This is a genomic window from Streptomyces sp. NPDC052236, assembly GCF_044548015.1.
In the GTDB taxonomy this organism is placed as follows: domain Bacteria; phylum Actinomycetota; class Actinomycetes; order Streptomycetales; family Streptomycetaceae; genus Streptomyces.
Genome location: NZ_JBIUBL010000007.1, coordinates 203,987 through 261,657, shown reverse-complemented (window position 1 = coordinate 261,657; position 57,671 = coordinate 203,987). Strand labels below are relative to the sequence as shown.

General features: G+C 70.4%; 48 protein-coding genes, 1 tRNA gene and 1 pseudogene (1 of these 50 cut by a window edge). 29 read left to right on the top strand and 21 right to left on the bottom strand.

Features of this window, described 5'->3' with window-relative positions; genetic code table 11:
* Positions 1–114 precede the first annotated feature (114 nt).
* Complete coding sequence (locus tag ACIHCQ_RS14980) at positions 115–318, top strand: cold-shock protein (RefSeq protein WP_015607926.1); 204 nt, start codon at positions 115–117, stop codon at positions 316–318.
* Positions 319–421: 103 nt separating this feature from the next.
* A complete protein-coding gene (locus ACIHCQ_RS14975; protein WP_399661900.1) occupies positions 422–1,990 on the top strand; it encodes a DEAD/DEAH box helicase in 1,569 nt (522 codons plus the stop codon).
* 112 nt (positions 1,991–2,102) lie between these two features.
* On the opposite strand, the gene ACIHCQ_RS14970 is transcribed toward ACIHCQ_RS14975, so the two are convergent.
* From ACIHCQ_RS14970 to ACIHCQ_RS14955, 4 genes are read right to left on the bottom strand one after another with little or no spacing between them, the layout of a single operon-like run.
* On the bottom strand, positions 2,103–3,203 hold the full coding sequence (locus ACIHCQ_RS14970; protein WP_399662046.1) for an NAD(P)H-dependent flavin oxidoreductase: 1,101 nt from the start codon (positions 3,201–3,203) through the stop codon (positions 2,103–2,105).
* Positions 3,203–3,922: a CoA-transferase subunit beta gene (locus ACIHCQ_RS14965; protein WP_399661899.1), complete on the bottom strand. Its 720-nt coding sequence runs from the start codon at positions 3,920–3,922 to the stop codon at positions 3,203–3,205. The genes ACIHCQ_RS14970 and ACIHCQ_RS14965 overlap by 1 nt, the downstream gene beginning before the upstream one ends.
* Positions 3,919–4,767, bottom strand: coding sequence for a CoA transferase subunit A (locus tag ACIHCQ_RS14960; RefSeq protein ID WP_399662044.1), 849 nt, complete (start codon positions 4,765–4,767; stop codon positions 3,919–3,921). Before ACIHCQ_RS14960 ends, ACIHCQ_RS14965 begins: the two co-directional genes overlap by 4 nt.
* 14 nt (positions 4,768–4,781) lie before the next feature.
* Positions 4,782–5,543 carry an enoyl-CoA hydratase family protein gene (locus tag ACIHCQ_RS14955; protein ID WP_399661897.1) on the bottom strand — a complete coding sequence of 254 codons (762 nt, stop codon included), beginning with the start codon at positions 5,541–5,543 and terminating at the stop codon, positions 4,782–4,784.
* Positions 5,544–5,595: 52 nt separating this feature from the next.
* On the opposite strand from ACIHCQ_RS14955, the gene ACIHCQ_RS14950 reads away from it, so the two are divergent.
* Together ACIHCQ_RS14950 and ACIHCQ_RS14945 are read left to right on the top strand one after the other, a co-directional pair.
* The gene (locus ACIHCQ_RS14950) at positions 5,596–6,375 is read left to right on the top strand and encodes an SDR family oxidoreductase (RefSeq protein WP_399661895.1); all 780 of its coding nucleotides are present in this window, start codon (positions 5,596–5,598) and stop codon (positions 6,373–6,375) included.
* A 1-nt stretch (position 6,376) separates the two neighbouring features.
* Positions 6,377–7,279 carry an SDR family oxidoreductase gene (locus ACIHCQ_RS14945; RefSeq protein ID WP_399661894.1) on the top strand — a complete coding sequence of 301 codons (903 nt, stop codon included), beginning with the start codon at positions 6,377–6,379 and terminating at the stop codon, positions 7,277–7,279.
* Between the two features lie 14 nt (positions 7,280–7,293).
* Here the strand turns inward: ACIHCQ_RS14945 and ACIHCQ_RS14940 are convergent, their stop codons facing one another.
* Both ACIHCQ_RS14940 and ACIHCQ_RS14935 read right to left on the bottom strand, forming a co-directional pair.
* Complete coding sequence (locus ACIHCQ_RS14940; protein WP_399661892.1) at positions 7,294–9,324, bottom strand: ankyrin repeat domain-containing protein; 2,031 nt, start codon at positions 9,322–9,324, stop codon at positions 7,294–7,296.
* Positions 9,325–9,347: 23 nt separating this feature from the next.
* Entirely contained in the window at positions 9,348–10,292 is a 945-nt protein-coding gene (locus tag ACIHCQ_RS14935) for a hypothetical protein (RefSeq protein WP_399661890.1), read from the bottom strand.
* 245 nt (positions 10,293–10,537) lie between these two features.
* On the opposite strand from ACIHCQ_RS14935, the gene ACIHCQ_RS14930 reads away from it, so the two are divergent.
* From ACIHCQ_RS14930 to ACIHCQ_RS14895, 8 genes and pseudogenes are all read left to right on the top strand, one after another.
* A complete protein-coding gene (locus ACIHCQ_RS14930; protein WP_399661888.1) occupies positions 10,538–11,326 on the top strand; it encodes a S1 family peptidase in 789 nt (262 codons plus the stop codon).
* Between the two features lie 100 nt (positions 11,327–11,426).
* On the top strand, positions 11,427–11,741 hold the full coding sequence (locus tag ACIHCQ_RS14925; protein WP_399661886.1) for a chorismate mutase: 315 nt from the start codon (positions 11,427–11,429) through the stop codon (positions 11,739–11,741).
* Positions 11,742–11,815: 74 nt separating this feature from the next.
* Positions 11,816–11,953, top strand: a pseudogene (locus ACIHCQ_RS14920) (type II toxin-antitoxin system Phd/YefM family antitoxin); the annotation flags it as partial.
* 6 nt (positions 11,954–11,959) lie between these two features.
* The gene (locus ACIHCQ_RS14915) at positions 11,960–12,106 is read left to right on the top strand and encodes a hypothetical protein (RefSeq protein WP_399662064.1); all 147 of its coding nucleotides are present in this window, start codon (positions 11,960–11,962) and stop codon (positions 12,104–12,106) included.
* Positions 12,107–12,203: 97 nt separating this feature from the next.
* A complete protein-coding gene (locus tag ACIHCQ_RS14910; protein WP_399661884.1) occupies positions 12,204–12,362 on the top strand; it encodes a hypothetical protein in 159 nt (52 codons plus the stop codon).
* A 114-nt stretch (positions 12,363–12,476) separates the two neighbouring features.
* Positions 12,477–14,975 (top strand): aminopeptidase N, encoded by a 2,499-nt coding sequence (pepN, locus tag ACIHCQ_RS14905; protein ID WP_399661882.1) that lies wholly within the window; start codon positions 12,477–12,479, stop codon positions 14,973–14,975.
* Between the two features lie 827 nt (positions 14,976–15,802).
* The gene (locus tag ACIHCQ_RS14900) at positions 15,803–17,206 is read left to right on the top strand and encodes a pyridoxal phosphate-dependent decarboxylase family protein (RefSeq protein ID WP_399661880.1); all 1,404 of its coding nucleotides are present in this window, start codon (positions 15,803–15,805) and stop codon (positions 17,204–17,206) included.
* Positions 17,203–18,612: a lysine N(6)-hydroxylase/L-ornithine N(5)-oxygenase family protein gene (locus ACIHCQ_RS14895; RefSeq protein WP_399661878.1), complete on the top strand. Its 1,410-nt coding sequence runs from the start codon at positions 17,203–17,205 to the stop codon at positions 18,610–18,612. The genes ACIHCQ_RS14900 and ACIHCQ_RS14895 overlap by 4 nt, the downstream gene beginning before the upstream one ends.
* A 59-nt stretch (positions 18,613–18,671) precedes the next feature.
* Here ACIHCQ_RS14895 and ACIHCQ_RS14890 read toward each other — a convergent pair whose 3' ends face one another.
* Positions 18,672–20,486 carry a bifunctional metallophosphatase/5'-nucleotidase gene (locus ACIHCQ_RS14890; RefSeq protein ID WP_399661876.1) on the bottom strand — a complete coding sequence of 605 codons (1,815 nt, stop codon included), beginning with the start codon at positions 20,484–20,486 and terminating at the stop codon, positions 18,672–18,674.
* Between the two features lie 171 nt (positions 20,487–20,657).
* On the opposite strand from ACIHCQ_RS14890, the gene ACIHCQ_RS14885 reads away from it, so the two are divergent.
* Positions 20,658–21,377 (top strand): SIMPL domain-containing protein, encoded by a 720-nt coding sequence (locus ACIHCQ_RS14885; protein ID WP_399661874.1) that lies wholly within the window; start codon positions 20,658–20,660, stop codon positions 21,375–21,377.
* Between the two features lie 134 nt (positions 21,378–21,511).
* Positions 21,512–22,939 carry a pyruvate kinase gene (pyk, locus tag ACIHCQ_RS14880; protein WP_399661872.1) on the top strand — a complete coding sequence of 476 codons (1,428 nt, stop codon included), beginning with the start codon at positions 21,512–21,514 and terminating at the stop codon, positions 22,937–22,939.
* A gap of 8 nt (positions 22,940–22,947) precedes the next feature.
* On the opposite strand, the gene ACIHCQ_RS14875 is transcribed toward pyk, so the two are convergent.
* Entirely contained in the window at positions 22,948–23,709 is a 762-nt protein-coding gene (locus tag ACIHCQ_RS14875) for a transcriptional regulator (protein WP_399661869.1), read from the bottom strand.
* 110 nt (positions 23,710–23,819) lie between these two features.
* A tRNA-Leu gene (locus ACIHCQ_RS14870) sits at positions 23,820–23,892 on the bottom strand.
* A gap of 99 nt (positions 23,893–23,991) precedes the next feature.
* On the opposite strand from ACIHCQ_RS14870, the gene ACIHCQ_RS14865 reads away from it, so the two are divergent.
* The gene (locus ACIHCQ_RS14865; protein WP_399661867.1) at positions 23,992–24,642 is read left to right on the top strand and encodes an ANTAR domain-containing response regulator; all 651 of its coding nucleotides are present in this window, start codon (positions 23,992–23,994) and stop codon (positions 24,640–24,642) included.
* Positions 24,643–24,738: 96 nt separating this feature from the next.
* Here ACIHCQ_RS14865 and ACIHCQ_RS14860 read toward each other — a convergent pair whose 3' ends face one another.
* The 7 genes from ACIHCQ_RS14860 to ACIHCQ_RS14830 all read right to left on the bottom strand — a co-directional run bounded on the left by ACIHCQ_RS14860 (position 24,739) and on the right by ACIHCQ_RS14830 (position 33,953).
* Entirely contained in the window at positions 24,739–25,455 is a 717-nt protein-coding gene (locus ACIHCQ_RS14860; protein WP_399661865.1) for an ABC transporter ATP-binding protein, read from the bottom strand.
* A complete protein-coding gene (locus tag ACIHCQ_RS14855) occupies positions 25,452–26,336 on the bottom strand; it encodes an ABC transporter ATP-binding protein (protein ID WP_399661863.1) in 885 nt (294 codons plus the stop codon). The genes ACIHCQ_RS14860 and ACIHCQ_RS14855 overlap by 4 nt, the downstream gene beginning before the upstream one ends.
* Before the next feature lie 5 nt (positions 26,337–26,341).
* Positions 26,342–28,144: a branched-chain amino acid ABC transporter permease gene (locus ACIHCQ_RS14850; protein ID WP_399661862.1), complete on the bottom strand. Its 1,803-nt coding sequence runs from the start codon at positions 28,142–28,144 to the stop codon at positions 26,342–26,344.
* 5 nt (positions 28,145–28,149) lie between these two features.
* Entirely contained in the window at positions 28,150–29,079 is a 930-nt protein-coding gene (locus tag ACIHCQ_RS14845; RefSeq protein WP_399661860.1) for a branched-chain amino acid ABC transporter permease, read from the bottom strand.
* Positions 29,080–29,180: 101 nt separating this feature from the next.
* Positions 29,181–30,398: a branched-chain amino acid ABC transporter substrate-binding protein gene (locus ACIHCQ_RS14840; RefSeq protein WP_399662042.1), complete on the bottom strand. Its 1,218-nt coding sequence runs from the start codon at positions 30,396–30,398 to the stop codon at positions 29,181–29,183.
* Positions 30,399–31,044: 646 nt separating this feature from the next.
* The gene (locus tag ACIHCQ_RS14835) at positions 31,045–31,524 is read right to left on the bottom strand and encodes a PaaI family thioesterase (RefSeq protein WP_399661858.1); all 480 of its coding nucleotides are present in this window, start codon (positions 31,522–31,524) and stop codon (positions 31,045–31,047) included.
* A 98-nt stretch (positions 31,525–31,622) separates the two neighbouring features.
* A complete protein-coding gene (locus ACIHCQ_RS14830; protein ID WP_399661856.1) occupies positions 31,623–33,953 on the bottom strand; it encodes an FdhF/YdeP family oxidoreductase in 2,331 nt (776 codons plus the stop codon).
* Between the two features lie 158 nt (positions 33,954–34,111).
* Between ACIHCQ_RS14830 and polA the strand changes: the two genes are divergently transcribed.
* Positions 34,112–36,823, top strand: a complete 2,712-nt coding sequence (polA, locus tag ACIHCQ_RS14825; protein ID WP_399661854.1) for a DNA polymerase I — start codon at positions 34,112–34,114, stop codon at positions 36,821–36,823.
* Positions 36,824–36,889: 66 nt separating this feature from the next.
* On the opposite strand, the gene ACIHCQ_RS14820 is transcribed toward polA, so the two are convergent.
* Positions 36,890–37,798: a DUF4184 family protein gene (locus ACIHCQ_RS14820; RefSeq protein ID WP_399661852.1), complete on the bottom strand. Its 909-nt coding sequence runs from the start codon at positions 37,796–37,798 to the stop codon at positions 36,890–36,892.
* A 263-nt stretch (positions 37,799–38,061) separates the two neighbouring features.
* Between ACIHCQ_RS14820 and ACIHCQ_RS14815 the strand changes: the two genes are divergently transcribed.
* The 3 genes from ACIHCQ_RS14815 (at position 38,062) to ACIHCQ_RS14805 (ending at position 41,098) form a co-directional block, all read left to right on the top strand.
* Positions 38,062–39,780 carry a lytic transglycosylase domain-containing protein gene (locus ACIHCQ_RS14815; RefSeq protein WP_399661850.1) on the top strand — a complete coding sequence of 573 codons (1,719 nt, stop codon included), beginning with the start codon at positions 38,062–38,064 and terminating at the stop codon, positions 39,778–39,780.
* Between the two features lie 169 nt (positions 39,781–39,949).
* Entirely contained in the window at positions 39,950–40,093 is a 144-nt protein-coding gene (locus ACIHCQ_RS14810; protein ID WP_399661848.1) for an SPW_0924 family protein, read from the top strand.
* Between the two features lie 12 nt (positions 40,094–40,105).
* Positions 40,106–41,098, top strand: a complete 993-nt coding sequence (locus tag ACIHCQ_RS14805) for a DUF3068 domain-containing protein (protein WP_399661846.1) — start codon at positions 40,106–40,108, stop codon at positions 41,096–41,098.
* A gap of 5 nt (positions 41,099–41,103) precedes the next feature.
* Here the strand turns inward: ACIHCQ_RS14805 and ACIHCQ_RS14800 are convergent, their stop codons facing one another.
* Positions 41,104–44,112: an ATP-dependent helicase C-terminal domain-containing protein gene (locus ACIHCQ_RS14800; RefSeq protein WP_399661844.1), complete on the bottom strand. Its 3,009-nt coding sequence runs from the start codon at positions 44,110–44,112 to the stop codon at positions 41,104–41,106.
* An 84-nt stretch (positions 44,113–44,196) separates the two neighbouring features.
* A complete protein-coding gene (locus ACIHCQ_RS14795; protein WP_399661842.1) occupies positions 44,197–45,021 on the bottom strand; it encodes a class I SAM-dependent methyltransferase in 825 nt (274 codons plus the stop codon).
* Between the two features lie 357 nt (positions 45,022–45,378).
* On the opposite strand from ACIHCQ_RS14795, the gene rpsA reads away from it, so the two are divergent.
* The 4 genes from rpsA (at position 45,379) to ACIHCQ_RS14775 (ending at position 49,233) form a co-directional block, all read left to right on the top strand.
* A complete protein-coding gene (rpsA, locus tag ACIHCQ_RS14790; protein ID WP_399661840.1) occupies positions 45,379–46,893 on the top strand; it encodes a 30S ribosomal protein S1 in 1,515 nt (504 codons plus the stop codon).
* A 221-nt stretch (positions 46,894–47,114) separates the two neighbouring features.
* The gene (locus ACIHCQ_RS14785) at positions 47,115–48,056 is read left to right on the top strand and encodes a PAC2 family protein (protein ID WP_399661838.1); all 942 of its coding nucleotides are present in this window, start codon (positions 47,115–47,117) and stop codon (positions 48,054–48,056) included.
* A gap of 121 nt (positions 48,057–48,177) precedes the next feature.
* Entirely contained in the window at positions 48,178–48,804 is a 627-nt protein-coding gene (gene coaE / locus ACIHCQ_RS14780) for a dephospho-CoA kinase (protein WP_399661836.1), read from the top strand.
* A gap of 60 nt (positions 48,805–48,864) precedes the next feature.
* Positions 48,865–49,233, top strand: coding sequence for a tetratricopeptide repeat protein (locus ACIHCQ_RS14775; RefSeq protein WP_399661834.1), 369 nt, complete (start codon positions 48,865–48,867; stop codon positions 49,231–49,233).
* A 37-nt stretch (positions 49,234–49,270) separates the two neighbouring features.
* On the opposite strand, the gene ACIHCQ_RS14770 is transcribed toward ACIHCQ_RS14775, so the two are convergent.
* The gene (locus ACIHCQ_RS14770) at positions 49,271–49,567 is read right to left on the bottom strand and encodes a DUF6343 family protein (RefSeq protein WP_399661832.1); all 297 of its coding nucleotides are present in this window, start codon (positions 49,565–49,567) and stop codon (positions 49,271–49,273) included.
* A gap of 33 nt (positions 49,568–49,600) precedes the next feature.
* Between ACIHCQ_RS14770 and ACIHCQ_RS14765 the strand changes: the two genes are divergently transcribed.
* The 6 genes from ACIHCQ_RS14765 to ACIHCQ_RS14740 all read left to right on the top strand — a co-directional run bounded on the left by ACIHCQ_RS14765 (position 49,601) and on the right by ACIHCQ_RS14740 (position 57,383).
* Positions 49,601–50,731 carry an ADP-ribosylglycohydrolase family protein gene (locus tag ACIHCQ_RS14765; protein ID WP_399661830.1) on the top strand — a complete coding sequence of 377 codons (1,131 nt, stop codon included), beginning with the start codon at positions 49,601–49,603 and terminating at the stop codon, positions 50,729–50,731.
* Between the two features lie 336 nt (positions 50,732–51,067).
* Positions 51,068–51,532, top strand: coding sequence for a DoxX family protein (locus tag ACIHCQ_RS14760; protein WP_399661828.1), 465 nt, complete (start codon positions 51,068–51,070; stop codon positions 51,530–51,532).
* Between the two features lie 155 nt (positions 51,533–51,687).
* A complete protein-coding gene (locus ACIHCQ_RS14755; RefSeq protein WP_399662040.1) occupies positions 51,688–52,605 on the top strand; it encodes a slipin family protein in 918 nt (305 codons plus the stop codon).
* 163 nt (positions 52,606–52,768) lie between these two features.
* Positions 52,769–55,648 (top strand): DEAD/DEAH box helicase, encoded by a 2,880-nt coding sequence (locus ACIHCQ_RS14750; RefSeq protein WP_399661827.1) that lies wholly within the window; start codon positions 52,769–52,771, stop codon positions 55,646–55,648.
* On the top strand, positions 55,645–56,907 hold the full coding sequence (locus ACIHCQ_RS14745) for an SWIM zinc finger family protein (RefSeq protein WP_399661825.1): 1,263 nt from the start codon (positions 55,645–55,647) through the stop codon (positions 56,905–56,907). The genes ACIHCQ_RS14750 and ACIHCQ_RS14745 overlap by 4 nt, the downstream gene beginning before the upstream one ends.
* A gap of 47 nt (positions 56,908–56,954) precedes the next feature.
* A complete protein-coding gene (locus ACIHCQ_RS14740; protein ID WP_399661823.1) occupies positions 56,955–57,383 on the top strand; it encodes a hypothetical protein in 429 nt (142 codons plus the stop codon).
* Between the two features lie 101 nt (positions 57,384–57,484).
* On the opposite strand, the gene ACIHCQ_RS14735 is transcribed toward ACIHCQ_RS14740, so the two are convergent.
* Positions 57,485–57,671, bottom strand: the final stretch of a protein-coding gene (locus tag ACIHCQ_RS14735; RefSeq protein WP_399661822.1) for an SRPBCC domain-containing protein. It continues 311 nt past the right edge of the window; only the last 187 of its 498 coding nucleotides appear in the window; the start codon falls outside the window, past its right edge; the stop codon is at positions 57,485–57,487.

Here is a 57,671-nt window from a genome sequence, read left to right as displayed (position 1 = left end):
AATGCTTCCTCAGGCGCACATTTTGTTTCCGGCTTCTCCGGATGGGGCTCAATAACAACAACGGGAAATTCGCGAAGTGCGAGTTTTCGCTTGCCCCTGTTTTAGGAGAATGACATGGCTACTGGAACCGTGAAGTGGTTCAACTCGGAAAAGGGCTTCGGCTTCATTGAGCAGGACGGCGGCGGCGCCGACGTCTTCGCTCACTACTCGAACATCGCCACCCAGGGCTTCCGCGAGCTCCAGGAGGGCCAGAAGGTTTCCTTCGACGTCACGCAGGGCCAGAAGGGCCCGCAGGCGGAGAACATCGTCCCCGCCTAATTAGGCTGGCACGCGAACCTCGCAGCCGGGGCCCGCACCGTCAAGGTGCGGGTCCCGGCTTGTGCTGTCTCATGTCTCACATGCCCAGGAGGGCAATACCCGCATGACTCGCTCCGAACGCCCGGCTCGCCAGGACCGCCCGACGACCCGAAAGCGCCCGGTCACCTCCCGCGCCCAGGGCCCCGCCAGGGGATCAGGATCCGGATCCGGCAAGGCACCCGCCCGCAAGGCGGCGCCCCCGCAGGAATTCACCCTGCCGGAATCCATCGTTCCCGCGCTGCCTGCCGTCGAGGCGTTCGACGAGCTGGACATGCCCGCCGCGCTGCTGAAGACCCTCGTGGCCCAGGGCGTGACCGAGCCCTTCCCGATCCAGGCCGCCACCCTGCCGAACTGTCTCGCGGGCCGCGACATCCTCGGCCGCGGGCGCACCGGCTCGGGCAAGACCCTCGCCTTCGGGCTGGCGCTGCTCGCCCGTACGGCGGGCCGGCGGGCCGAGTCGCGCGCGCCGCTCGCGCTCGTACTCGTACCGACGCGTGAGCTGGCGCAGCAGGTCACGGACGCGCTCTCGCCGTACGCGACGTCTGTCCAGCTGCGGATGACCACGGTCGTCGGCGGAATGTCGATCTCCAAGCAGGCGGGCGCGCTGCGGCGCGGCGCCGAGGTGGTCGTCGCGACGCCCGGGCGGCTGAAGGACCTGATCGAGCGCGGCGACTGCTCGCTCGACCGGGTGGCGATCACCGTGCTGGACGAGGCCGACCAGATGGCCGACATGGGCTTTATGCCGCAGGTGACCGCCTTGCTGAAGCAGGTCGAGGCGGACGGTCAGCGGATGCTGTTCTCGGCGACGCTGGACAAGAACATCGACCGGCTCGTGAAGATGTTCCTGAACGACCCGGTCGTGCACTCCGTCGACCCGTCGGCGGGTGCCGTCACGACGATGGAGCACCACGTGCTCCACGTCATGGACGAGACCGACAAGAAGGCCGTGGCGACGCGTATCGCGGCCCGCGAGGGCCGGGTGATCATGTTCGTGGACACCAAGCGTGGCGCGGACCGCTTTGCCAAGCGGCTGCTGGCGAGCGGAGTACGGGCGTCCGCGCTGCACGGCGGCCGTTCGCAGCCGCAGCGCAACCGGACGCTCGACCAGTTCAAGACGGGCGAGGTCACCGTCCTCGTCGCGACGAATGTGGCGGCGCGCGGCATCCATGTCGATGACCTCGACCTGGTGGTGAACGTCGACCCGCCCGTCGACCACAAGGACTACCTGCACAGGGGTGGCCGCACCGCGCGTGCGGGCGAGTCCGGCAGTGTCGTGACGCTGGTGCTGCCGGAACAGCGGCGCGAGATGACGCGGCTGATGGCGGACGCGGGGATCAACCCGCACACGGCGCGGGTGAAGTCCAGCGACGAGGAACTGAGCCGGATCACGGGGGCGCGGGAGCCGTCGGGTATCCCGATCGTGATCGAGGTGCCGGTGGTGGTTGCGCAGCAGCCGCAGAGGCGTCGGGCGCAGGTGCCCGCGCAGCGGAGCGGGTCCCGCGGGGCGGGGCGTGGGGGCGGTCAGGGTGTCCAGGGTGGACGTTCTGCCGCGGGCGGCGGCGCGGGTGCCGGCGCCGGCGGGACCAGCCGTGGTCGCCGGGGCGGCGGAGGCGGTCGCCGAGCGGCGGCGTAGGCCCGGGCCCTTGTCGGGGCGCTGCCCCGAACCCCGCGCCTCAATCGCCGGCGGGGCTCTTTAGAGCCCGTCCGGCGATTGAGGACCGGGGGTTTGGGGGCGGAGCCCCCAGTTACGGGATGGGGCGGGGTGGGGAAAGGCCCGCCGCAGGCGAACCCACACCGGGCAAGCCGCCCAGTACCACCCCCGCCTCCCTCATCACCCTCCCCACCAGCTCCTCGCAGCTCGGCAGGTCATCGATCACCCCCGCCACCTGCCCCGCCGCCATCACCCCCACATCCGTACGCCCCTCCACCATCGCCGCCCGCAACAACATCGGCGTATTCGCGGCCAGCAGCACCTGGCTCCAGCTCAGCTCCCGACTCACCCCCCGGCTGCGCCGCATCGCCAGACCATCACGGATCATCCGCGACCACGACAACCCGGACACCTTCCGGAAGCCCGCCGCCCGGCGCACCGCCTGCCCCAGTGCCCGCGCCCGGCCCGCCCGCTCCAGCGCGGCGACCAGGTCCGTACGGAGCATCCGGTGCGGCAGCCCGTCGACCGCCGTGGTCACCGTGACATCCTTCACGGAAGCCGCCAGATACGCCGCCTTGACCGCGTCCGGCACCGTCGAGTCCGACGTCAGCAGGAACCGCGTCCCCATCGCGATGCCCGCCGCCCCGTACGCCAGCGCCGCCACCAGACCGCGCCCGTCGTGGAAGCCGCCCGCCGCGATCACCGGGATGTCCACCGCGTCCACCACCTGCGGGAGCAGCACCGTCGTGGCCACCTCGCCGGTGTGGCCGCCGCCCTCGCCGCCCTGGACGAGGACCGCGTCCGCGCCCCACGCGGCGACCTTCTCCGCATGCCGCCGCGCCCCCACGGAGGGGATCACGACCACGCCGGCGTCCTTGAGCTCGGCGATCAGTTCACGCGAGGGCGCGAGCGCGAAGGACGCGACCTTCACGCCCTCCTCCACGATGATGCGGACCCGCTCCCGCGCATCCCCGGCGTCGGCGCGGAGGTTGACCCCGAACGGCGCGTCCGTACGCGAACGGACCTCGCGGACGGCGTCGCGCAACTGCTCGGTGGTCATGGTCGCCGAGGCGAGGATGCCCAGGGCTCCGGCGTTGGCGGAGGCGGAGACCAGCCGGGGCCCGGCGACCCACCCCATGCCGGTCTGGACGATCGGATGCCGTACGCCGACGAGCGCGGTGAGCGCGGTCTCGATCACGACCTGACCTCGCGCTCACGCCGACTGTCCGGGTCGATCACTTCGCGGATGAGGCGCAGCTCGGCAGTGGTCGGCTCTCGCGTGTACGGAACATCCGCCGGGATCGTCAGCGCGAAACCGGTCGCGTCCCTGACCTGGTCGAGAGTCACCCCGGGATGCAGGGAAGCAAGCCGCATCGACCGGTCATCGGTCTCGAAATCGAAGACGCCCAGATCCGATACGACCCGGGGGATCCGGTGGTAACGCGCCCCGGCCGCACGGTCGTACCCCACGCCGCACACCATGTCGACGCGCGCCACGAAGACCCGGGTGGAGTGCCTGGGCACCCAGTAACTGACCGGATTGTTCAGCGTATTGACGGGCGCGCCGCGTACGCCGAGGAGCTGGCGGGCGGGCCGCTCCCAGTCTCCGACACAGGAGATGTTCTGGTTGCCGTAGCGGTCGAGCTGGCTCGCGCCCATCATCACGTGGCGGCGTCCGCCCGTGACCATCGTCAGATGACGGCGGTACGGCAGCCAGCCCTCCACCGTGCCGTCGAGGCCGACCAGCATCGCCTCGCCGTCCGTCAGCAGCAGCTCGGGCGAGAAGGTGCGCTTGGCGAGCCGCGCCCCGAAGGCAGGGATCAGGCCGCCCATCGGGCTGGCCAGCACCTCACCGTTGCCGCGCCACGCCTCGGCGCACGCGACGACGCAGTACTCGGAACGGCTGACCGTCATCCCTGCTCCTTGTCCTTGTCCCTGTGCCATGCCGCGACGGCGGACTGGTAGTCGTGCTCGGAGCCACCGGCCAGGAAACGCCCCGCGAACTCGGGCCAGGGAGTGGTCGCGTACAGCCGCTGGAACGCCTCGTCGCGGCCGTAGTCGGGGGCGCAGGACGTGAAGTGCGCGCCGTTCGGCGTCTCGGTCACGCCGGTCACGGAGTGGCGGCTGACGAGGAGGGTCTGCGGTGCCGCGTCCTTCGTCAGCTCGGCCGTCTCGACAAGCTGCTCGCAGGAGACGTACGCGGCACCCGCCGCCTCGCAGAAGAGGTCGTCGAAGTACGGGTCCGGGCCCAGGTACTGGCCGTTGCCGAGGCGGTCCGCGCGGTTGAGGTGGACCAGCGCGGCGTCCAGCCGCAGGGCCGGTGCGGCGACGAACTCCTCCTCATCTCCGTAGGGCGAAGTCACCGTACGCAGCCACGGGTTGACCCGCATCACATCGGACCCGATGCCCGCGCGGACGGGCAGGAACGGCAGCCGGTTGGCGGCGGCGTGCAGGCCCCACATGAACATCGCCTCGTCCAGCTCGGTCAGCGCGAAGCCGCCGCGCTCGCGGGCGGCGCGGAAGTGCGGTTCGAGGGGGATCGAGTCCAGGGTGACGAAGGCGGTGACAAGGCGGCGGATCCGGCCGGCGGCGGCGAGGAGGCCGACGTCGGGGCCGCCGTACGAGACGACGGTGAGATCGGTGATCTCGCTACGGAGCAGTGCCCGCACGAGCGCCATCGGCTTGCGGCGCGAGCCCCAGCCGCCGATGCCGATCGTCATCCCGCTGCGGAGCCGGGAGACGACGTCCTCGGGCGTCATGGTCTTGTCGGTCGTCACGGCTGTGGGCTCTCCTTACCAAAGGTGTCGCGGACGCGGTCGGCGACCCCGCTGAGGTTGGCCTCGAAGGTGAAGCCCTGCTCGAAGCGGTAGCTGCGGCGTACGTCGACGGGGTCGATGCCGTTGATGGCCGCCTTGGCCAGCCGGATGAGACCGCCGTCCTTACGGGCGATCTCCCGCGCCAACTCCACCGACGCGGCAGCCAGTTCGGCGCGCGGGACGACCTTCCAGACCGAGCCGTGGGCATGCAGCTCCCGCGCGGTCGCGGTGCGTGAGGTGTAGTAGAGAGCGCGCATCAGATGCTGGGGGACCAGGCGGGCGAGATGTGTGGCCGCGCCGAGCGCGCCCCGGTCGAGCTCGGGCAGCCCGAAGGTGGCGTCGTCGGAGGCGACGATGACGTCCGCGTTGCCGACGAGGCCGATGCCGCCGCCCAGGCAGTAGCCGTGCACCGCGGCGACGACGGGCACCTCGCACTCGTATACGGCGGCGAAGGCCTCGTAGCAGCCACGGTTCGCCCCGATGAGCCTGCTGTGCCCAGTGTCGCGCTGGAGCTCCTTGATGTCCACGCCCGCGTTGAAACCACGGCCCGCGGCGGCCAGGACGACACACCGGATCTCCGGATCCCGGCCCGCCGCGCGCACGGCGTCGGCGAGGTCGTACCAGCCCTGCACCGGGAGGGCGTTGACGGGCGGGAAGTCGACCGTGACGGCGCGGACGCCGTTCTCCGGGCTTGATGTGAAGACACCCGAGACACCCATGAGCGGATCAGCTACCTTTCCACCAAACGTTTGTTAGGGAAGGTAGCAGCCGATGGAGCTGGACGGGAGGGTCGTCGTCGTCACCGGCGGCACGCGGGGCGTGGGCGCGGGCATCGCGTGGGCGTTTCTGCGAGCGGGCGCGAAAGTGGTGATCTGCGCGCGACGGCCGCCCGACGTCCGGATCCCCGGAGCCGAGTTCGTACCACTTGACCTGCGCGAACCGGACGCCGTGGGGGAGTTCTTCGACGGGGTCGCGGCGCGGTACGGCCAGCTGGACACCCTGGTCAACAACGCGGGCGGCACGCCGTACCGACTGCTGGGGGAGGGGGCACCGGCCCGGCACGCCCGCGTGATCGAGCTCAATCTCACCGCGCCGCTGACCGCCTCGCTCGCGGCGTACGAACACCTCAGGGCGGCCGGTGGCGGCTCGATCGTGATGATCGGCAGCGTCAGCGGCGGCCGTCCTTCGCCGGGGACGGCGGCGTACGGAGCGGCCAAGGCGGGCCTGGAGAACCTGGCCCGCTCCATGGCTGTGGAGTGGGCTCCTCACGTACGGGTGAACACGCTCGTTCTCGGCATGGTCCGCACCGAGCTGTCCCACGTCCACTACGGCGACGAGGAGGGCATCGCGGCGGTCGGCCGCACGGTGCCGCTGGGGCGGCTCGCCGAACCCTCGGAGGTCGGGGACGCGGCGGTGTTCCTGGCGTCGGAGCGGGCGGCGTATGTGAGCGGGGCGTCGCTGCTGGTGCACGGGGGCGGGGAGCGCCCCGCGTTCCTGGACGCCGCCAACGTCAACGCCAACGTCAACGCCAACGTCAATAGGGAGGCATGAGATGACCGCGATGTGTCACGGGCGTGTGGTGATCGTGACCGGCGCCGGGCGCGGCCTGGGGCGCGCCCACGCCCTCGCCTTCGCCGCAGAAGGGGCGCGGGTCGTCGTCAACGACCTGGGTGTCGGGCTGGACGGCGCGGGCGGATCGGGCGACCCCGCGCAACGGGTCGTCGAGGAGATCCGGGCGGCGGGCGGTGAGGCGGTGGCGCACGGCGGCGACATCGCGTCCACGGAGGGCGCCGCGTCCCTGGTCACCACCGCACTGGAGACGTACGGCCGCCTCGACACCCTCGTCAACAACGCGGGCTTCCTGCGCGACCGGATGCTCGTCAACCTCGCCGAGGACGACTGGGACGCGGTGCTGCGGGTGCATGTGAAGGGGCACTTCCTGCCGCTGAAGCATGCGGCGGCGCACTGGCGGGCGGAGTCGAGGGAAGGGCGGCCGGTGGTGGCCCGGGTCGTCAACACCACGTCCGGGGCGGGGCTGCTGGGCAGCGTCGGGCAGGGCAACTACGCGGCCGCGAAGGCGGGGATCGTCGGCCTGACGCTGGTCGCGGCGGCGGAGCTGGGCCGGTACGGCGTTCAGGTCAACGCGATCGCGCCGGCAGCTCGTACGCGTATGACCGAGGATGCCTTCTCCGGTCTGTCCGCGCTGCCGGAGGATGTGTCGCCGCTGGTCGTCTGGCTCGGTTCGGCGGCGAGTACGGGGGTGACCGGCCGGGTCTTCGAGGCGGAGGCGGGCCGTATCACGGTCATGGAGGGCTGGCGGCCGGGGCCGACGGCGGACAAGGGGGCGCGCTGGACGCCGTCGGAGGCGGGGGCGGCGGCGCGGGGGCTGCTGGCGGAGGCGGAGCCGCCGGGGCGTGTGTACGGCGCGGTGAGGAGCGGCGTGGTCAGGGACTGACCGAGGGGTGGGCGTCAGGGACGGTGCGGGGAGACCGACTCCAGTCGGCGCCTGAGGCGTTCGTCCTGGACGTGGCGGACGGCGTCCGTGGCGATGTCGCGGGCGTATCCCTCCGTGGCCTCCCTCGCGAGTATCCGCGCCAGAGCCGGGCCCGCGCGCGGGTCCTGGCGTACAGCCAGGCCTCTGGCCGCCTCCGCGGCGGTGTCCGCGTCCAGATCACAGATCCGCGCGGCGAGCGCCTCCCGAATCCGGTCGGTATCGGCGTCCACTTCCGCCAGGGCTGTGGTCGCCCAGTCCCTGACGTGCGGGTTCGAGTCCCGGGTCAGCGCGATGAGGGTATCGATGCCCTCCGCGTGGTCCCCCGGCACGAGCCCGAAGAGGGACAAGGCGACTTGACTGCGGACCTCGGCGACGGGATGCCGGGCGTGCCGCAGTATCTCGGGGAGCGCGGCGGGATCCCCGTACTGGCCGAGCGCGAGTACGACGGCCTGGATGAGCGCGGGCTCGCGGGCCCCTCGGGACAGCTCCCGCAACAGGGGCACCGCCCGCGCGGCAAAGGGCCGCCGCAGACCGATTCCGGTTTCCGGGCGGGCCCGGGTCTCTTCGGTTACGGGGCCGGTGGGCCCGGCTTCGGGGGCGGTTTCCGCTTCCCGGGCGGCGGGTCCGGGTTCGGGTTCGGGGGTGGCTGGGGCCTTTCCGGGTTTCGGGCCGACTCGGGTCCCCTGGGCCCTGTCGGTTTCTGTTGCTGCCCGAGTCTTCTCGGCTTCCCGGACCTCCCGGGGCGCGGCGGTTTCCGCGGTCTCTGCGATCCTCCTGGCTTCCCGGGCGGCGGGTTCGGGTCCGGGTTCGGGGGTGGTTGGGGCCTCTCCGGTCTTCGGGCCGACTCGGGTCCCCTGGGCCCTGTCGGTTTCTGCTGCTGCCCGAGCCTTCTCGGTGTCCTCGGGTCCGGCTTCCGGGGCGGCCGGGGCCTCCCGGGTCCCCCCGGCTTCCTGGGCCTCCGGGATATTCCGGGCCTCCTCCGCTCCCCGTTCCTCCCCCTCCCGCTCTCCCTCTCCCCGCGGGCTCTCGAAACCCAGCTGCGCCAGCACCTCCGCCGCGAACGCCTGCCGTAGCGGGTCTCCGCTCGCGCAACACTCCGCCGCCGCCTCGAACGTCTCCTCGTCGCCCCGGCCCCACAGCGCCAGCACCGACTCGATCCAGTCGTCCTTCTCCGGGTCCCCGCACCGCAGCGCCCGCTCAGCCAGCTCCTCGTACGGCGTCCGGATGCCCAGCTCCCCCTCCAGCAGTGTCGCGATCGCCGCGTGGCCCGTCTGCTGCTCGTTGCCCGCCAGGGGCCTGCCGTCCCGCAGCAGGTCGACGGTTACCGTCACGCCGCCGTCCTCCTCGACCCGCCGGGTCACCACCTCGTACGGACCATGGCTCTCGTCCCCCTCGGCCTCCTCCCCGAACGCCCGCAGCAGCCCCTCACGCAGTTCCCGCTCCACATCCCGTACGAGCCACTGCCGCGCCTCCTCCAGCGCCGCCTCCTTCGCGCGGGCGCCGTGCCGCAGCAGCGCCCGTACGGTCGACGGGGAGCCGCGGCGGGCGGCCAGCACCAACGGCTGTTCGCCGCCGGAGCCCGGCAGATTGGGGTCCGCCCCGTACTCCAGCAGCGCTTCCGCCGTCCCCGCGTGCCCCAGCGTCACCGCCCACCGCAGCGCCGTGAAGCCGTACGCCTCCGGCTGGTCCGGCTGCGCGCCCGCGGCCAGCAGCGCACGTACCACCTCCGTATGGCCGCCGACCGCGGCCCCGCACAGCGGCAGATCCCCGGCCTCGGGGCCGCTCGCGCGCTCGGGCGCCGCCCCTGCGGCCAGCAGCAGCCGGACGATGCCCACCTCGTCCCCGAGCGACGCCAGATAGAGCGGAGTCTGCCCCTCCTCGTCGGTCGTATCGGCCGGGACTCCCGCCCTCAGCAGCCCTACGACAGCGTCGTCCTCGCCGTCGTACACCGCTTCGAACAACTCGCGGGTGCCCGGCGCTGCAGGCTCCGTCGGCTCCTTCGTCATTCTTCGAGCCTACGGAAGATCGGTCAGGTGTCGCATTCGAGAATCGTGCGGCACAGACCGCAGCGGGCACGTACCCGTCCGCGTACGGGAACGCGGATGCGCTGGTGGCAGGTAGGGCAGTCGAAGGAGACGCGCATACCGTCCGGGCCGGGTTCGAAGCCGTAAACAGCCGAGCCGACCGAACCGGCCGAGCCCGCCCAGCCCGCGCCCTCCGCCCGGCCCGTGTTCTCCACCGCCGTGGCCTGCGCATGGCGCCGGTCCTTGGCGTAACGGTGCCGCCCCGCCCACCCCGCGGCGGTGAGCGGCGGCCGCTGCGCGTCGCGCAGCGCCTGGACACGGCCCCGGGTGTAGGCGGTGTACGCCTGCGGGCTGGTGAACCAGGGCGAGGGGTCCTCGTCGAAGGCCATCGCCCGTTTGGCGAGGACGTAACCGAACTCCTCCGGCGTCAGATAGCCGAGCTTCTGGCTGGAGACGCTGTCCTCCCGGAACGCGTCGAGCAGCAGCCACCCCGCCCCCAGATACGTCGTCGCGGTGTCCGTGAGGATCTCGTTGTCGCGGGTGTCGGGGAACGAGAGGTCGAGCCGGTGCAGCACCACATGCATGATCTCGTGGGCGAGAGCCGCGCCGATGTCCCTGCGGTGGGTGCGGAAACGGTCGTTGAGCTCGATGAAGTACTCGGGTCCCGCGGCGAGTTCCACGCTCGCGGCATGGTGCATCTCGCGGAAGCTGATGATCATCCGGGCGTCCGGCAGCCGCAGCTGGTGCACCAGGGCGCGGGCGACGCGCTGCGCCCCGAGATGCAGGTCGTCCTGGTCGGCGAAGGCCACATCCGCGGGCACGACGCTGGGGGCGTAGGAGAGCACGGTCTCGCGCGAGAGGCGCCGGTAGAGCGCGGTGATCGCCGTCCGCACGGTGTCGAGGTGCGGAAAGCCGTGTACGACCTCACTGCCGTTCGTCTTCGCCACCACGTCTCGTACCCCCCATGCACGACGGTCGGCCGAACCCAACTCTACGGCGATCCGATCTATCGGGCTGGTGGCTAATCCCAGCCATGATCCACGCCATGGCGATGGCCGAAAAGTGCTCCTTGTGACACGGGTGATCCACTCTCCATAATCCGGATCACGCTTTGTCGGGCTCATGTCAGTGCCAATGCCGGGCTGCTTGGACCAGGCATGCGCGTACGCCTCAACCCCCCACGAAAGGCAGTCCGTTGAAGCAACTTCTGCGTGCGCTCAAGAGATGTGCCGCGGCCGGTGCCGTCATCCTCGCGGCCGTCAGCCTCCAGCCCTCCTCGGCCTTCGCCGGAGAGTCCGCCGCTCCCCCCGTCGTCGGCGGAACCCGCGCCGCCCAGGGTGAATTCCCCTTCATGGTCCGGCTCTCGATGGGCTGCGGCGGCTCGCTGTACTCCCCGACCGTCGTCCTGACGGCCGCGCACTGTGTCAGCGGTTCCGGCAACAACACGAGCATCACCGCGACCGCGGGCGTCGTCGACCTGCAGAGCTCCAGCGCCGTCAAGGTCAGGTCCACCAAGGTCCTGCAGGCCCCGGGCTACAACGGCACCGGCAAGGACTGGGCGCTGATCAAGCTGGCCGCGCCGATCAACCTCCCGACGCTGAAGATCGCCGACACGAAGGCGTACGACAGCGGCACGTTCACCGTCGCCGGGTGGGGTTCGGCCCGCGAGGGCGGCGCGCAGCAGCGCTACCTCCTCAAGGCCACCGTTCCGTTCATCAGCGACACCACCTGCAGGGGATACGGCGGCTATTACAGCAGCCTCGTCGCGAGCGAGGAGATCTGCGCCGGCTTCGCCCAGGGCGGCGTCGACACCTGCCAGGGCGACTCCGGCGGTCCGATGTTCCGCAGGGACAGCGCCAACGCGTGGATCCAGGTCGGCATAGTCAGCTGGGGCGACGGCTGCGCCCGGGCCAACGCACCCGGTGTCTACACCGAGGTCTCGACCTTCGCTTCCGCCATCAAGTCCGCGGCGGCAACTCTCTAGCGAGTGGCAGTAGGGGAGGGGCAGGCCGACACCTGCCCCTTCCCGGCACCGGGCCTCCCGGACGCTGGGACCCCACGTGAGCCACGTAAGCTCGCTGGCCATGAGTACGAGTGACACCAGGGACATCGACGAGACCGTACGCGCCGAACTGAACCGCCTGCGCGAGAGCATCGACAACATCGACGCGGCGGTCGTGCACATGCTCGCCGAGCGCTTCAAGTGCACCCAGCAGGTCGGCTACCTCAAGGCCGAGCACAACCTGCCGCCCGCCGACGCGGCCCGCGAGTCCCGCCAGATCGAGCGGCTGCGCGAACTGGCGGAGAGCGCCAAGCTGGACCCGGCGTTCGCGGAGAAACTGCTGACGTTCATCATCGCCGAGGTCATCCGCCACCACGAGACGATCGCCCGGTCCTGAGAAGGCGTACTTCGTACGGGGGAGAGGGAGGCACGTCGATGGAAGCTGACGCACGCCGCTCCTAACGTCGTGCCATGACAACGAGAGTGCCGATCCGCCGGCTGCAGCAGCATGCGAGTGAGCTCATTGAGCGAGTGGCCGCGGGGGAGCGAGTGGAGATCACTCGCAACGGAACGTTGATCGCGGTCCTCGCTCCACCAGATCAGGAACAGCGTGTCATGGATGACCTCAGTACCGGCAGTGTGGACCAGGAGCACGCAGAGTCGGCTCGCGGGCTGGGTGACTGGCAGCCGCTGCCCGACTGCCCTGGCCACCCGTCCCGGCTCTCCGAGACCGATGCCCTGCGCACCTTTGCGTGCTGGTAAGGACGGCGGAGGCCCCCGAGGTCGCTGATGCCGCCGAGGACATGCTCGACCGGCTGCTCCACATCCGCATCAAAGACCGATCCTTCGCGCGGCCGGGATGTTCCCCCAGCGAAATCTGCGCAGCCTCGACGCGATCCACCTCGCCTCCGCCGAACACCTGGAACAGGCACTAACCGCCTTCGTTACGTACGACAGGCGCTTGGCCGCCGCAGCGGCCGAACGGGACCTACCAGTGGCGGCCCCCGGCAGCACATAGCTCACAGCCCCGCGTACGCACGGAGACGCGCGGAGCACGCAGAGAACCCCGTGCGCTGACAGCGCAACCGATACCCCGTGTGCGGGACCCGCCCCATCGGGCAGCATGGCCCCCATGCCCGTACTGACGCGCGACGAAGCGCAGACCCGAGCCCAGCTCCTCGACGTCCACCGGTACACGATCGACCTCGATCTCACCACCGGCGACGAGACCTTTGACTCCCGAACCGTCATCCGCTTCGCCGCGCGCGCCGCCGGGGACACCTTCGTCGAGCTCAAGCCCGCCGAACTGCGCTCCATCACCCTCGACGGGCAGCCGCTCGACCCCGAAGCGCTCATCGAGAACCGGCTCGCCCTCACCGGGCTCGGCGCCGGCGAGCACGAGCTGCGCGTCGACGCCGCCATGCGCTACTCCCGCACAGGCGAGGGCATGCACCGCTTCACCGACCCCACCGACGACGAGGTCTACGTCTATACCCAGCTCTTCATCGAGGACGTCCAGCGCGTCTTCGCCGCCTTCGACCAGCCCGACCTGAAGGCCGTCTTCGAGCTGAACGTCACCGCCCCCGAGAGCTGGACCGTCCTCGGCAACGGCATCGCCACCCACACCGGCGACGGCCACTGGACCTGCGCCCCCACCCCGCCCCTCGCCACCTACTTCGTCGCCGTCGCCGCCGGACCCTGGCACTCCGTGCGCACCGAGCACGCCGGGCTGCCCTTCGCCCTCCACTGCCGCCGCTCCCTCGCGCCGTACCTCGACGCCGACGCCGACGAAATCCTCGACATCACGCGCCAGTGCTACGACCGGTACCACGAGAAGTTCGAGGAGCCCTACCCCTTCGACTCGTACGACCAGGCCTTCGTACCCGAGTTCAACGCCGGCGCGATGGAGAACCCCGGCCTGGTCACCTTCCGCGACGAGTTCGTCTACCGCTCCGCCGTCACCGACACCGAGCGGCAGACGCGCGCGATGGTCATCGCGCACGAGATGGCCCACATGTGGTTCGGCGACCTGGTCACCCTCAGATGGTGGGACGACATCTGGCTGAACGAGTCCTTCGCCGAGTACATGGGCTACCAGACCCTCACCGAAGCCACCCGCTTCACCGACACATGGGTGGACTTCGCGATCGGACGCAAGTCCTGGGGATACGACGCCGACCAGCGGCCCTCGACCCACCCCGTCGCCCCCGACCCCGACGCCGTTCCCGACACCGCGTCCGCGATGCTCAACTTCGACGGGATCTCCTACGCCAAGGGGGCATCGGCGCTGCGCCAGCTCGTCACCTGGCTCGGCGAGAAAGACTTCCTGGCAGGCATCAACGCCCACTTCGCCCGGCACAAGTTCGGCAACGCGACCCTCGCCGACTTCATCGACTCCCTCGCGCAGTCCACCGAGCGCGACGTGCACGGATGGGCCGAGGTGTGGCTGCGTACGACGGGCGTCGACACCCTCACCCCCGCGATCACCGACTCCTCCTCCGACGGCGGCGGCTGGACGCTGGCGGTCGAGCGCGACGGCAGCCGCCCGCACCGCATCGCCGTCGGCGCGTACGACACCGATCCGCTGGACGCGGAGCGGCTCGTCCTGCGCCACCGCCTCGAACTTGACCTCCCGCAGAGCGAGAACGGCACGCACCCGGGCCGCCGCCCCACCCTCGTCGTACTCAACGACGGCGACTTCAGCTACGCCAAGGTCCGGCTGGACGCCACCTCCTGGGACACGGCCGTACGCTCACTCTCCGGCCTCCCGGACCCGCTGACCCGCGCCGTCGTCTGGAACGCCGCCCGCGACATGGTCCGCGACGGGGAACTCGCGCCCACCGCGTACCTGGAGGCCGCGCGCGCCCACCTCCCGCGCGAGTCGGACGTCGCGGTCGTGCAGGGCGTCCTCGCCTTCGCCGCGACCCAGCTCGCCAACCGCTACCTCCCCGCTACGGAACGGCCCGCCGCCCTCGCCACGCTCCGGGCCATCTGCCGAGACCTGCTGCGCCGCACGGAGGACGGCAACGGCTCGGGCCTGCGCCTGACCGCCGTACGCCACTTCATCGACGCGTCCGGGCAGCCGGAGACGCTCCAGGAGTGGCTGCGCGACGGCGGGGTGCCCGGTGGCCCGGAGCTCGACCCGGAACTGCGCTGGCGGATTCTGTACCGGCTGGCGGTCCTCGACGCGACGGACGACACGGAGATCGCGGCGGAGCTGACCCGCGACCCGAGCGCCACCGGCCAGGAGGGCGCGGCCCGCTGCCGTGCCGCCCTGCCGTCGGCGGAGGCGAAGGCGGCGGCGTGGGAGCGGCTCTTCGCGACCGACACCCTCTCCAACTACCTGTTCACGGCCACGGCCCAGGGCTTCTGGCAGCCCGAACAGGCGGAGCTGGTACGGGAGTACGTGCCCCGCTACTACCCCGAAGCGGTGGCCCTGGCCACCCGCCGCGGGCCCGCCATCGCGGATGCGGCGGGGCGCTATGCGTTTCCGCTCCACGCGGTGGACGCGGAGACGCTGCGGCTGGGGGAGGAGTGCCTGCGGGACGCGGACATGATCCCGGCGCTGCGGAGGAAGCTCGCGGACCAACTGGACGACTTGCGCAGGGCGTTGACGGTACGCAAGGACTGACCCGAGGAAGGCCGGGGCCCGGCCTCGCGGCGGACGGCGGAGCCGCCGAGTAGGGCCTCCACCGCCTGCGGCGAGCACCGGACGCCGGTACCGCGAGGTCCGGCGGGCCCGGCGGGTCCGGCGGGCCCGGCGGGCCATGGGCGGCAGCCTCTGTGCGTCGCCCTGGGCCCGCGCGCCCGCGGCCTGGGGCGGCCTGGGGCGGCCTGCGCGGCGACCGGGGTGACGGCCTCCTCGGCGGGGACGTCGGCCTCCGGCTCGGGCTGCCGGTGCCGGGTCGCGTGGCCGCGAACGGCTGGCTGATGGTCGGCGGGGCGAGCGGGTTACGCGCGCCAGGTGGCGAGCAGCCCCTCGAACACCTGGCGAGTGCTGTCGGCCGCCGCGCGGACGGCGGAGCCGCGAAGCCGGGCGGGCCACGTGGGCCAAGGGCGGCAGCCCCTGCGGGCCGCCCTGGCCCCGCGTACCGCGCGACCGCCACCGTAGGCGCGTGGCCCCGGGGACCACTTCGGCAGGCCGACGTCGACGTCGGCGCGGAGGGGAGAATCCGCCCTTACGCGGGGACGTGGCCACAGGAGGCGGAGCCGCAGGTCGACGCCGCCCAGCAGGGCCGCGCGGGCAACAGGCTTTGCCCGTACGCCCGTAGGGGCGCGCCCGGCCGGGGGCCAACCCGCGCGTCGACGCGGTCCGAGGCTCGGGGCGGCAGGCCGAAACACCCCCACCCACCCCCCCACACCAGTACCACTTTCACGCCCCGATCGTTGTGCTCTGCGGGCACCCCACTCGATGCGCCGGACACCCCTGCGCCTCAGTCCCGCCCCCGGAGGACCTCGATGACCACGCCCCCCCTCGCCGGAGGCACCGCCGGGCCCGATGGGCTGCGCCCGTTGCTGGAAGTCGTGCTCGACGCGCTGCACGACGGGGCCGCCGAGCGCGGAGGGCCGTTTCCCGCCGGAGGGCCCGGTGGTGTCGGCGCGCGACTGCGGGAGGCCGTCGAGCCCGTGCTGCCCGAGCAGGGGATCGGCGCGGGCGAGGCCCTCCGCAGCCTCGTCCATGCCGTCGCCCAGGGCTCGGCCGACCCCGCCGACCCCCTCTGCGTCGCCCATCTGCACAACCCGCCCCTCGCACTCGCCGTCGCCGCCGATCTCGCCGGGTCCGCGCTCAACCCCTCCATGGACTCCTGGGACCAGGCCCCGGCCGCCTCCGAGCTGGAGGCCCTCCTCACCCGGACCCTCGCCGCCGAGGTCTATCCGCGCGCGCCCGCTCCCGACGCACTCGTCACCACCGGCGGCACCGAGTCCAACCAGCTCGGCCTGCTGCTCGCCCGCGAAAGGCACGGTGCCGTGCAGGTCCTCTGCGGAGAGGACACCCACCACTCCGTACGCCGTGGAGCCTGGCTCCTCGGCCTCCCCGAGCCCGTGACCGTCCCGCAACGCCCAGGCGCCCTCGACGCCGCACTCACCGCTCATCGAGGGCCCGTCCTCGTCGTCGCCACCGCCGGTACCACCGACACCGGCCGCATCGACCCCCTCCCCGAGATCGCCGACCTCTGCGAGCGCCACCGCGCCGAACTGCACATCGACGCCGCGTACGGCGGCCCGCTGCTGTTCAGCACCGGCCTCCGCCCCCTCCTCAACGGCCTGGACCGCGCCCACTCCGTAACCCTCGACCTGCACAAACTCGGCTGGCAGCCCGTCGCCGCCGGCCTCCTCGCCGTATCCGACCGGGCCCGCCTCGCGCCCCTCGGGCACACCGCCGAGTACCTCAACGCCGACGACGACACCCGAGCGGGCCTGCCCGACCTGCTCGGCCGCTCACTGCGTACGACCCGCCGCCCCGACGTACTCAAGATCGCCGTCACCCTCAAAGCACTCGGCCGCACCGGCCTCGGCGCGCTCGTCGACCGCTCCTGCGCCACCGCCCGCGACTTCGCCGAGCTCGTCGCGCAGACCCCGGGCCTTCAGCTGTACGAGCGGCCCACCCTCTCCACCGTGCTGTTCCGCCCCGCCGCGGCCACCGACGAGCAGACCGCCCGCATCCGCCGCGCGCTCCTCACCGAAGGCCGCGCCGTCCTGGGCCGAGCCCGACCTCAAGGCCCCTACGGCTCCCACGGCCAACACGGCGGCCCCAAGAGCCCGCTCTGGCTCAAGGCCACCTTCCTCAACCCCCACGCCACCCCCGACGACCTGAAAACCCTCATCGGACTCGTACTCGCGGAAGGCAGTGCCCACTCATGACCACACCACCCATCGAAACCGACCCGCCCCACGACCTCGTCGGCATCGGCATCGGCCCCTTCAACCTCTCCCTCGCCGCCCTCGCCGACGGCGTCCACGGCGGCATCGACGCCGTCTTCTACGAGCAGCACCCCGCCTTCCACTGGCACCCCGGCCTGCTCATCGACGGCACCACCCTCCAAGTCCCCTTCCTCGCCGACCTGGTGACCCTCGCCGACCCGGCCAGCCCCTGGACCTTCCTCAACTACCTCCGCGCCCGCGACCGGCTCTTCCCCTTCTACTTCGCCGAGCGGTTCCACATCCAGCGCGCCGAGTACGACGCCTACTGCCGCTGGGTCAGCGACAGCCTCCCCGGCCTGCACTTCGGCCACCAGATCGACGCCGTCCGCTGGAACCCCGAACGCGCCCTCTTCGAGGTCGACTACACCCAGCTCGACGCCGACGGCGAGGCCGACGCCCTGGGCCGCACCTACACCCGCCACCTCGCGCTCGGCGTCGGCACCGAGCCGTACGTCCCCGAACCGCTCAGGCTGCTCGCCGACGCCCGCACCGTCCCCGTCGTCCACTCCGCCGACTACCTCGACCACCGCGAACAGCTCCTGGCCGCCGAGCACATCACCGTCGTCGGCTCCGGACAGTCGGGCGCCGAGGTCTTCCTCGACCTGCTGCGGGCCCGCCCCGCCGGAGCCGAGAAGATCCACTGGCTCGCCCGCACCGAGGCGTTCGCGCCGATGGAGTACTCCAAGCTCGGCCTGGAGCACTTCACCCCCGACTACACCCGCTACTTCCACGCCCTGCCCGAGCAGACCCGCGACGCGCTTCTCCCGCGCCAGTGGCAGCTCCACAAGGGCATCGCCGCCGACACCATCGCCGCCATCCACGACGAGCTCTACCGCCGCACCCTGCACGGCGGCTGGCCCGACGCCGTACTCCTCCCGGGCGTCACCGTCCGCACCGCCGGCCGCGTCGCCACCACCAAGGTCGAACTCCACCTGGAGCACATCCAGCAGGCCACCCGCTCCCGCCTCACCACCGAAGCCGTGGTGCTCGCCACCGGCTACCGCGAGCGCCCGCTCAGCCGGCTGCTCGCCGGACTCGACCCGTACGTACGCCATGACGCGACCGGCCGCCCTCGCGTCGATGGGCAGTTCCGGCTGGACATGGACCCCTCGGTCACGGGCTCCGTCTACGTACAGAACGCCGAACGCCACACCCACGGCGTCGGCGCCGCCGACCTCGGCCTCGCCGCCTGGCGCAGCGCGAGCATCCTCAACTCCCTCACCGGCAAGGAGCACTACCCGCTGCCGCACCGCACCGCCTTCACCAGCTTCGGGCTCCAGCAGCGCGAGCTCTCCAGCCTCCCCAGGCAGACACCGGAGCTCACGCCCCTCGCCCAGGGAAACTGAAGACCACACCCGGCACCGAACCTCAGCACCAGACCTCAGCACCGAACGTCAGCACCGGATCAGAAGACCGGCGTGCCCTCCCGCGTCAGCTTCCAGCCCACCGTCGCGAACTGCGCCGGATCCACCGCGCCCTTCGCCTGCACCCAGCTGATGATGGTGTTCCGGATCTCCTCCGAATTCGCCCACAACTGCTGGGACCTCGCCACGTGCGGGAAGTTCCCGCCGCCGCTCGCCCGGTAGTTGTTCACGGCCAGCACGAACTGCGCCGCCGCGTCGATCGGCTTGCCGTCGTACGACAGATTCACAATCCGCGAACCGCCCGGCTTGGCGATGTCGATCTCGTACGTCACACCCGAGACCGCGTCGTAGTTGTAGTCCGGAGTGTTGCCGGCGTTCGTCAGCTTCGCCGTGTCCACCGGAGCGCCGGCCGGCGTCTGCACGTAATACCGCGCGGAGAACTCCAGATAGTCCTTGAGCTGCGCGCCCGTCAGCAGCCGCGCCTCCAGCGTGTTCTCGAAGACGTACAGCCCAGCAGCGTCCTTCAGGGTCACCTGCCCGGCCGGTATCGCCGCCGTACGCGAGAAACACGACGCCTGCGAAAGCACGGGCAGCGCCGCGTACTGGCCGCCCGCCAGCGCCGTCTTCACCGTCTCCGCCTGGACGTGGTTGATCAGATCGATGATCGGCTCGTCCTTCCACGGCGCCGCGACCGTGGTGATCGTCGTGGTGCAGGTGCCAATGACCTGGTTGACGTACGCGACGACCTTCGTGTGCTCGTCCCCGAGCAGCCGCGTGATCTTGGGGTCCTCGGCGACGGTGTTGGAATTGAGGACCTTCGCGGCGGCCTTCTCGACCGTCCAGCGGCCCTTGCTCCAGACCAGGTCGAAGTCGAAGAGGGTCAGCCGCTGGCCCCACTTGAGCGGCTCTGAGAGCAGAACCTGCTTGCCGGTCTCCTTATTGGTGACGAAGTACTCGGCGATCTCGGTGTGCGCGTGGCCGACGAGGATCGCGTCGATGCCCGGCACCTGCTCGGCGACCAGACCGGCGGCATTCTCGATGTACGGGAGCTGGTCACCGTACGAGGACGTACCGCTGGAACCCGAGTGCGCGGAGACGATCACGACATCCGCGCCCATGGACCGCAGCTTCGGCACCCACTTCGCGGCCTGCTCCTCCAGCCCCGGGAAGGTCATCTTGCCCTGGACGTTGGCCTTGTCCCAGATGGCGATGCCCGGGTTGGTGAGACCGAGGACCGCGACCTTCACATCACGGCCGCAGGGGGTACGCAGCCGGTGCATGCTGTACGGGGCGAAGGCCGGGCGGAGAGTCTTCGCGTCCAGCGCGTTGGCGCCGAGCAACGGGAAGTCGCACTGCTCCTCGAACTTCCGCAGCACCGGAATGCCGTAGTTGAACTCGTGGTTGCCGAGCGCCGCCGCGTCGTAGCCGATGGCGTTCATGGCCTGCGCCATGGGGTGCACCGGGCCGCGCCGCGCCGTGATCGGGTCGACCTTGGCGTAGTAGTACGACAACTGGGTGCCCTGGATGGTGTCACCGGCGTCGATGAGGAGGGTGTTGCGGCGGCCCTTCTCGGCGCGGATCTGATCCACGAGAGTCGAGATCTTCGCCAGGCCCACGTCATTGCGGTCCCTGTCGTCGAACTCCTTGTCGGTGAAGTAGTCCCAGTTGAAGACATTGCCGTGCAGGTCGGTGGTCCCCATGACGGTGAAGGAGTACCGCTTCGGCGGACGCCCGGACCCGGAGCCCTCCGCGATTGCTTCCTTCGCCTCGGCGGGTACGGCGGTGCTGCCCACGATGGCCACACCGGCCCCGGCGGCGGCCGACCGCTCCAGGAACGTCCTACGGTTCAGCGGCATTCTGTCTCCCTCGATCAAGTGCACAACGCGCGTAGATTCTGGCGCAGGAGCGTTGTCGGGCAACACCCCCTGCGGGTTTCGATCTGGTGTCCGCCGGTTGTCATGCGCGAGATGCGAGAGTGTCCATGACGCAGACACAGACGCAGACCCCGCCGGACGAGGGAGCCTTCCGTGACCACCGACGTAACCGCCGCCGCCCCTTACGGCACCCCGTACGGCACCCCGGAAACACCCCGGGTCGCCGTACGCGGCGAAGCGCGCCTGGAGTTCGACCCGGAGATCGCCAGGATCGGCGTCGCGGTCAGCGCACGCGGCACGGACCGGCGCAGCGCGCTGGAAGACCTCACCCGCCGCAACACGGCCGTCCTGGACCTGATCAAGTCCTACGGCGACGCCGTCGAGAAACTGGAGACCGGGGCCTTCTCCATCAGCCCCGAACTCACCAGGCACGGTCGTGGTGAACGCGTCCGCGCCTATCACGGGCGCGTCCACATCACCGCCGAACTCACGGACTTCACCGCGCTGGGCGAACTGACCACCCGCCTCGCCGACCTCGAACTGACCCGCGTCGACGGCCCCTGGTGGTCCCTGCGCCCCGACTCCCCGGCCCATGGCGAGGCCCGCCGCCAGGCGGTGAAGGAAGCCGTCCAGCGGGCCCGCGAGTACGCCGAGGCCCTGGGCGCGCGGCTGGCGGCGCTGGTCGAACTCGCCGATCTGGGCGCGGAACACGCCGAGCCCTACGCGGTCGCCTACAGCGGGCCCATGCGCAGCGCCGGCTATGGAGGCGCCGCCCAGGCCGAAGTTGCTCCGGCGCTGGACCTGGAGCCGCAGCGCCAGACCGTCTATGCGCAGGTCAACGCGCGCTTCACGATGACCCCGCCACAGCTGTAAAAACCGAATGGTGAATGCTCATCAGAGCGCCCCCGTGCACAATTCAACACTTGTCAATGAGCCTTTACTCAAAGGTGGTTGAGTGGCCATGCGGGGCTAATTTGCTACCGGCCGGTAAGCTCTAGGCTCGACGTATGCGCCGAGCGAAGATTGTCTGCACTCTTGGGCCAGCCACCGACTCGTACGACCAGATCAAAGCACTGGTCGTGGCCGGCATGGACGTAGCCCGATTCAACCTCAGCCACGGCACCTACGCCGAGCACGAGGAGCGCTACCAGCGCGTACGCAAAGCTTCCGACGAAACCGGCCGCAGCGTCGGTATCCTCGCCGACCTTCAAGGCCCGAAGATCCGTCTCGGGCGCTTCCGCGAAGGACCCGTACTGCTTGAACGCGGCGATGAATTCACCATCACGGTCGATGACGCGGAAGGCGACCGCCGCATCTGCTCCACCACGTATCAGGGGCTCGCCGCGGATGTCACCACCGGTGAGCGCATTCTCGTGGACGACGGCAAGGTCGCCCTCGAAGTGACCGGGGTCGAAGGATCGCGGGTGCACACCACCGTCGTCGAGGGCGGCATGGTCTCCGACCACAAAGGGCTCAACCTCCCCGGCGTGGCCGTCTCGGTCCCCGCGCTCTCCGAGAAGGACATCGAAGACCTGCGCTGGGCCCTGCGTACCGGCGCCGACATCATCGCGCTCTCCTTCGTACGCAGCGGACGCGACATCAAGGACGTACACCGCGTCATGGACGAGGAGGGCCGCCGCCTCCCCGTCATCGCCAAGGTCGAGAAGCCGCAGGCGGTCGAGAGCATCGACGACATCGTGGCCGCCTTCGACGGCATCATGGTCGCCCGCGGCGACCTCGGCGTGGAAATGCCGCTGGAGCAGGTACCGATCGTCCAGAAGCGCGCCATCAAGCTTGCCAGGCGCAATGCCAAGCCGGTCATTGTCGCGACGCAGATGCTCGACTCGATGATCGAGAACTCCCGCCCCACGCGCGCGGAGGCGTCCGACGTCGCCAACGCCGTCATCGACGGCACCGACGCGGTGATGCTGTCGGGCGAGACGAGCGTCGGCAAGTACCCGGTGGAGACGGTCCAGACGATGAGCCGCATTGTCGAGGCGGCCGAGGAGGACGTACTGGCCAAGGGCCTCCCGCCGCTGACCGAGCGGAACAAGCCCCGCACGCAGGGCGGCGCGGTGGCCCGTGCGGCGGCGGAGATGGGCGACTTCCTCGGCGCGAAGTTCCTGGTCGCGTTCACCCAGTCCGGCGACACGGTCAAGCGGCTCTCCCGCTACCGCTCGCCGATCCCGCTGCTGGCCTTCACCCCGGACGCGGCCACGCGCTCGCAGCTCAACCTCACGTGGGGCGTGGAGACCTTCCTTGGCCCGCACGTCGAATCGACGGACGCGATGGTGGCCCAGGTGGATGAGGAACTGCTGAAGATCGGCCGCTGCGAGAGGGACGACATCGTGGTCATCACGGCGGGCTCCCCGCCGGGAGTCGCGGGCTCCACGAACCTGGTGCGCGTGCACCACATCGGCGAGCGCGCCGGATAACGGCTCGCTCAGTACTTTGGCCCGACGTGCGCGTCCATGAGGGCGACGGACGCGCGCTTGGCGACGGAGATGTTTTTCGCGTTGGCCCGCTTCCACTCGACACCAACCGTGTCGAGCGTATCCGTGTACAACTGCCGGATATCGTCCGAGACGTTGGTGAAGAAGTACCGCGGATACTCGTAGCGTTTTCGCACGCCGCGGACGAGCCGAGTTGCCCAATTGGTAACCCGGCATCCGTCGGAATGCACGAGCCCCTGGACGAACTCCCACGGGTGCTCGCTGACGATCGCCTGCTGCCAGTCTTCGAGCACGATGCGCCGGTCGTGCTTCTTGCCCGGCCCGTGCTGGGGAAACAGGCAGGGCCAGTGCTTGCTGGCGGCGGTGACGGCGACGCAGCCCTGCCGTTGTACACGGAAGACACTGTTGTCCGGTCGTACGGAACGGATCGCGGCTTCGCACGCGTCGATGAGGCCTGGCCAGGCGTCAGCGCACACGATGCGGAGGATATAGACATCCCTCCGTTGCGCGCTGACACACCCGTCACCGAGATACAGACCGAGGAGGTAGGCATACGCCGCTGGAGCATCGGGCAGCCCGGGAGTGTCCCCGCATCTGGGGCAAGGCTTTCCAGAACGGACGAGTGGGTCGATCCGGGTTTTCCAGGAGCGGATAGCCGCCCTGGATACACCAGTCTGCTTACTGACGGAGTTCAGGCTCCGGCCTTGGGCCACAAGAGCGAGTGCGCACTTGCGCGTGTCGATGTTGTACACACAGCCGAGCTTGGGCGGTCTCTGATCCCCGTGAGCGGAATCGGAGGTTTGTTCACCCAAGCCGGTGAAGATCCAGAGAAAGCAACGTGACCTTGGAAAGCTAGGGAAAGTACCCCGGGTGGGATTCGAACCCACGCTGGATGGTGTTTGAGACCATTGCCTCTACCGCTGGGCTACCGGGGCGCCCTTTGAAACAAAGGATGCCGAAGACCCTTCGTGTCCCCACGATACAGGAGCTGGGTAGGCTCTTGGGGAGCACCCTGCCTTTCAACGAGGAGTCCCGTGACCGCCCCCGAGTCGCCCCAGCCCGCCGCCGATGACGACAAGTCGCACGTCCCCCCGCTGACGACCCGCGTCGTCATCGCCGAGGACGAGGCCCTCATCCGGCTCGACCTCAAAGAGATGCTTGAGGAAGAGGGCTACGCGGTCGTCGGCGAGGCCGGTGACGGGCAGCGCGCCGTCGAGCTCGCCCGGGAGCACCGGCCCGACCTGGTCATTCTCGATGTGAAGATGCCCGTGCTCGACGGGATCTCCGCCGCCGAGCAGATCGCCGCGGAGTCCATCGCGCCCGTCCTGATGCTGACCGCCTTCTCGCAGCGCGATCTTGTCGAGCGGGCGCGGGACGCCGGAGCCATGGCGTATCTGGTGAAGCCGTTCAGCAAGAGCGACGTCGTGCCCGCCATCGAGATGGCCGTCTCCCGCTTTTCCGAGCTGAAGGCGCTGGAGCAGGAGGTCATGGACCTTTCGCAGCGGCTGGAGACGCGGAAGCTGGTCGACCGGGCGAAGAGCGTTCTGCAGACGCAGTACGGGCTGTCCGAACCGGCTGCGTTCCGGTGGATCCAGAAGACGTCGATGGACCGGCGGATGTCGATGCAGCAGGTCGCGGAGGCGGTCATCGAGGACGCCGAGGAGAAGAAGGCCGCGAAGGAGTAGGAGAAGGTGCAGTAGCTCGTACGCCTACGGAGAAGGCCCGCACCCGAACGCTCGGGGTGCGGGCCTTCTCCGTAGGCGTAGGCGTAGGCGTACGGCTCAGTCCTCGCCGAGATACGTCTTGCGGACGTTCTCGTCGTGCAGCAGGTCCTGACCCGTGCCCGTGAGCTTGATCTCGCCGACCTCCATCACATGGCCGTGATCGGCCAGCGACAGCGCGGCCTGCGCGTTCTGCTCCACCAGCAGGATCGTCGTGCCCTGCGCCTTCAGCTGGATGATCGTCTCCATGATCTTCTGCATCATGATCGGGGAGAGACCCATCGACGGCTCGTCCAGCATCAGCAGCTTCGGCTGGGACATCAGCGCGCGCCCCATCGCCAGCATCTGCTGCTCGCCGCCCGAGAGGGTGCCCGCGGCCTGCTTCCGGCGCTCTCCCAGGATCGGGAAGAGGTCGTAGGCCTTCTGGATGTCCTTCTCGATGCCCGGCTTGTCGCTGCGCAGGTAGGCGCCGAGCCGCAGGTTGTCCTCGATGGACATGCGGGGGAAAATGTGGCGGCCTTCGGGGGAGTGTGCGATCCCCAGCGCGACGATCTTGTGCGCGGGGACCTTGCGCAGTGGCTTGCCGTCGAAGGTGATGCTGCCGGAGACCGGTTCGAGGAGTCCGGAGAGCGTGCGCAGAGTGGTGGTCTTGCCTGCGCCGTTGGTGCCGATGAGGGTGACGACTTCGCCGGCGTCGACGCTGAAGGAGATGCCCTTCACGGCTTCGATCTTGCCGTAGGCGACCCTGAGGTCTTTGACCTCGAGGAGAGCGGTCACTTGGAGTCTCCTTCTGTGGTGCTGTGCGCTTGCGCGGCTTCGGCCTCCGCTTCGGCCGCTTCGACCTCGGCGACCTCTTCGGCGCCGGGGGCGCCTTCGAACGGCGTGCCGAGGTAGGCGGCGATGACGCGCTCGTCGCCCTGTACGACCGCGGGTGTGCCCTCGACGAGTTTTTCTCCTCGGACGAGGCAGGCGACCCGGTCGCACAGGTTGAAGATGAAGCGCATGTCGTGCTCGATGACGAGGACGGCGATGCCCTGGTCGCGGATCGCGAAGATGAGCTCTTCGGTGACCCGGGTCTCCTGCGGGTTCATACCGGCGGTGGGCTCGTCCAGGAGCAGCAGCCCGGGGTCGCTGGCCAGTGCTCGCGCGATTTCGAGCTTGCGCTGGTCGCCGTAGGGGAGGTTGCGGGCGAGGTGGTCGGCCTTGTCCTGCAGGCCGATGAACTCCAGGAGTTCCATGGCCCGTTCGCGGGATTCCGCTTCCGCCCTGGTGAAGCTGGGCAGGCGCAGGAGGGCCGACCAGAGGCCTTCTTTGGTGCGGGTGTGGCGGCCGACGAGGACGTTTTCCAGGACGGTCATATTGGCGAAGAGCCGGATGTTCTGGAAGGTGCGGGCGATGCCTGCCTGGGTGACGAGGTGGGGCTTGGGCGGCAGGACGGTGCCCTTGTAGGAGACCTTGCCTTCGGTGGGCACGTACAGCCCGGTGAGGCAGTTGAAGAACGTGGTCTTGCCTGCGCCGTTGGGCCCGATGAGGCCGACGATTTCGCCGCTGTTGACGGTGAGGTCGACGGAGCGCACGGCGGTCAGGCCCCCGAAGCGCATGGTCACGCCGCTGGCGTCGAGGACCGTGGTGGTGGTTGCGGTGGCTGTGGTGGTCATGGTGGTTACGCCCCCGCCTTGGTGATGCCGACGGCGCCGTCGGGGAGCTTGTCGTCGGGTACGTCGAGTTGGCCGGTCTCGTGGAATTCGAGCTGCTTCCTGCGGTCGGCGACCAGGCCCTCGGGGCGGAATCGCATCAGGACGATGAGTGCGAGTCCGAAGAGGAGGAGCTGGTAGTCCTGCATGAACTGCAGTTTGGCCGGGATGAGGTAGAGCAGCGCGGCTCCGATGAGGGGGCCGCCGATGGTGCCCATGCCGCCGAGGATGACCGCGGCCAGCAGGAAGGCGGAGTTGGGTGGTACGGATCCGGCGAATTGGTACTGCTCGGGTGTGACGCTGTAGCCGAGGTGGGCCTGGACGGTGCCGGCGAGTCCGGCGAGGGCCGCGCCGAGTGCGAAGGCGAGGAGCTTGAGCCGGAAGCCGTTGATGCCCATGGCGGTGGCGGCTGTCTCGTCTTCGCGGATGGCGACCCAGGCGCGTCCGATGCGGGAGTCGGCGGAGCGGCGGAAGACCAGGACGACGATTGCTGTGAACAGCAGCATCAGCAGGAAGTAGTTGCCGGACCTGGTGAGGTCGAAGCCGCCGACGACGTGGCTGGTCCCGAAGTCGAATCCGAACATGTTGAGGTCGGGGATGTTGGGGATGCCTTGGGCGCCGTTGGTGAGGTCCGGTCCGCTGTTGCCGTTGAGGTTGTTCATGGTGATGCGGAAGATCTCACCGAAACCGAGGGTGACGATGGCGAGGTAGTCGCCGCGTAGCCGCAGGGTCGGGGCGCCGATGAGGACGCCGAACACGAGCGAGGCGGCGGCACCGGTGAGGGCGGCGGCCCAGAAGGGGAACTCCACGCCGATGCTGGACTGCGGTGAGCCGGAGACCAGGGCGGCGGTATAGGCGCCGACGCCGAGGAAGGCGACGTATCCGAGGTCGAGGAGGCCGGCGAGGCCGACGACGACGTTGAGGCCGAGGGCGACGGTCGCGAAGATGAGGATGTTCGCGCCGATGAGGGTGAACTGGTCGTTGCTCTGGGTGAAGGGGAAGCAGATCGCGGAGGCGAAGGCGGCTGCCATCGTCACGGAGCGGTGCTTCGCGGTGAGCGCGGAGACGCGGGCGATGAGGCCGGCACGGTTGACGGCGGTGAAGCCGAACCCGACGGTGATGAGGAAGCCGATGAAGAGTTCGGCGTAGTCGGTGTCGATGCCGTACGTGAAGACGTACAGGCCGACGCCGAAGGCTGCCACGATGATCAGGATCTCGGCCCAGGAGGAGAGTTCCTTGGCGCGCGCCGGTCGCGGGGCGGAGAGGCTGTGGCGCAGGTGCGCCCACAGGCCGGTGGTGGTGTCGTCGGCGACGTGGTCGGCCGGGAGGCCGAAGGCACCGATGACGGCGACGAGAGCGCCGATGAGGGAGACCCAGGCGCCTGGTTCGAGGTTGACGACACCGCCGAGCTGGCCGGAGATGGAGCCCACGGCGTAGCCGGTCGTGCCGAGTACACCGAGGGTGAGGAGGCGTACGGGGCTGTTGGTGCCGCCGGGCGTGAGCCAGACGAGGCCCCGGATGTGGTAGCCGCTGAGGGCGAACAGCAGGGCGAGGGCGGCGCCTACGAGGGTGAGGACCTGGAGGCCGCCGGGATATCCGGTGACTGTCAGGTTGCCGGGGTATTCGTCGGTCCAGGTCCAGGCGAGGAAGGTGCCGACGAGGGCGATCGCTGAGCCGGCCAGGGTGATGATTCGTGCCGCGGCGGGTGGCAGCGGGATGACTGAGGTGGCCGCGGGTGTGGCGGTGGTGCTCGTCTTGGTCAAAGTGCTCATGTTGATCACGCCCTGTCCGCGACGCGTTCGCCCAGTAGACCCTGGGGCCGGATGAGCAGGACGATGATGAGCAGGCTGAAGGCCCATACGTCCTTCCAGCCGCCGCCACCGAAGAGTTCCATGCCGGGTACGTCACCCATGTAGCCGGTGGCGAGGGATTCGGCAACGCCGAGGACGACGCCGCCGAGCATGGCGCCGTAGATGTTGCCGATGCCGCCGAGTACGGCGGCGGTGAAGGCCTTGAGGCCCATGATGAAGCCCATGCGGAAGCCGACCTGGCCGTTTTTGAGGCCGTAGGCGACTGCGGCGACAGCGGCGAACGCGGCGCCGATGGCGAAGGCCATGACGATGATGCGGTCGGTGTTGACGCCCATCAACTTCGCGGTGTCGGGGTCCTGGGCGGTGGCCTGCATGCCGCGGCCGGAGCGGGTCTTGTTGACGAAGACGCCGAGGGCGACCATGCACAGGGGTGCGGCGATGAGGACGAAGACGTCGCCGCGCTGGACGGTGGCGCCGAAGATGTCGAAGGGTGCGCCTTCGAACTGCGGGAAGGAGCGGTCCTTCTTGGCCTCGGGGTAGAGCATCCAGACGGTCTGCTGCAGGGCGATGGACAGGCCGATCGCGGTGATCAGCGGGGCCAGTCGTGGCGCGCTGCGCAGTGGCCGGTAGGCGAATCGTTCGGCTGCTGTCGCGACGGCGACGGAGACGAGGACGCCGCCGAGGATCATCAGCGGGATGGCGACGCCGAGGGAGAACCCGGACGGCAGGATAAGGAAGACGGTGAGGGCTCCGAAGCCCCCGACCATGAAGATCTCGCCGTGGGCGAAGTTGATGAGCTGGACAATGCCGTAGACCATCGTGTAACCGACAGCGATGAGTCCGTACATCGCGCCGAGGATGAGTCCATTGGCCAGCTGTTGCGGCAGTTCGTGCACCGCAGGGCCTCCGTGGGGTGTTCGGATATGGCGCCGCGCGGGAGCGCCGGTGACGCTCCCGCGCGGTCTGGGCAGTAGTGCGTGTGAGGCAGGAGGCCGTGTTACGGCTTGTACGCCTCGCTGAACTTGGGCACCCAGGCGGCCTTCTCGACCTGGTAGGCGGTCATCATGGTGTTGGTGGTGTCGCCGAACTCGTCGAAGGAGACCGGGCCGGTGACGCCGTCGAACTTGACCTTGCTCATGGCCGCGAGGACCTTGGCGCGAATGTCGTCGGGGAGCTTGCCGCCGTTGTCGGCGACCGCGATTTTCACGGCTTCGATGATCGACCACGTGGCGTCGTAGGTGCCGCCGCCGTAGGCCTCGTAGGCGTCCTTGTAGCCGGCGGTCTTGTAGTCGGCGATGAACTTCTTGGCGGAGTCCAGCTGCTCGACGGGCTTGCCGACGGAGGTCGCGAGGTCACCGGCGGCCTTCTTGTTGAGCTTGGGGAACTCGCCGCTGTAGATGCCGTCGCCGCCCATCAGCGGGATGTTGCTGCCGCTGTCCTTGAGCTGCTGGCTGAGCGGGGCGGCGGCGGGGTACTCGCCGCCGTAGTAGAGCGCCTTGGCGCCGGTTTTCTTGACCTTGGCCACCACGGCGTTGAAGTCGCGGTCGTCGGGGTTGATGTGGTCGGTGCCCACGATCTTGCCGCCGAGCTTCGTGTACGTGTCCTTGAAGGACGCGGCGAGACCGGCGCCGTACGTCTTCTGGTCGTCCATGAGGTAGACCTGGGTGATCTTCGCGGTGCTGAAGAGGTACTTGGCCGCGAAGGCGCCCTGGACCTGGTCGGTCGTGGCGGTCCGGAAGAAGGTCGCGAACGGGCGCTTCTTGTCGCCGGTCTTCCAGCCGTCGCCCTGGGTCAGTTCGGTGCCGGTGTTGGCCGGGGAGACCTGGACCAGGCCGGCTTCGTTGAACGGCTTCTGCATGGACTGCGAGACGCTCGAGTTCAGCGGGCCGACGACGCCGAGGACGTCCTTGTTGCTGACGAATTTGGCGGCGTTCTGCTGGCCGACCGACGGCTGTGCCTGGTCGTCAAGCGCTTCGATCTTGAACTCGACGCCGGGGACGGTGTTGTCCTTGTTGGCCGTCTTGGCCGCGAGGTCGGCGGAGTTCTTGATGCCGAGACCAAGGGCGGACAGGTCACCGGTGAGCGGTGCGTCTACGCCGATGGTGACGGTGGTCTTCTTGCTGCTGTCGCCGCCGCTGCCGCCGTCGTCGTCGCGCGAGCCGCAGGCGGAGAGCGAGAGTGCCCCCGTCGTGACCATGGTGGTGAGGATGAGCAAGGAACGGTGTCGCACGATAAATCCTTTCCCTGGCGCGGCTGCCTCTGCTGAGGTGCCGTGTGTTCGCCGGGCCGTACTACGGGGTTCACGGCCGAATTCGAGACGCGCCCGGCGGCGCGGTGACTGGCGGTGACTATAGGCGCAGGTGAAGGGGTCATGGAGGTGGGGAGTCAGGATGTGACGCTCTTGTTATGCCGTGGCCAGGGCTTGGCGGCGGGAGAATGAACAGATCGGACCTTCCGGGCCCCGGGTTTTGACCACATGGTGAGAACGTGCAGTTCCGCTAAGGCGCTTGAGTGGATCTTGGTGCTGGCGGCGGGGAAGTGGTGCGGAGCGCTCCGGGGAGGTCGGCGGGGTGGGCGTGGCCGAGAATGGTGACCGGATTCTCCATTACGCCCTTATTACGCAGCGTTACATTCAGGGGAGGGGGTTCCGTATCGTACGGGATTCCCTGGCGGCTTCGCGCTGTGACCTGCGGAGTGCCGGCGCGCCCTCGTATGCGATGCGTAGCGCCCTGGAGTGTCTTTCGGCCGCCGACGCTTCTGTGGTGCGCGTGGCGACGCGGCGGACGGCTCGGACGATGTCCTGTCCGAGCCGTCCGAACACCAGGCCGTCACGATCGGTGACACAACAGGCCGGAAAACGTTCAGCTGGTTGCGGTAGCAGTGGGGGCCGGGGCGTCGCGCAGGAGGCACGTCAGCCGGGCCGTGCAGACCCGCTTGTCCTGTTCGTCGCTGATGACGATCTCGTACGTGGCGGTGGAGCGACCGCGGTGCACCGGCGTCGCGACTCCGGTCACCAGGCCGGAGCGGACACCGCGGTGGTGGGTGCAGTTGAGATCCACACCGACGGCGAGCCGGGACGCCCCGCCGTGCAGCATCGCGCCGATCGAACCAAGGGTCTCGGCCATGACGGCGGACGCGCCGCCGTGCAGCAGTCCGTACGGCTGGGTGTTGCCCTCGACGGGCATGGTGCCGACGACGCGCTCGGCCGAAGCCTCGATGATCTGCACCCCCATGCGGTTGCCCAGGTGGCCGGCGGAGAAGAGCGCGTGCAGGTCGACCCCGAGTGCGGTGTATTCGTCGATGACCTCTTGTGGGAACTTCACGGTGGTCTGCTCGCCCATAGGGCCCGGCTCCGATCGTCAGTGCGGTGCGCGCGCGGGGTGCGCCCGTCGCGACCCGTCTTATCAGATGCCTGAGCGAACGCTTAGGCCGGTGGCCCTCATTCCCCGCTACTCCCGCTGCTCCCGCTGTCCTCGCTGTGGGTGGCCCTGGAACCGTTCTCGAACCGCACCACCACGGATTTGCTCGCCGGGGTGTTGCTGGTGTCCGCGGTGGAGTCCAGCGGCACCAGCACATTGGTCTCCGGGTAGTACGCCGCCGCGCAGCCGCGGGCGGTGGGGTAGTGCACCACCCGGAAACCGGGGGCGCGCCGCTCCACGCCGTCCTTCCATTCGCTGACCAGATCGGCGTACGAACCGTCTGCCAGGCCCAGGTCCCGCGCGTCGTCCGGGTGCACCAGGACCACCCGGCGGCCTCCCTTGATACCGCGGTAGCGGTCGTCGAGGCCGTAGATGGTGGTGTTGTACTGATCGTGCGAGCGCAGCGTCTGGAGCAGCAGGCGGCCCGGTGGGACCTTGGGGAACTCGACGGGCGCTGCGGTGAAATTGGCCTTGCCGGTGGCGGTGGGGAAGCGGCGGTCGTCGCGGGGGGCGTGGGGCAGCGTGAAGCCGCCGGGCCGGGCGATCTTCGCGTTGAAGTCCTCGAAGCCGGGGACCACGCGCGCGATGCGGTCGCGGATCGTCGCGTAGTCCTTCTCGAAGTCCTCCCAGGGCGTGGTGGAGGCGGGGCCGAGCACGGCGCGCGCCAGCCGGGCCACGATGGCGGGCTCGGAGAGGAGGTGGGGGCTCGCGGGGGCGAGATTGCCGCGGGAGGCGTGCACCTTGCCCATCGAGTCCTCGACGGTCACCACCTGCCTGCCGCCCGCCTGTATGTCCTTGTCGGTACGGCCGAGGGTGGGCAGGATCAGCGCCCGGGTGCCGGTGACGGCGTGTGAGCGGTTCAGCTTGGTCGACACATGGACTGTGAGGCGGGCGCGGCGCATCGCGGCCTCCGTGACCGGGGTGTCCGGTGACGCGCTCACGAAGTTGCCGCCCATGGCGAAGAAGACCTTCGCCTTTCCGTCGCGCAGCGCCTGGATGGACCGTACGACGTCGAGCCCGTGGTGGCGGGGCGGCGCGAAGCCGAACTCCTTCTCCAGGGCGTCCAGGAAGGCATCGGACGGCCGCTCGAAGATGCCCATGGTGCGATCGCCCTGGACATTGGAGTGCCCGCGCACGGGGCAGACGCCGGCGCCCGGGCGGCCGATATTGCCGCGCAGCAGCAGGAAGTTGACCACCTCGCGGATGGTCGCCACCGCGTGCTTGTGCTGGGTCAGGCCCATGGCCCAGCACACGATGGTGCGCTTCGAGGCGAGCACCATGGCGAGGGCCTTCTCGATCCCGGCACGGTCGAGCCCGGTGGCGGCGAGCGTCTCGTCCCAGTCGGCGGCGCGGGCGGCGGCCGCGAACTCCTCGTACCCATGGGTGTGTTCCCGCACGAAGACCTCGTCAACAGCGCTGCCAGTCCCCTGTGTCTCCAGTATCAGCTTGTTCAGCAGCCGGAAGAGCGCCTGGTCGCCGCCGATGCGGATCTGGAGGAAGAGGTCGTTGAGCGCGACGCCCTTGACCATCCCGCGCGCGGTCTGCGGGTTCTTGAACCGTTCCAGGCCGGCCTCGGGCAGCGGGTTCACCGAAATGATCTTCGCGCCCGCGGCCTTGGCCTGTTCCAGGGCGCTGAGCATCCGGGGGTGGTTGGTGCCCGGGTTCTGCCCGGCCACGATGATCAGATCCGCCTGGTGAAGATCCTCCAGCGAGACGCTGCCCTTGCCGACGCCGATCGTCTCGGTGAGTGCCGAGCCGGAGGACTCATGGCACATGTTCGAGCAGTCGGGGAGGTTGTTGGTGCCGAATTCGCGGGCGAAGAGCTGGAGCAGGAACGCGGCTTCGTTGCTGGTGCGCCCGGAGGTGTAGAAGAGCGCCTCATCGGGGGAGGCCAGCGCCGTGAGTTCCTCCGCGATGATCGCGAAGGCCCGCTCCCAGGGCACCGCCTCGTACCGGTCGGCGCCCTGGGGCAGATACATCGGCTGCGTAATACGGCCCTGCTGCCCCAGCCAGTACCCACTGCGTGAGGCGAGATCCGCTACGGAGTGCTCGGCGAAGAAATCGGGCGTGACGCGGCGCAGCGTCGCCTCCTCGGCGACCGCCTTCGCGCCGTTCTCGCAGAATTCCGCGGTGTGCCGCTTGTCGCCCTCCGGCCAGGCGCAGCCCGGACAGTCGAAGCCGTCCTTCTGGTTGACCTTGAGCAGGGCCTGCGTGCCGCGGCGCACGCCCATCTGCTGCTGGGCCACGCGCAGCGTGTGCCCGATGGCCGGGAGGCCTGCGACGGCGTGCGGCGGGGCCGCGACCTGCGGCGCGTCCTGGGCCGGGTCCCCTGCGGGCGGCTTGCTGGCCATCGCGCTCTCCTTCGAGCCTGCGTATGCGGTCGTGTGTGTCGTACATCTCTGTCGTATATCCCCGATCGTGCCACGCGCCACTGACAGCTGTCCGCGTCAGACCCCACCCGGCCGGGAGCCGGTCAGGATTGTCAGTGGTCCGTGGCAGGATCGTGGATGTGGCTGAGACAGCATCGAAGAAGACCGCAGACAACCGACCGCGCCTGCTCCTCATGGACGGGCACTCCCTGGCGTACCGGGCATTCTTCGCGCTGCCCGTGGAGAATTTCACGACCGCGACCGGTCAGCCGACGAACGCCATCTACGGCTTCGCGTCGATGCTGGCGAACACCCTGCGCGACGAGTCGCCCACCCACTTCGCGGTGGCGTTCGACGTGTCCCGCAAGACCTGGCGTGCCGAGGACTTCCCCGAGTACAAGGCGAACCGCTCCAAGACCCCCGACGAGTTCAAGGGGCAGGTCGAGCTGATCGGCGAGCTGCTCGACGCGATGAACGCCGACCGCTTCGCCATCGAGGGCTTCGAGGCGGACGACGTGATCGCCACCCTCGCCACACAGGCCGAGGATGCGGGCTTCGAGGTGCTGATCGTCACCGGCGACCGCGACTCCTTCCAGTTGGTCAGCGAGCACATCACGGTGCTCTACCCGACCAAGGGCGTCTCCGAGCTGACCCGCTTCACCCCGGAGAAGGTCCAGGAGAAGTACGGCCTGAGCCCTCAGCAGTACCCGGACTTCGCCGCCCTGCGCGGCGACCCCTCCGACAATCTCCCGGGCATCCCGGGCGTCGGCGAGAAGACCGCCGCGAAGTGGATCAACCAGTTCGGTTCGTTCGCGGACCTGGTCGAGCGCGTCGAAGAGGTCAAGGGCAAGGTGGGGCAGGCGCTGCGCGACCATCTGGAAGCGGTCAAGCTCAACCGGCACCTCACCGAGCTGGTGCGCGATGTGAAGCTGCCCAAGGCCCCGGCCGAGCTGGAGCGCGCCGCGTACGACCGGGCGGCCGTGAAGGGCGTGCTGGACGTCCTGGAGATCCGCAACCCGAGCCTGCGTGAGCGCCTCCTCGCCGTCGACCCGGGCGCGGTGGAGGAGGAGGCTCCGGCCCCCGCCGCCGGCGTCGAGCTGGACGGCGCGGTGCTCGCCACCGGCGAGGTAGCCCCCTGGCTGGAGCGGCACGCCGCGCAGCCGCTCGGCGTGGCCACCGTCGACACCTGGGCACTGGGCACTGGCAGCGTCACCGAGGTCGCGCTCGCCGGCGCCGACGGCGCGGCCGCCTGGTTCGACACCACCCAGCTGGACGAGGACGACGAGCGGGCGTTCGCCGCCTGGATCGCGGACCCGGACCGGCCGAAGATACTGCACGGCGCCAAGGGCGCGATGCGGGTCTTCCCCGAGCACGGCTGGAGCGTCGTCGGCGTCACCATGGACACCGCGCTCGCCGCGTATCTGGTCAAGCCGGGCCGCCGCTCCTTCGCCCTGGACGCGCTCGCCATCGAGTACCTGGGCCGTGAGCTCGCCCCGGCCGCCCCTGCCGACGGCCAGCTCGCCTTCGGCTCGGACGAACAGGCCGAGGCCGATGCCCTGATGGCGCAGGCCCGCGCGATCCTCGACCTCGGGGACGCCTTCACCGACCGGCTGCGCGAGGTCGGCGCCGTCGACCTGCTGCACGACATCGAGCTGCCCACCTCCGAGCTGCTCGCCCGCATGGAGCGCGTGGGCATCGCCGCCGACCGTGACCATCTGGAAGCGCTGGAACTGCAGTTCGCGGGCGCGGTGCAGCAGGCCGTGAAGGAGGCGCACGACGCCGTCGGCCACGAGTTCAACCTCGGCTCGCCCAAGCAGCTCCAGGAAGTCCTCTTCGGCGAGCTGAACCTCCCCAAGACCAAGAAGACCAAGACCGGTTACACCACGGACGCGGACGCGCTGGCCTGGCTGGCGAAGCAGACCGAGCACGAGCTGCCGGTGATCATGTTGCGCCACCGCGAGCAGGCGAAGCTGCGGGTCACGGTCGAGGGCCTGATCAAGTCCATCGCGGCGGACAGCCGCGTCCACACCAGTTTCAGCCAGATCGTGGCGGCGACCGGCCGGCTCTCCTCCACCGACCCGAACCTCCAGAATGTGCCGGTGCGTACGGACGAGGGCCGGGCCATCCGCCGCGGCTTCGTCGTCGGCGAGGGCTTCGAGTCGCTGATGACCGCCGACTACAGCCAGATCGAACTGCGCGTGATGGCGCATCTGTCGGAGGACGCGGGCCTGCTGGAGGCGTTCGCCTCCGGAGAGGACCTGCACACCACCGTCGCCTCGCAGGTGTTCAGCGTGGACAAGTCCGCGGTCGACGCGGAGATGCGCCGCAAGATCAAGGCCATGTCGTACGGACTGGCCTACGGTCTCTCGGCGTTCGGCCTCTCCCAGCAGCTGAACATTGACCCCGCCGAGGCGCGCGGCCTGATGGAGACCTACTTCGAGCGGTTCGGCGGCGTGCGCGACTATCTCCAGCGCGCCGTCGTGGAGGCGCGGGCCACCGGCTACACCGAGACGATGCTCGGCCGCCGCCGCTACCTCCCCGACCTCAACAGCGACAACCGCCAGCGCCGTGAGGCGGCCGAGCGGATGGCGCTCAACGCCCCCATCCAGGGCACCGCGGCGGACATCGTCAAGGTGGCCATGGTGAACGTGGACCGGGCGCTGCGCGAAGCGAAGCTCTCCTCCCGGCTGCTGCTCCAGGTCCACGACGAAATCGTGCTGGAGCTCGTCCCGGGCGAGCGCGAGCAGGTGGAGGAGCTGGTCCGCCGGGAGATGGCGGGGGCCGTCTCGCTGCGCGCGCCCCTGGATGTCTCGGTGGGTGTGGGCACGGACTGGGAGTCCGCGGCGCACTGAGCCGGGTTCCGGTTCCGGCGGGGAAGTTCCGGCAGGCAAGTTCCGGCAGGAAGTTCCGGCGGGGGATCAGCGCGATTCCCTGCCGGACCACGTCGACGCCTGCCCGGCCGGAACGGGCGCTTCCCCCGCCGGAACCGGAGCGGAGTGCGCGCGGGAGCGGTGCAGCAGCCGCACCCCCACCGCGTACAGCACCAGTCCCAGCGCGAGCCCCGCGCCCGCCCCGAAGCACGCCGTCGGAATGATGTCGAGGGGCGTGCGGGCCTCCCCGCCGTTCGCGTAGAAGCGCAGACACCGGTGCGCGACCCCGGCCGCCACGCACCCCGCCAGCAGCGCCCCGGCCCACCATCGCTCCCGGCGGCGCAGTACCGGCAGGTGTACGGGCGGCTCCGAGCGGGGCTGCCCGCGCAGCGCGGACGCGATGAACCAGCCGAGGGCCACCAGGGCGAGCGCCGAGCCGCCGTACTGGAGGTACTGATACAGCGGGAAGCCCGCGAACGTCTCGCCGAGCAGCGGGAAGTTCGTCATGCCCCAGCGATCCGGATGCGTGAAGCTGTCCCACACCACGTGCGTGGTCGATCCGAGGACCGCCGAGACATAGAACAGGGCGGCGAGCGCCAGTAGCCCACGCCCACGTTCACGCCCGCGTCCATGTCCACGCCAGTCCGCTCCCCGTACGAAGGCGTACGCACTGCCGCGCCACGCGTACGGCACCAGGACCAGCAGTGGCTCGCGCAGCAGCAGCCACAGCGCGGCCAGCGCCGCGCTGATCAGCCCGTCCACGGTGAGGATGCCGGCCGCCGAGTGAGTCACGCCGCCGAACTCCATCGCGCCCGGGATCGCGGTGTCCGCGAAGTACGTCATGTCGGGGGCGAAGGACCCCGCGACGAGCGCTGACGCGACGAGCGGACCGCGCGCGGTGCCGTTCCTGCGGATGCCCGGCAGTACCGCCGCGGCATGACTCAATGTGAACGGCATGGCCGCGTCTCCCTGTGCCCCTGTGCCCCTGTACCCCGGCAACTCTGTGACTTGTTACTTAGCTGATCGTTTTTGATCAATGTCGTTCAGTATGCGTGAGGTTGAGCGTCCGGAACCTGAGCGACAGGAAGATGGCGAACTGGTGAAAAGCGGTCAGGTATCGGTGACCTCTGGCCCCCGGTTGCCGTAGGGTCACGTGAGTCCCTGCGGCCACGCGCCGCCGGGGAGCGCGAACAGCCGCCCGACGGGGAGGGAACAGACGTATGGCAGCGCAATTCGGCCGCCGACTGCGCAAGGGAGCGACGACGACCGCGGTTGCCGCAGCAGTCGTAGCCGCACTCTCGGCCTCACAGGCACCCGGCGTCACGCACGTCACCACTGGCGACAGTCAGGGGACGGCCGATGTGACCCCTCCACCTGGCGCCCCGGTCACCGGCAACTCGCCGTACTACACGGACCTCCCGCCGCTGAACACACCCGACAAACCGGGCGCGTCGATCGACCTGCCCGCGACAGGGACAGGAACGGCCGAAGCGGGCATACCGGCCACCGTCCTCGCCGCGTACAAGCAGGCCGAGCAGACCATCGCGGCCTCCGACCCCGGCTGCAAAGTCCCCTGGCAGCTGCTCGCCGCGATCGGCAAGGTGGAGTCCGGCCAGGCGCGCGGCGGCAAGGTCGACGCCGCAGGCACCACGTTCTCGCCGATCCTCGGCCCGGTGCTCAACGGCGTCGGTTTCGCGAACATCTCGGACACCGACAACGGCGCGTACGACGGCGACTCGACGCACGACCGCGCGGTCGGCCCGATGCAGTTCATCCCCGCCACCTGGGAAACGTGGGGCCAGGACGCCAACAGCGATGGCCGCAGGGACCCCAACAACATCTACGACGCGGCGCTCGCCGCCGGGCGTTACCTCTGCGCCAACAACCGCGACCTGTCGGTCTCGGAGGACCTCGACCGGGCGATCCTCGGCTACAACCACTCGCGGGAGTACCTGCGTACGGTCCGGTCCTGGTTCGAGTACTACAAGCGCGGCACGCACGAGGTCCCCGACGGCTCCGGCGTGGTCCCGGCCGGCGACGGCCCCGACTCGGGTTACACGCAGTCGCCCACGACGCCCACCTCGCCCACGGGCTCGACAGCGCCCAGCACCCCCAGCCCGACGCCGAGCCCCGCGAAGCCGAAGCCGACGCCCACTCCTACCCCCACTCCCACTCCTACCCCTACGCCTACGCCCAGGCCCACTCCCACCCCCAAGCCTCCGCCGACGACGAGGCCGCCCATCACCCCGCTGCCCGCCAGTCGTATCGAGCACGCGAGCACCGGCCGGCTGTTCGCCATGGCCGGCCACGAGTTCGCCGCGCCCGTCAAGGTGCGCGTGAGGAACTCCATGGGTGGGAGCGTCGCGGGGCAGTCCGTACGGTTCGACATCGTCGGCACCACGGACGCCCGCTTCGCCGGCGGGCTGACGAGCATCGCCCTCGCCACCGCCGCCGACGGGACGGCCACAGCGCCGGCCCTCCGGGCCGGCGAGAAGACCGGCGACTTCACAGTGCGGGCCATGGTGATGGGCCGTCAGCTGCCCACCATCAGCTTCTTCGCGACCGTCACGGCGCGCGCCGCTGACGCGATCGCGAGGACCAACGAGAAGGCGCTGACCGCCGCCCCCGGCGCGGAGTTCGCGGACGCCGTCGAGGTCAAGGCCACGTACAACGGCGCCGTCGCCTCGGGCGTGGCGGTGACCGCCACCATGATCACTGCCGCGGGCGATTCCGCGGTGAACGACAAGGGTCCGTACTTCAAGGACGCCGAGGGCAACACGGTCCGCACGCTCACCGAGCTGAAGACCGACGCCGCCGGAGTCCTGATCCTCCCGAAGATCTACGCGGACGACGCGACGGGTACGTTCCTGCTCCGCCTCACCACGACCGGCGGCGCGACCGTGACCATCGAGCTCCAGGTCGCCGCACCGGCAGCCTGACCCCGCCCGACCCTGACAGCCCGCACCGCCCCCTCAGCCGCACCAAGAGGGGGCGGTGCGGCGTTTCGTGGTCCGGTCGGTCCGACCTGTTCTCATCTCACGGCTCCATTGCTACGGTGCCTCAGCCCTGACGCTCCATCAGGTCTACGAGCTCTTCGGGAGGCCCCGCATGCGCGCCCTTGTCGCCGCGGCCATCGGGCTGGCGGCCGCCTTCGCCTTCGTACTCGCCATCACCTGGCTGGGCGGCGCGCTGCTTTCCGGCGAGACCTCGCCCGAGCCACTGCTGACCACCGTCCCCACCCCCAAGAAGTAGGAGAGCCGCGCCATGCGCCGCCGAGCGAGCCTCGTACTCCTCGCCTTCGCCGTCTTCTTCACCGCGCTCTCGCCGCTGCTGCGCTGGTACGCCTTCCCCCGCGTGGTGAAGATCCCGCCCCAGCAGTACCAGGAGACCGTGCTGGAGGCGAAGCCCGCGATTCTCCTCGACTACGGCTCCCTCACGGCGAAGGAGGTCGAGAAGGTCACCATCGTGCAGACCCTCAAGGGCAATGTGGAGGAGTCCGAGAAGATCGAGCGCAGCGCCGGCCGCGACGTCGTCGTCTGGGACTCGCTCTCCTATATCCAGGGTCCCGACGGCAAGATGGTCTCCCGGATACCCGAGCGCTACATCTTCGACGCCCACAGCCAGGCGCCCGTGCACGCCACCGGCGAATCGGTCGACGGCGACGCGGTACGGCGTGAGGGCATCGAGTTCAAGTGGCCGTTCCTCACCGAGAAGCGGGACTACGAGTACTTCGACGCCCAAACGCGTACGTCCGCGCCCATCCACTACAAGGGGACGCAGACGTTCCGCGGGCTCGACGTCTACTACTTCGAGCAGACCATCCCGTGGACCAAGGTGCCGTATCCGAAGAAGATGCCCATCCCCGGTATCGACGCGGCGAAGCTGGAGGAACAGACCGGCACTACGCGCTGGTACACCACCAAGCGGATGTTCTGGGTCGACCCGGTCACCGGCGCGCCGGTCAACGGCGAGGAGATCCACAAGGAGGAGCTGCGCGGCGGCACGCTGCTGGGCGGCCGGGACAAGGTCACGGCGTTCGCCGGGCATGTGAAGATGCGCCCGGACTACGTGGATTCGACGGTCGCACTGGTCAAGTCGAACCGGCTGGCGGTGCTGCTGATGACCTCGTACCTGCCCTGGGGCTTCCTGGTGCTGGGCGGCGGCCTGCTGGCGCTCGCGCTGGTCCTGGAGGCCCGCAGCCGCCGGCCGCGGACCCCGCCCGCGCCGCAGCGCGAGCCCGAACCCGCCAGCGTTTGAGCCTGTCAGCGCTTGAGCCGTGCGCTGGTGTACCGGGTCGGCTCGGCGGTCGACGGATCCTCCGGCCACGGATGCTTGGGGTAGCGACCGCGCAGCTCCGCCCGTACGGCCCGGTATCCGTCCTTCCAGAAGGACGCCAGGTCGGCGGTGACGGCGGCGGGCCGCCCGGCGGGGGAGAGCAGGTGCACCAGCACCGGCACCCCCGAGACGGTGGGCGTCTCGCGCAGGCCGAACAGCTCCTGCAGCTTCACCGCGAGGACGGGCTGCTCCGCGCCGTACTCCACCCGGATCCGCGACCCGCTCGGCACCTCGATCCGCTCCGGCGCCAGCTCATCGAGACGGCGCGCGTCGCCCGTTGCCCAGGGCAGCAGCCGCTGCAACGCCTGCCCCGCCTGGACGCGCCCGAGATCGGCCCGCCGCCGGGCCCTGGACAGCTCGGGCTCCAGCCACTCCTCCGTACGGTCGAGCAGCGCCGCATCCGACACATCGGGCCAGGGCGCGCCGTGCCGCCGGTGCAGAAAGGCGAGCCGCTGCCGCAGCCCCTCGGTCTCACGCGTCCAGCGCAACAGCCCGAGACCCTCGCGCCGCAACCCTTCGAGCAGGGCTTCGCGTACGAGGGAGGGGGCCGGGTTCTTCAGCGGGCGTACGGAGAGCTCGACGGCTCCCAGCCGCTCCACCTTCCGGGCGACGACGTCACCGTTCTCCCAGTGGACCTCCTCGCGGGCGACCCGCAGATGCGCGGCGGCGGCCCGCGCGGCCTCCTCATCGACGACGGCGGCGAGCCGCACCCGCGCGGAGGCGGCCTGTGCGGTCCGATCCGCAACGGCGACGGCCAGCCAGCCCGCATTGCGCAACCCGGACCCGGCCCCGACCTCACCCCCGGTCCCGGAAACCATCAGAAACGCCCCGTCACCACGCCCCCGCGCCACCCGCTCGGGAAACGCCAGCGCGACGACAAGCCCGGCGACGGCGTCGTCGCCGTGGACGCCGACGGCGTGCTGGGCGGGCTGGGCCGGCCGCGTGCCGGAGGAGCCCGAGCGGTCGCCGAGGGCTGCGACACCCCCGGCGGGAACGCTTCCCACGGACGGGCCCGTACGCGTGTCCCGGTCCTGCGGCGTGGCTGTCCCGGCGGCCACACTCCCGGGCGGGCCCGAGGCGCGGCGGTGGTCGGCTGTCCGCGGGGGCCCCGGCTCGCTGACGCCGGGCGGGCCCGTACGCCCACCACGGCCGGGCGCCTGCCGCGCATCCCCGGCGGGGGCACCGGAACCCGTAGAACCGGCTACGGGTTCCGGTGCCGTCCCCTGCGTGTCCCGGCCCCGGCCCCGGCCCCGGTCCCGGCCCCGGCCCCGGTCCTGAGGCGCGGGCGTCCCGGCGGCAAGGCCCCCGGGCGGGCCCGTGCGCCCACCACGGCCGGGCGCCTGCCGCGCATCCCTGGCGGGGGCTCCGGCACCCGTATGACCGCTTACGGGTTCCGCCCCCCGCATCGAGCGCGCAGCCGGCGGCATGCCGTCCTCCGCCGCCGCGGTCAGGCGGCGGGTCTCCTGGCGCCAGCGCGACGCGTACGCGTCGCCGCCGCGGCGGGCCGTGCGCCACGCCGCCGCCAAGTCGTCCCCGTACTCCCGCGGCGGCTCCTCGCTGAGCAGCGCCACCACCTCCGCCGCCCGGCGCGCGCCCACCTCCTGCGCGCCGTCGAGCAGTGCCCGCGCGAGCCGGGGGTGCAGGCCGAGCCGGGCCATCCGTACGCCCCGGTCCGTCGCCCGGCCCGTCGCGTCCACCGCGCCGATCGCCGTCAGCACCGAGCGCGCCGCGGCCAGCGCGCCCGCCGGGGGCGGGTCGAGGAGCGCCAGGCCGGCCGCCGTCGGGTCGCCCCAGCACGCCGCCTGCAAGGCGAACGCCGCCAGGTCGGCGACCTTGATCTCGGGGGACGCGAACCGTGCCAGCCGCCCGTCCTCCGCCTCCGTCCAGCAGCGGTACACCGTGCCGGGCGCCTCGCGCCCCGCCCGTCCGGCCCGCTGCCGTGCCCCCGCCTGCGAGACCCGTACGGTCGTCAGCGCGCTCAGGCCGCGCGCATGATCGGTGCGCGGCTCGCGCGCCAGCCCCGCGTCCACCACCACCCGGACGCCCGGCACCGTCAGGCTCGACTCGGCGACCGAGGTGGCCAGCACCACCCTCCGTACGCCCGAGGAGGAGCCCGCGAGCACGGCGTCCTGCACTGCGGCGGGCGCGCGCCCATGAACCTGCAGGACCTCCGCGCCCACCGCCCCCAGCTGACCCGCCACCCGGCCGATCTCACCGACCCCCGGCAGGAAACAGAGCACATCGCCCGCGCGCTCGGCCAGCGCCCGTCGCACCACCGAGGCGACATGCGTCAGCAGCGCCGGGTCGACCCGCATCCCGTGCGGCGGCCGTACGGGCTTCGCCGGAGCGGCCCACACCACCTCCACCGGGTGCGAGACCCCCGCCGCCTCCACCACCGGCGCGTCGTCGAGCAGCCGCGCCCAGCCCTCCGCGTCGGTCGTCGCCGAGGCCGCCACCAGCCGCAGTTCCGGCCGCAGCGCGGCCCGTACATCCAGTAGGAACGCGGCTACCGTGTCCGCGTCCAGATGCCGTTCGTGGCACTCGTCGAGGATCACCACATCGACCCCGGCCAGCTCCTGGTCACGCTGCAGCCGCTGCAACAGGACTCCGGTGGTCACGACCTCCACCACCGTCCCGCGCCCCACCACCCGCTCTCCGCGCACGGTGAAGCCGACCTTCCCCCCGACCTGCTCGCCGAGCAGCCACGCCATCCGCCTGGCCGCCGCCCGCGCCGCGATCCGCCGCGGCTCGGCGACCACGACCCGCCGCACCGGGCCGCCGCCCACCAGCCCCGAGAGCACCAGCGGCACGAGCGTGGTCTTGCCGGTGCCGGGCGGCGCGCACAGCACCGCGGCCCCGTGCGTGTCGAGCGCACGCGTGAGCGCGGGCACGGCGGTACGTACGGGAAGGCCCTCAAGGGCGTCGTCGCGGATCACCGCCCCAGTCTCGCAAGAGAAGGACAGCAGAACGGACGGCAGAAGACAGACGGCAGAAGACAGACGGCAGTGAACGGACGGCCCTCAGTCGCGCTCGCAGACGAAAATCGCCGTACCCGGGATCAGATGACCCCGCAGCGGAGACCACCCGCCCCACTCCTGGCTGTTCCAGGCAGGCCACTCCGGCTCCACCAGGTCCACCAGCCGGAATCCGCCCGCCACCACGTCGCGCACCCGGTCCCCGAGCGTCCTGTGGTGCTCGACGTAGAGCGTGCCGCCCTCATCGTCCTGTTCGACGTACGGAGTGCGGTCGAAGTACGAGGCGGCCACCGAGAGCCCCTCCGGCCCCGGCTCATCGGGGAACGCCCACCGGATCGGGTGCGTCACGGAGAAGATCCAACGCCCGCCGGGCCGCAGCACGCGCCGTACCTCCCGGAACACCTTCACCGGGTCGGCCACGAACGGAACCGCCCCGTACGCCGAGCACGCGAGGTCGAACGAGCCGTCCCGGAAGGGCAGCGCCCCCGCGTCCGCCTCCACCAGAGGGACCTCGCCCCCGATCCTCAGCGCGTGCTGAAGCTGCCGGTGGGAGAGGTCGAGCGCCACCGGCCGCGCGCCCTGCGCGGCCAGCCAGCGCGAGCACTGCGCCGCGCCCGCTCCGATCTCCAGGACGTCGAGCCCCTTCAGCGACCCGGCGGGCCCCAGCAGCCCCGCTTCTGTCTCGTCGAGCCCTTCCGGTCCCCAGACGAAACGGTCGTCCCCCAGGAAAGCGCCGTGCTCGGTCTGGTACTCATCGGCGTTCCGGTTCCACCAGCCGCGGCTGGCGCGGCTGCTCTCCGAATCGTCCGCGTTACGACGGGTGGCTTGCGGCTCGGGCTCGAAATCCTGGAACATCATCACCGTCGTCATCGTTGGTCGTTCCGAAGCCGTCGTTCAACAGGGGCCAACATGGGCGTGACCTCAGTGAACAACAACAGAAGAAACATGGGTTACGCCAGCCGTAATGCCGGAAATGGGGCGTTCTGCCCCGGCTGTGCGCCTTCGCGATTGACCCTGTCCGGCTGCCCCCGTATGCTACAAGTTGCGCTGTGGGCCTGCGCGCCTCAGACCGAGCAGGCCGCGCTCGCTTCTGTATGTATGTCCCCTCGGTTCACGAGGCGCCCCTTTTTGGGCGCTTCTCAGGCTGTCCGGCTTCTGCAGCTGCGATACGGGCTCTCGGCGTAGCAGTACCTACGACTTACTGTCCGTACCGGAGCCCTTACCCACATGACGAGCAGCACCGAGACCACCGCCACCACGCCGCAGGTAGCGGTCAACGACATCGGGGACGCGGAAGCATTCCTTGCCGCGATCGACGAGACGATCAAGTACTTCAACGACGGTGACATCGTCGACGGCGTAATCGTGAAGGTTGACCGGGACGAGGTCCTGCTCGACATCGGTTACAAGACCGAAGGCGTCATCCCGAGCCGCGAGCTCTCGATCAAGCACGACGTCGACCCGAACGAGGTCGTCAAGGTCGGCGACGAGATCGAAGCCCTTGTTCTCCAGAAGGAGGACAAGGAAGGCCGCCTGATCCTCTCGAAGAAGCGCGCTCAGTACGAGCGTGCCTGGGGCACCATCGAGAAGATCAAGGAAGAGGACGGCATCGTCACCGGCACCGTCATCGAGGTGGTCAAGGGTGGTCTCATCCTCGACATCGGCCTCCGTGGCTTCCTGCCGGCGTCCCTCGTCGAGATGCGCCGTGTCCGCGACCTCCAGCCCTACGTGGGCAAGGAGCTCGAGGCCAAGATCATCGAGCTGGACAAGAACCGCAACAACGTGGTCCTGTCCCGCCGTGCCTGGCTTGAGCAGACCCAGTCCGAGGTCCGCCAGACGTTCCTCACGACCCTGCAGAAGGGTCAGGTCCGTTCCGGCGTCGTCTCCTCGATCGTCAACTTCGGTGCCTTCGTGGACCTGGGTGGCGTCGACGGTCTCGTGCACGTCTCGGAGCTCTCCTGGAAGCACATCGACCACCCGTCCGAGGTTGTCGAGGTCGGCCAGGAAGTCACCGTCGAGGTTCTCGACGTCGACATGGACCGCGAGCGTGTCTCCCTGTCGCTGAAGGCGACGCAGGAAGACCCGTGGCAGCAGTTCGCCCGGACGCACCAGATCGGTCAGGTCGTCCCGGGTAAGGTCACCAAGCTCGTTCCCTTCGGTGCGTTCGTGCGCGTCGACGAGGGCATCGAGGGCCTGGTCCACATCTCCGAGCTGGCCGAGCGCCACGTGGAGATCCCGGAGCAGGTCGTCCAGGTCAACGACGAGATCTTCGTCAAGGTCATCGACATCGACCTTGAGCGCCGCCGCATCAGCCTCTCGCTGAAGCAGGCCAACGAGGCCTTCGGCGCCGACCCGGCCTCGGTCGAGTTCGACCCGACGCTGTACGGCATGGCCGCGTCGTACGACGACCAGGGGAACTACATCTACCCCGAGGGCTTCGACCCGGAGACCAACGACTGGCTGCCGGGCTTCGAGACCCAGCGCGAGGCGTGGGAGACCCAGTACGCCGAGGCGCAGACCCGCTTCGAGCAGCACCAGGCCCAGGTCATCAAGTCCCGCGAGGCCGACGAGGCCGCTGCTGCCGAGGGCCCTGCCGCCCCGGCCGCGGGCGGTGGCGCCGGTGCCGGTGCCAGCGGTGTCTCGGGTGGTTCGTACTCCTCGGAGTCCGAGGACACCGGCGCCCTGGCGTCGGACGAGGCCCTGGCTGCCCTGCGCGAGAAGCTGGCCGGCGGCCAGAGCTGACGCTCTGCACTGCTCCGGTCGGCGACAGCTGACAGTTGGCTGAAGGTAAGGCCCGTTCCCCATGGGGAGCGGGCCTTACCGCTATTACCAACTACGAACACCCGAACGGACCCGAACTGGGCATCCTCTTCCAGGGGTTCATCGCCGTACGCACCGTACGGTGGGAATGCCCGCACGTCACCGTGCGTTCTCTCCTACGAACACGAGGAGGAGCGGTAATCGTGCTTGATCCGCAGGGTTTGTACGAATGGGAGCCGAAGGGCCTCGCGGTCGTCGACATGGCGCTTGCGCAGGAGTCGGCCGGACTTGTCATGCTGTACCACTTCGAGGGCTACATCGACGCGGGAGAGGCGGGCGAGCAGATCGTCGATCACCTGCTGGAGACGCTTCCCCACCAGGTGGTGGCACGCTTCGACCACGACCGCCTGGTGGACTACCGCGCCCGCCGCCCGCTGCTGACCTTCCGGCGCGACCGCTGGAGCGCCTACGAGACCCCGACGCTCGACGTCCGGCTCGTCCAGGACGCCACGGGCGCGCCGTTCCTGCTGCTTTCGGGCCCCGAGCCGGACGTCGAGTGGGAACGCTTCGCCGCCGCGGTGCGCCAGATCGTCGAGCGGCTCGGCGTGCGGCTCGCGGTCAACTTCCACGGCATCCCGATGGGCGTCCCGCACACCCGCCCCGTCGGCCTCACCCCGCACGGCAACCGCACGGACCTCATGCCGGGCCACCGCAGCCCCTTCGACGAGGCGCAGGTACCGGGCAGCGCCGAGTCGCTGGTCGAGTACCGCCTGATGGAGTCCGGCCACGACGTCCTGGGTGTCGCCGCGCATGTGCCGCACTACGTCGCCCGCTCCTCCTACCCGGATGCCGCGCTGACCGCCCTGGAGGCGATCACCGCCGCGACCGGCCTGGTCCTGCCGGGCATCGCGCACTCGCTGCGGACCGAGGCGCACCGTACGCAGACCGAGATCGAGCGGCAGATCGGCGAGGGCGACGAGGATCTGGTGGCGCTCGTGCGGGGGCTTGAGCACCAGTACGACGCGGTGGCGGGTGCCGAGACCCGGGGCAGTCTGGTCGCCGAGCCGGTGGACCTGCCCTCCGCGGATGAGATCGGCCGCGAATTCGAGCGCTTCCTCGCGGAGCGGGAGGGCGACGGGGGCTGAGACAACCTCGGGGGCTTGGGGGGCGTCCCGGACTGATCGGTCGGGCTGCTGATCGGTTAGGCTCCGGAGAGCCGCGCCGCCCTCTGCCCTGCGACGCGAGGAAGCGAGTGGAGGCACGGCCTTGCTGTCCGTAGGCCTGACCGGCGGAATCGGCGCCGGCAAGAGCGAAGTCTCCCGCCTGCTCGTCTCGTACGGAGCAGTGCTGATCGACGCCGACAAGATCGCCCGCGAGGTCGTCGAGCCCGGAACGCCGGGGCTCGCGGCCGTCGTCGACGCCTTCGGCCCCGAGATCCTGACCGCGGACGGCACCCTGGACCGGCCGAAGCTCGGCTCGATCGTCTTCTCCGACGCCGACCGCCTGGCGCGGCTCAACGCGATCGTCCACCCACTGGTCGGCGCGCGCTCACGGCAGCTGGAGCGCGCCGCGGAGGCGGACGCGGTCGTCGTCCACGACGTACCGCTGCTCACCGAGAACAACCTGGCAGCGCTGTACGACGTGGTGGTCGTGGTGGACGCGTCGCCGAAGACCCAGCTCGACCGGCTCGTACGGCAGCGCGGAATGCCGGAGTCCGAGGCGCGGTCGCGGATGGCCGCCCAGGCCACGCGCGAGCAGCGGCTGGCCATCGCCGATCTCGTCATCGACAATGACGGGCCGCTGGAGGACCTGGAACCGCGGGTACGCGAGGTCTGGACGGAACTGACCCGGCGCGCCGCCCGTACTGCCCGTCGCCCGGACGCGGGCGTGTGATTCGGAATACCGTTGCGGAACCCGGTGTTCGAATTGTGGAGTGAGGGGAAGGATGCGATCGTGCCCAACAGCAATCCCGAGACGCACGTCATCGACTACCGCGCGGCTGAGCAGCTGCTCGCCGCGAGGGATCCGCAAGGTGCCGTAAAGCTGCTCGACTCAGTGATCGCAGCCCACCCCGAGAACACGGCGGCACGGCTCCTGAGGGCTCGCGCCTTCTTCGCCGCGGCCCAACTGCGCCCGGCCGAGCTCGAATTCGAGCTGGTCCTGGAGCGCGAGCCGGACAACGCCTTCGCGCACTTCGCGCTCGCCCGCACCTACGAGCGGGCGGGCCGTCCCGAACAGGCCAAGCGTCACTTCCGGCTGGCGGCGGCGCTGGACCCGAAGCCGGAGTATCTGAAGGCCGCGCGCTTCGACGCGGAGGCCTGACGCACTACCGGTTCCAGCGCCGGGTTGGGGCGCCGGGTCAGGGCCGTTGTCCGTCGGCGCTCCCGTGTTCCCCGCGTCCCCCGTGATCCGGCTCGTACGGCGGGACGTCGCGTCCCGGCTGGAAGTGCGGTCCCTGGTGGATATGGCGCAGAACCATGGCCATATCCACCATGACGATCAGCAACAGCACCCCGCACGCGACTGCCCACCCGGGACGCCCGGCGAGCGCGAACGCCGTCGTGCCCGATGCCGTCCAGATCACGCCCCATACACTCAGCCAGAAACGCAGGCGCAGGGGACTGCGGGCGGTTGTCGGTTCGCTACCAGTGCGCATGGCGATCGCAACTCCTCTCCTCCCCCCTCCAGGATGTACCCGACGCCGAGGAGCCGAGCAGTGGACAACGAGTCATGGGAGAGCACTGCGGTCCGCCGGGCCAGAATCCGCGGTTGCCTGCTGGGCGGGGCGATCGGGGATGCCCTGGGGAACCCGGTGGAGTTCCTCTCCCTGGACGCGATCCGCAGGACGTACGGCGAACAGGGCGTGACCGGGCCCGTACCGGACGCAGAGGGGGTGACCGGGCGGATCACCGACGACACGCAGATGACCCTGTTCACGGCCGAAGGGCTGATCCGCGCGCACGCCAGGGCCGCAGGCAAAGGCATCGGCGGCGCGGAGACCGCCTGCGTACACAACGCCTATGTGCGCTGGCTGGACACCCAGAACTACCCGGCGCCGCCCGCACGGGCGAAGGACGACTTCATCAGGACAGGGTGGCTAAGGCAGCAGCCCTGGCTGTACGCGCGGCGGTCGCCCGGCAACGCCTGTCTCACCGGCCTCGCGGCGCGGTACGTCCCCGACACGAGGCGCGAGCTGGGGGACCCGGGCCCGGTGAACACCGGTTCCAAGGGGTGCGGCACGGTGATGCGGTCGGCGCCCTTCGGGCTGGTCGGGGTGGCGCCGCGGCAGGCGTTCGAGCTGGCCGCGCACTGCGCGCAGATCACCCATGGGCATCCGACCGGGTACTACGCGGCCGGGGCGTTCGCCGCGATCATCGCGCACCTGCTGGAGGGCGACTCCGTCGAGGGCGCCGTGCTGCGCGCCATGGAACTGCTGCGCGGCTACCGCGGCCACGAGGAGACCACGAGGGCGCTCCGCGCGGCGGTGGACCTGGCCGCGGCGGGCGGGCTGCCGACCGCCGAGAAGGCCGAATCGCTGGGCGCGGGCTGGATCGCGGAGGAGGCCCTCGCCATCGCCGTCTACTGCGCCCTGGCCCGTACGAAGGACGTGGCCGAAGCGCTGCTGCTCTCCGTCAACCACTCCGGCGACAGCGATTCCACGGGTGCGATGTGCGGCAATCTGCTCGGCGCGCGCCACGGAGACGTACAACTGCCGTCATCCTGGCTGGTGGTGACGGAGGGACGGGGCGTGATCGCCGAGCTGGCCGAGGATCTCTCCCTGGACCCGGTGCATCCGCGGGACCGCTATCCGCACAACTGACCCTGAGGAGACGAGTGTGTGGGCGGAGCTGCCGGAAGCGGACGACTTGGCCGGGGACATGGGCAGGATCGGCGGGGGAGGCGAACTGCCGCGTCCACAAGATGACGTGTCGTCCGTGGGCCGGTACATCGCGGTGTACCGATGACGCCGGGCGACAGTCTGCGGGCGGGGCGCCACTGGTACGGCGGCTACGGCTGGTTCGCACTCTGAGCCGAACGCACTCTGAGTCGAATTTTTTGAACCGGGCTCCCTGGACGCGATGAGTCCCGGAGGTCCGCCCGGTCTACCTCTCTGAAAGCACCGAGAACTACGGAACGCTCACCGGAGGAGACCAGAATGTCCGCGACGATCCCCGCCCCCGCCACCGCGACTGCCACTGCGACCGCCACCAAGAACTCCACCGCCGGAACGAAGCTGAGCCGCCGCTCGCACCTCGCGGTGTACACGCTCCAGATCCTGCTCGCGGTGTTCCTGGGCGTCGCGAGTGCCGCGCCGAAGCTCATCGGCCACTCCTCGGCCGCGGAGGGCTTCGACAAGATCGGTTACGGCGACTGGTACATGTACCTGGTCGGCGGCCTGGAGCTGGTCGGTGCGATCGCGCTGGTGATCCCGATCCTCTCCGGTCTCTCGGCGCTCGCCTTCATGGGTCTGATGATCGGCGCCTTCATCACGCAGGTGACCGTGTTCGACGGTGAGTACGCGATCACGCCCGTCATTTTCTTCGTCATCTTCGGCGGGATCGCCTGGGTGCGGCGCAATCACACGGCCGAGCTCGTGGCCCTCGTACGCAAGCGCCTCTAGAAGGTCCGCCCACCGGCCAGGCCGCACCCGCACCCGGGGTGCGGCCTTCCGGCGGTCCAGGGACGGGGCGCCGCCCAGGGGTATACGGGCAGGTATAGCGGACATACGGTGGTAATGAGGTAATGAGCATCGGCTCGGATGGCAGGGGGTGCCCGATGGTCGAGGAGCTGGTGACAGCGATCGCGGCGGCGGCGTCCGGTTGTGCTGTGTACGCGATGGCGGCCGCCCGGGTGATCAAACAGTACGAGCGGGGCGTGGTCTTCCGGCTCGGCCGGCTGCGCGGGTCGGTGCGCGGCCCGGGGTTCACGCTGATCGTTCCGATCATTGACCGCTTGCACAAGATAAATATGCAGATCGTGACGATGCCGGTCCCTGCACAGGACGGGATCACCCGGGACAACGTGACCGTGCGCGTGGACGCGGTGATCTATTTCAAGGTCGTCGACGCGGCCGATGCCTTGGTGCGGGTGGAGGACTACCGCTTCGCGGTGTCGCAGATGGCGCAGACATCGCTGCGTTCGATCATCGGCAAGAGCGATCTGGACGATCTGCTGTCCAACCGCGAAAAGCTGAACCAAGGGCTGGAGTTGATGATCGACAGCCCGGCGATCGGGTGGGGTGTGCAGATCGACCGGGTGGAGATCAAGGATGTGTCGCTGCCCGAGACGATGAAGCGCTCGATGGCGCGGCAGGCGGAGGCGGACCGTGAGCGGCGGGCGAGGGTCATCAACGCCGACGCGGAGCTGCAGGCGTCGAAGAAGCTGGCCGAGGCGGCCGGGGTGATGTCGGAGCAGCCCGCGGCGCTTCAACTGCGGCTGCTGCAGACGGTGGTCGCCGTCGCCGCCGAGAAGAACTCCACGCTGGTGCTGCCGTTCCCGGTCGAACTGCTGCGCTTCCTGGAAAGGGCTGCCCCGCAGCCCGCCGCCGAGTCGTCGGCGAAGTCGAAGTCGAAGCCGGTCGAGGCGTCGCCACAACCGGCAGAGCTGTCGGAGCTGTCGGAGCCGCCGGAGCTGTCGGAGCCATCGGAGCGGTCCGAAGAGCCGGAGCTGCCCGCGGTGCCTCCCGCCGCGTAACCACGTCAGTACGCATACGCATACGGGTCCGAGGCCGCCACACCCGCTCGGGGGTGGCGGCCTTCGTCGGCATCCGCCACCGAAGCCGGAGCCGATTGTCAGACCCCACCCGTAAGGTCGTAGACCAGGTACTTGAGAGCAGGTACTTGAGAGGAGGTGACCCGTGACCTGGGACAGGCTGCACACGTGCGCCGCGGTCTTCGTGCCCGCGCCGCTGCCGCGCGAGGGGCGGGTCGCCTTCTGGGATCCGGACGGCGACCGGCTCGCCGGCGCGACGGGCGAGCTCACCGTCGTAGGACGCCATGGCGCGGACGTCCGTAGCCGCACGGTCCCCGCCGTGGAGCTGCCGGTCGCCGAGGCCGTGCCGCTGCTGACCCGTGCCCGTCACCACCCGGCCGCGCACCCCGCCGCGGTCTGCTGGGGCGCCGCGGCGCTGCATGCCGTGCATCTGGTGGCGCGCGGCAGGCTGCTGCCCGGCCTGACCGCGACCGACCACGACGCCTGGCGGGCGGGTCCGCTGGACGCCGACGACATCGCGCAGCTGCGGGCGATCGCCGCCGCCATGCCGTACGAGGCGCATGCCGTCCCCGTTCCGGCCCGCGCCGGGGAGGCGCTTCGGCTGCTGGACCCCGAGGCGCTCGTGCGGGCGTTCTTCGACGCGGTGGCCGACACCCTCCCGCGTACACCGGCCGCCGCGTACGCCGCGGGGGCGCCGTTCGCGGCCCGCGCACCCCAGCATCTGCCCCGGGCGCGGGAGTGGGCGGCGGAGGCGGCGGCGGGCATGGACGCGGGGGTGCGGGTCTCGCTGCGCCTCGACCTGTCCGCGTTCGAGCTCTTCGACACCGCCGACACCGCGAACACCGCGAACACCGCAGCCGACGACAGTGCAGCCGACGACAGCGCAGAGGACACCGGCACAGAACAGTTCGGCGCGGAGCGCAATGCCGCCGCGGCCCTCGTCCAGGTGCACAGCCTCGCCGATCCGACGCTCGTCATCGACGCGGCCCGGCTCTGGGCGGGCGACGGCGACGAGCACTTCGGGCCGCGCGCCCGCGTCGACGCGGTGCTGGCGCTGCGCCGCGCGGCCCGGGTCTGGCAGCCGCTCGCCCGGCTGCTGGAGCGCGACGTACCGGACGTACTGCCGCTCACCGAGGACGAGCTGTACGAGCTGCTGGGGCCGGGGGCGGCCCGCCTGGCCGCGGCCGGGGTGGCCGTGCACTGGCCGAAGGAGCTGGCGCGTACGCTCTCGGCCGGCGCGGTCGTACGGCCCGCCCCGGGCTCGGCGACCGACGGCACACCGTTCTTCGACAGCGAGGAACTGCTCAAGTTCAACTGGCAGCTGGCGCTCGACGGCGATCCGCTGACCGAGCGGGAGATGGACGCGCTCGCTGAGTCGCACCGCCCGATCGTGCGACTGCGGGACCAGTGGGTCGTGGTCGACCCCGATCTCGTACGGAAGGCGCGCAAGCGAGAGCTGGGGCTGCTGCAGCCGGTCGACGCACTGGCCGTGGCGCTGACCGGCACGGCCGAGGTCGACGGCGAGACGGTGGAGGCAGTGCCGACGGGCGCGCTGGCGGCCCTGCGCGACCGGCTCAACGCGGCCGACACCCCCGCCGGGCCCGCCTTCGCGCCCCCCGCGGGCCTCGCCGCCACCCTCCGCGACTATCAGCTGCGGGGCCTGGCCTGGCTGGACCTGATGACCTCGCTCGGGCTCGGCGGCTGCCTCGCGGACGACATGGGCCTCGGCAAGACGGTCACGCTGATCGCCCTCCACCTCCACCGCGCGCGCAGCGCCCCGACCCTCGTCGTCTGCCCGGCGTCCCTCCTCGGCAACTGGCAGCGGGAGATCACCCGCTTCGCGCCCGGTGTGCCCGTGCGCCGCTTCCACGGCACCGACCGCACCCTGCCCGAGTCGGACGGCGGCTTCGTCCTGACCACGTACGGCACGATGCGTACGAGCGCGGAGCGGCTGGCCGCGCACAGCTGGGGGATGGTCGTCGCCGACGAGGCGCAGCACGTGAAGAACCCGTTCTCGGCGACGGCCAAGGCACTGCGTACGATCCCGACGCCCGCCCGCGTCGCCCTGACCGGCACACCCGTCGAGAACAACCTCTCCGAGCTGTGGGCCCTGCTGGACTGGACGACCCCCGGGCTGCTCGGCCCGCTGAAGGCATTCCGCTCCCGCCACGCGCGCCTGGTGGAGAACGGGGAGGACGAGCAAGCGGTCGAGCGGCTGTCCCGGCTGGTCCGCCCCTTTCTCCTGCGGCGGAAGAAATCCGACCCGGGCATCGTGCCCGAGCTGCCGCCGAAGACGGAGTCCGACCACCCCGTGGCGCTCACCCGCGAGCAGGCGTCCCTCTACGAGGCGGTCGTACGGGAGACGCTGGCGGCGATCGAGGACGCGGAGGGCATCGCGCGCCGTGGCCTGGTGATGAAGCTGCTGACCGCGCTCAAGCAGATCTGCAACCACCCCGCGCAGTACCTGAAGGAGGACGACGCGGCGCGGCTGGCGGGCCGCTCCGGGAAACTGGCCCTGCTCGACGAGCTGGTGGAGACGATCCTGTCCGAGGACGGCGCGGTGCTGATCTTCACCCAGTACGTCTCGATGGCCCGCATCCTCTCCGCGTACCTCACGGCGCGGGCGATCCCGTCGCAGCTGCTGCACGGTGGCACACCCGTGGCGGAGCGCGAGCGGATGGTGGACCGCTTCCAGTCCGGCGAGCACCCCGTCTTCATCCTCTCCCTCAAGGCGGCGGGCACCGGTCTGAACCTGACCAGGGCGGGTCATGTCATCCACTTCGACCGCTGGTGGAACCCGGCGGTCGAGGAGCAGGCGACGGACCGGGCGTACCGCATCGGCCAGACTCAGCCGGTGCAGGTCCACCGCCTGATCGCGGAGGGCACGGTGGAGGACCGCATCGCCGAAATGCTCGCGTCCAAGCGGGCGCTGGCGGAGGCGGTGCTCGGCTCCGGCGAGGCGGCGCTGACCGAGCTGACCGACCGCGAGCTCGCCGACCTTGTCTCGCTGCGGAGGCCGTCATGACCCCACGCACACACGCCCGGCACGCCGACTTGCGGCACGACGACCGCCGCCGTACGTTCCCCGCGCTGGAACCGCTCGCAGGGGAGGACTTCGCGTCCAGCTGGTGGGGCAACGCCTGGGTGGAGGCGCTGGAGGACACGGCCCTGGACGCGGCCCGCCTCGCCCGGGGCCGTGCGTACGCCAGCCGCGGCCATGTCGACGCGATCACGGTCACACCCGGCCGGGTCGTGGCGTACGTCCACGGCAGCAGACCACGCCCGTACCGCACGGAAATCCGGCTCCGTACCCTCAGCGACGACGACTGGGACGACTTCCTGGCCGCGGCGGCGGCCCGGCCCGACCACATCGCGGCGCTGCTCGACAAGGATGTGCCGCACGCGCTCGCGACGGTGGCGGATCTGTTGCCGGCGGCGGGCGATCTGATCCCCGACTGCTCCTGCCCGGACGACGGTTACCCCTGCAAGCACGCCGCCGCGCTCTGCTACCAGACGGCGAGGATCCTGGACGAGGACCCGTTCGTGCTGTTCCTCATGCGGGGCATGGGCGAGCGCGAGATCCTCGCCTCGCTGTCCCACCGCAACGCGACCAGGTCGGCCGCCGAGCGCACCACCGCGTCCAGCGCCGCGCCCCTGCCCACGGTCGCCGCCGATGAGTGCCTGGCCCGCGACCGCCTCCCCCCTGTCCCACCGCCGTTCCCGGCCCCCGCGCACCCGGGTCGCCCCCCGGCCTACCCGCATGCGCCCGGCGCCCCGGACCCGCTGGCCCTGGACCTCCTGGCCACCGAGGCGGCCACCCGCGCCCACACCCTCCTGACCACCGGCGCGGACCCCACGGCCGGGCTGACGGAATGGCAGGACGCGGTCCGCCTGGCCGCCGCCCACCCCGGCTCGGGCCTGACCGCGTCCACCCGCGCGCTCTACCGCGACCTGGCCGCCGCCACCGGCCGCAGCACCACCGACCTGGCCCGCGCGGTGGCCGCCTGGCGCCAGGGCGGCCTGCGGGCCCTGGCGGTCCTCGAAGAGCCCTGGGACCCGCCCGCGGGCCCCTTCGACCGCGCCCGCCCGGCCCTGACCGCCGCCGACTTCCCGCACTTCCGCCCCTGGCGCAACCGCCTGTCCACCCGCACCCTCCAGCTCCGCTTCGGCCGCGACGGCCTGTGGTACGGCTACGAATCCGACGCGGACCACGAGGACTGGTGGCCCCGCTCCACCCCGGACGCCGACCCGGTGGGCGCGCTCACGGCTCTGCTGGGCAGATGACCGACTAGGGTTTTTCCCGCGACCTGCAACCAGCCGAAGGGGGCCTCGTGGAAGCGGAGTTGGTAGCACTGGCGGCGGCGGGAGCGACCACGCTCGTCCAGCAGATGGTCACGGACACCTGGACCGCGGCGAGAGACCGACTGGCAAGCATCCTCTCCCACGGCTCAACGCCCCCGGAAGCGATCGGCGCCGACCTGGACGCGGCCCGCGCCGAACTCGTTGCCGCCCAGCAGTCCGGCGACGAGACCACGACCGACGACCTCCAGGCCGAATGGCGCTCCCGCCTGCGCCGCGCCCTCCAGGCGGACCCCGAGGCGGCGGCGGAACTGCGCGCGCTACTGGAGGAACTGACCCCGTCGCCCCCCGCGTCCCGCACAGTCAACGTCACCAACACCATCAGCGGCGGCACCCAGCACGGCCCGGTCATCCAGACAGGCACGATCGGATCCATCCACCTCGGCGGCCAGGACAGCTGAGCCGGGAGCGTGACGCCTGGGGGCGGGAGGCCGCGCCGACGGACTCCGTCAAGCGGCGGCCTCCAGCAAGGTCGAGTCAGGCTCTGTCCAGCGGGGACCCGTCAAGCCGCGGGGGTCGCCAGCAGCGCGTCGATCTGGTCCAGGGCCGCGGCCATACCTTCGGCCATGCCCATGGACACCAGCTGCTCCATCGCCTCGGTCGTGGGGAAGGTGCTCTCGACCGTCATCACGGTAGCCGTCTCGCCGTCCGCGGTGAGCTGGACGCGGACAATCGTGACGGGCATGTCC

Excerpts from the sequence above, each read along its gene's own strand:
- ACIHCQ_RS14980 (WP_015607926.1), top strand. The coding sequence starts at position 115 with ATGGCTACTGGAACCGTGAAGTGGTTCAACTCGGAAAAGGGCTTCGGC.
- ACIHCQ_RS14975 (WP_399661900.1), top strand. The coding sequence starts at position 422 with ATGACTCGCTCCGAACGCCCGGCTCGCCAGGACCGCCCGACGACCCGA.
- ACIHCQ_RS14965 (WP_399661899.1), bottom strand. The coding sequence starts at position 3,922 with ATGACGGTCAGCCGTTCCGAGTACTGCGTCGTCGCGTGCGCCGAGGCG.
- ACIHCQ_RS14960 (WP_399662044.1), bottom strand. The coding sequence starts at position 4,767 with ATGACGCCCGAGGACGTCGTCTCCCGGCTCCGCAGCGGGATGACGATC.
- ACIHCQ_RS14955 (WP_399661897.1), bottom strand. The coding sequence starts at position 5,543 with ATGGGTGTCTCGGGTGTCTTCACATCAAGCCCGGAGAACGGCGTCCGC.
- ACIHCQ_RS14950 (WP_399661895.1), top strand. The coding sequence starts at position 5,596 with ATGGAGCTGGACGGGAGGGTCGTCGTCGTCACCGGCGGCACGCGGGGC.
- ACIHCQ_RS14945 (WP_399661894.1), top strand. The coding sequence starts at position 6,377 with ATGACCGCGATGTGTCACGGGCGTGTGGTGATCGTGACCGGCGCCGGG.
- ACIHCQ_RS14940 (WP_399661892.1), bottom strand. The coding sequence starts at position 9,324 with ATGACGAAGGAGCCGACGGAGCCTGCAGCGCCGGGCACCCGCGAGTTG.
- ACIHCQ_RS14925 (WP_399661886.1), top strand. The coding sequence starts at position 11,427 with ATGAGTACGAGTGACACCAGGGACATCGACGAGACCGTACGCGCCGAA.
- ACIHCQ_RS14915 (WP_399662064.1), top strand. The coding sequence starts at position 11,960 with ATGGATGACCTCAGTACCGGCAGTGTGGACCAGGAGCACGCAGAGTCG.
- ACIHCQ_RS14910 (WP_399661884.1), top strand. The coding sequence starts at position 12,204 with ATGTTCCCCCAGCGAAATCTGCGCAGCCTCGACGCGATCCACCTCGCC.
- pepN (WP_399661882.1), top strand. The coding sequence starts at position 12,477 with ATGCCCGTACTGACGCGCGACGAAGCGCAGACCCGAGCCCAGCTCCTC.
- ACIHCQ_RS14900 (WP_399661880.1), top strand. The coding sequence starts at position 15,803 with ATGACCACGCCCCCCCTCGCCGGAGGCACCGCCGGGCCCGATGGGCTG.
- ACIHCQ_RS14895 (WP_399661878.1), top strand. The coding sequence starts at position 17,203 with ATGACCACACCACCCATCGAAACCGACCCGCCCCACGACCTCGTCGGC.
- ACIHCQ_RS14890 (WP_399661876.1), bottom strand. The coding sequence starts at position 20,486 with ATGCCGCTGAACCGTAGGACGTTCCTGGAGCGGTCGGCCGCCGCCGGG.
- pyk (WP_399661872.1), top strand. The coding sequence starts at position 21,512 with ATGCGCCGAGCGAAGATTGTCTGCACTCTTGGGCCAGCCACCGACTCG.
- ACIHCQ_RS14855 (WP_399661863.1), bottom strand. The coding sequence starts at position 26,336 with ATGACCACCACAGCCACCGCAACCACCACCACGGTCCTCGACGCCAGC.
- ACIHCQ_RS14850 (WP_399661862.1), bottom strand. The coding sequence starts at position 28,144 with ATGAGCACTTTGACCAAGACGAGCACCACCGCCACACCCGCGGCCACC.
- ACIHCQ_RS14835 (WP_399661858.1), bottom strand. The coding sequence starts at position 31,524 with ATGGGCGAGCAGACCACCGTGAAGTTCCCACAAGAGGTCATCGACGAA.
- ACIHCQ_RS14830 (WP_399661856.1), bottom strand. The coding sequence starts at position 33,953 with ATGGCCAGCAAGCCGCCCGCAGGGGACCCGGCCCAGGACGCGCCGCAG.
- ACIHCQ_RS14820 (WP_399661852.1), bottom strand. The coding sequence starts at position 37,798 with ATGCCGTTCACATTGAGTCATGCCGCGGCGGTACTGCCGGGCATCCGC.
- ACIHCQ_RS14815 (WP_399661850.1), top strand. The coding sequence starts at position 38,062 with ATGGCAGCGCAATTCGGCCGCCGACTGCGCAAGGGAGCGACGACGACC.
- ACIHCQ_RS14810 (WP_399661848.1), top strand. The coding sequence starts at position 39,950 with ATGCGCGCCCTTGTCGCCGCGGCCATCGGGCTGGCGGCCGCCTTCGCC.
- ACIHCQ_RS14805 (WP_399661846.1), top strand. The coding sequence starts at position 40,106 with ATGCGCCGCCGAGCGAGCCTCGTACTCCTCGCCTTCGCCGTCTTCTTC.
- ACIHCQ_RS14795 (WP_399661842.1), bottom strand. The coding sequence starts at position 45,021 with ATGACGACGGTGATGATGTTCCAGGATTTCGAGCCCGAGCCGCAAGCC.
- rpsA (WP_399661840.1), top strand. The coding sequence starts at position 45,379 with ATGACGAGCAGCACCGAGACCACCGCCACCACGCCGCAGGTAGCGGTC.
- ACIHCQ_RS14770 (WP_399661832.1), bottom strand. The coding sequence starts at position 49,567 with ATGCGCACTGGTAGCGAACCGACAACCGCCCGCAGTCCCCTGCGCCTG.
- ACIHCQ_RS14765 (WP_399661830.1), top strand. The coding sequence starts at position 49,601 with ATGTACCCGACGCCGAGGAGCCGAGCAGTGGACAACGAGTCATGGGAG.
- ACIHCQ_RS14760 (WP_399661828.1), top strand. The coding sequence starts at position 51,068 with ATGTCCGCGACGATCCCCGCCCCCGCCACCGCGACTGCCACTGCGACC.
- ACIHCQ_RS14755 (WP_399662040.1), top strand. The coding sequence starts at position 51,688 with ATGGTCGAGGAGCTGGTGACAGCGATCGCGGCGGCGGCGTCCGGTTGT.
- ACIHCQ_RS14745 (WP_399661825.1), top strand. The coding sequence starts at position 55,645 with ATGACCCCACGCACACACGCCCGGCACGCCGACTTGCGGCACGACGAC.